The organism is Bradyrhizobium sp. Arg237L, assembly GCF_029990105.1.
Classification (GTDB): Bacteria; Pseudomonadota; Alphaproteobacteria; order Rhizobiales; family Xanthobacteraceae; genus Bradyrhizobium.
In genome coordinates this window covers 1-54,541 of sequence record NZ_JAQMIL010000069.1, presented here as the reverse complement: position 1 = coordinate 54,541, position 54,541 = coordinate 1, and the positions used below count along the sequence as shown (strand labels likewise).

The window sequence follows — 54,541 nt, the reverse complement described above, 5'->3', positions numbered from 1 at the left end:
TCCCGCTCTAGCTCTTTGTTTGAGCATGATCTTTTTCGGAAAACCGGTCTCCACTTTTCCGGATCATGCTCGAGCGGTCCCGGGTTACGCTGACGCTTCACCCGGGCTACGAGGACCAGGGCAGTCAGGTGCTGCTGCCGGCTGCGGTCGCGACGACGGGCAATACTTCGGTGGCTCCGGGGTCGGGCGTCTCGTCCTTCCAGCGCACCGAGCCGAACGGACGCTCCAGCATGCGGCGCACCCGTATCGGATCGGGGCCGAGATGGAAGGCGATCGCTTTCAGATGCAGTTCGCGCTCGGACTGGGTGGCGCGGTTGCGCTGGCGCAAGTAATCGAGCCAGGTCGGGCAGTGATAGCGCTCGGTCCACAATTCGGGATCGGCGATGTCGCGCGCGATCGACCAGCCATAAGCGCCGTTGCGCTGCCGGCTGAGCTGCACCTCCAGCATCACGTTGTGGAAGGCGCGCGCGTTCTCTTGTGCGACGCGGTACTCGATCTCGACCACCAGCGGCCCGCTGCGCGGCGTGAGCAGCATGCGGACCTCGGGATCCGCGAGCATTTCGGTGGCGTCCTCGTTGCGAGCGCCGACCGGCGGCATCCGGAGCCACAGGCCAAGCAGCGGTGACAGCAGCATCAGCCCCGCGGAGACCAGGAGCGCGATCTCGACGCCGGCGACATCGGTAAGGTGGCCCCAGCCCCAGCTTCCGATCGCGATTCCGCCCGCGATTGCAGCCTGGAACGCCGCCAGCGAGCGGCCGGCGACCCAGCGCGGCGCCGAGAGTTGCACGCCGATATTGAACAGCGCGATCGCCATCATCCAGACCGCGCCGGCCAGCACCAGCGCCGCCGCGGTCACCACCGGCAGCTTGCTGATCGCAACCGCGGCGATCGCGCCCGCCATCGAGATGGCGCAGACGCGCACCGCCGCCTCGCCGCTCATCCGCTTGCGCACCTCGCCGATATTGAGGGCGCCGAGCACCGCGCCCATGCCGAAGGCGCCGAGCATGATGCCGTAGGTCTGCGCGCCGCCATGCAACAGGTCGCGCGCCACCAGCGGCATCAGCGCGGAGACCGAGCCGCCGATGATGCCGGTGACCAGCGTGCGCGTCAGCACGATCTTGATCGACGGCGAATGATTGATGTAGCGCATGCCCGAGACGATGGCGCGGTTGAGCCGCTCGCGCGGCAGCCGCGACGGCTCGCTGACGCGGTCCCAGAGGAACAGCACGATCAGGAGCGGCAGATAGAACAGGGCGTTGAGCGCAAAGGCGGCTACCGCGCCCGCGGCTGCGACCACGATGCCGCCGATCGCCGGCCCGAAGCTGCGGGCGATGTTGTAGCTGATGCCGTTCAGCGCCACCGCGGCGGGCAGCGTTTCGGGCGGCACCTGCTCGTTGACCGAGGACTGCCAGGCCGGTCCGAACAGCGCCATGCCGCTGCCGACGATGAAACAGAGCGCGAGCAGGATATTCGGCGTCACCAGGTCGAGCCACGCCAGCGCGGTCAGAACCGTGGCGCCGGCCAGCGCGATCAGAAGCGACACCATCGCCACGACCCGGCGGTCGTGCATGTCGGCAATGGCGCCGGCCGGCATCGAGATCAGCATGACCGGCAGCATCAGGGCGGTCTGCACCAGCGCCACCTTGTCGGCCGCAGATGTCATCTGCGTCATCGCCCAGGCGGCGCCGACGCCCTGGATCAGGATCCCGAGGTTGGAGAGCAGGCTCGCCAGCCAGATGCGCCGGAACACTGAATGCCGAAGCGGCCCCAAGATGCCGTCGGAGGCAGGGCTCGGGCGTCGCGGCGATGCTGTCATGGTGGTTCCGTGGTCCTCTGTTGGCTGCCTGATTCCGGCAGCCGAGTGATGCCCGTCAAACGCCCGTATTGTCCAGTCGTCATGCTGTCATTTCCATTCCGCAAAAACCCGGCTCGGGAGCGAGGAGCGGGCGGCGAGGTAACAAATGCGCGTGTTCGGCGAACTCTCCCCGAAGACGGCTTCATCACCCCCGGATGGAGAGCGTAGACTGGGTGGATCGAGACTGGAGCAGCACCATGAGCATAGCCGAAGTCTACGACCTGCCGGTTGCGCGGAAGCGGCTGGTGCCGCCCTGTCCCCCGCGCGCGCCGGACGACTTGTCCGCCTTCAGGCGCATGACCCTGATCAGCCGCAGCCCGATCGAAAGCTGGAGCCAGCGCGCCTATGAGGAGGAGATCGTCCGCGGCCGCTTCTTCGGCCGCAGCAGCTTCATCCTCAACACGCCGGATGCGATCAGGCATGTGCTGGTCGACAATTACGAGAATTATACGCGCACGCCGACCGCCTTCCGGGTGTTGCGCCCGATGCTCGGCGAAGGTCTCCTGATCGCCGAAGGCCGCGCCTGGAAACACCAGCGCCGCACGCTCGCGCCGGCCTTCACGCCGCGCGCGATCACGACGCTGGTGCCGCACATGGTCGCCGTGACCGACGAGACCATCGGAAAGCTCAAGGCCGCCAGCCATGGTCCGGTGGACCTTCGCGAGACGATGCAGCGGATGACGCTCGAGATCGCGGGCCGCACCATGTTTTCGTTCGGCATGGATCGCCATGGCGGCACCTTGCGCGATTTCGTCATGGAATATGGCGAGCGGCTGGCGCGGCCGCGCTTCCTCGACATGCTGCTGCCATTGAGCTGGCCGAGCCCGCAGGATTTTGCGCGCGCCCGCTTTCGCAAGCGCTGGACCGGCTTTGTCGCCATGATGATGGCGGAGCGCCGTGCCGCCGGCAAGACAAGCGATGCGCCGCCGCGCGATCTGTTCGACCTCATGGTTGCGGCACGCGACCCCGAGACCGGGCAGGCCTTCACCGACGCGCAGCTCGGCGACGAGATCGCGACCATGATCCTTGCCGGCCATGAGACGACGGCAACCGCGCTGTTCTGGGCGCTCTATCTGCTTTCGCTCGATCCGGCGACGCAGGAGGATCTCGCCGCCGAGGTGAAGGCGGTCGCCGCAGGCGGTGGGCTCGAGATCGAGCGGCTGAAGTTCACCCGCGCCGTCATCGAGGAGACCATGCGGCTCTATCCGCCGGCCTTCCTGATCGCGCGCGCCGCGGCGGGGGCGGATACGATCGCCGACATGCCCGTGAAAAAGCACGACGTGGTGCTGATCGCGCCGTGGCTGCTGCACCGGCATGAGAAGCTCTGGCACGATCCGGCGGCGTTCGTGCCGTCGCGCTTCATGGCCGGCACGCCGCCCGATCGCTTTGCCTATCTGCCGTTCGGCGTCGGTGCACGGGTCTGCATCGGCGCGCATTTCGCAATGGTCGAGGCGACGCTGGCGCTGGCGAAACTGATCGGCGCGTTCCGTGTCTCGCTGGTCGACCGGCAGCCGGTGATGCCGGTCGGGGTCGTGACGACCCAGCCCGACCGCTCGCCGATGTTTACGATCAAGCCGAGATAACCAGACCTTGCGTTCCGGCGCGGGTCATCTCATCTAAGGTTCCGCCATGAGCGATACGCAGGCCCAGTTCGCAGTGTTGAAACAAACGGCCGATCCGGCCGTCGTTGACGAAATCGCGCGGCTGATTGCCGATGGCCATGACCGCGATCTCAACCGCATCAACCTATTGGACTTCGCCGGGCGTACCGGGCTCGACGAGGAAAAGGTCATTTCCGGTTTCCTCCACTCGTCACGGCTCGGCCTGTTCGACATGAGCTGGAACGTGCTGTGTCCTGGCTGCGGCGGGGTGCTCGATGCGCACTCGACGCTGAAATCGCTGCGTCACGACGATTATAATTGCGCGCTCTGCGCCGCCGGCTACGAGGCTTCGGTCGACGAAATGGTCGAGGTCGCCTTCACCGTCAGCCCACGAGTCCGCCGCATCGGCGCGCATGATCCCAACACGCTGCCGATCTGGGAATATGTGCGGCAGATGTTCTGGAGTTCGGGTGTCGACATCAACGACGAATCGTTTTCGCGCCTGATCAACGAAGCGACGCTCGAGGCGCTCGAACTGCCGGCCGGCGAGAAGGCGATCCTGTCGCTGAACTTGCCCAACCAGTACGTCATCGTGTTCGAGCCGGTGACGCATTCGGCCCACTTCATTGACATTCAGGGCGAGCCGACCACCGATCGCCAGCAGCTTTCAATCGTCTACAACAAGCTGAAGGCACCGACAGGCACGACGGTGCTGCGACCAGGGCCGTTGCGACTTTCGCTGGAAAATCAGGCCGGCGTCCGCGTGCTGCCATCGGTCTGGATTGCCGGCGACGCGCTGCATCAGATGCTGGGCAGGCGCAAGCCGATCCTCACCGCGAAGCGGATGCTGAGCAACCAGACCTTCCGTGACGTCTTCAAGGCTGACAATCTCAACGTCGACCAGCGATTGAAGATCACCTCGCTGACTTTCCTGTTCACGGATCTCAAGGGCTCGACCGCGCTTTATGAGCGGGTCGGCGACCTCGCCGCTTTCGATCTCGTGCGTGCGCATTTCCATGCGCTGCTCGATATCATCGCCTCGGAGCACGGCGCCGTGGTGAAGACCATCGGCGATGCCGTGATGGCGACCTTCATCAAGCCTGAACATGCGCTCGCTGCCGGCCTACGCATGCGCGCGGCGATGAAGCGGCTCAACGACGAGCGCGGCAAGGAGGACCTGATCGTCAAGATCGGAATTCACGAAGGCCCGTGCCTCGCAGTGATGCTCAACGAGCGCCAGGATTATTTCGGCCAGACCGTCAACATCGCCGCACGTGTGCAGAGCCTGTCGACTCAGCAGGAAATTCATATCACTGCGCCGGTGATCGATTCGCCGGAAGTGCTCTCCATTCTGAAGAACGCGGAGATCCGGCCGATCCAGAAGGAAGCGGCACTGCGCGGAATCGCCGACAAGATGGTGGTGTACGAGATACCCTGAGCGGCCGACTTCAACCGTCATTGCGAGCAAAGCGAAGCAATCCATGCCTCCGCAAGTGGTGAGATGGATTGCTTCGCTCCGCTCGCAATGACGGCGAACTTGGCCTTACCGGCGCGCAGATTGCCTAAACGTAATGCAGGCCGCAGAACCGGCGCGATTGCGCGGGTCAGGTTTCCACGCCATATAGGTCCCATCCACTGTCAATCGATAGAGGCGTTGATGCTTGACGGACTTCGCCAATTCATTGCCGATATTGTGTCGCCCGATGCGCAAGCGGATCGGGCGTTCGATGACAATGATTATCGTCTTGCCGCCACTGCGCTGCTCGTCCACGTCGTCTCGATCGACGGCGAGCCGAGCGCGAACGAGAAGCGCAAACTGCACAGCCTGATCGAAAGCCGCTTTGGACTCGATCGCGGCACCGCGGACAAATTGATCGCTTCCGCAACGCGGATCGAAGGCGAGGCGGTCGATCTCTATCATTTCACGAGCGTCATCATGCGGCAGGTCAACGAAGAGGGCCGCCTGCGCATCGTCGAGATGATGTGGGAGCTGGTTTATGCCGACGGCCAGGTCAGCGAGTTCGAGGACAACGTGGTGTGGCGCGCGGCGGATCTCCTGGGTGTTTCCTCGCGCGATCGCATCGATCTGAAGCGCCGCGTAGCCGAAAAGCAGGCGAGCCTGCCCCGGGGTCCCTGGGGCGTTGCCGACGCGGCAATCTGACACGGCGTTCGCGGGCTGTTCGCTTCAGCGTGCAGATGACGAAACTTTAATGTGCATCGCGCAAACCGGCCGGTTGCGCGATAAGCCCCAAAAATGATGCATTCCGATCGCGAACGCGGCCGGCGCTGCATGCGGATATGCCCGCGGGTGGCTTGCGCCCGACCACAAGCCTATGCTCTCGTCCGGCCGTTCGTAACGGGCCCTGTGATTCATTAAGAGCATTCGATCGTGACCGAGTGTGTGACGCTGATTACCGGTGCATCGGCGGGTATAGGCGCCGAGCTGGCGCGAGTTTTCGCATCCAACGGTCATCGTGTGGCGTTGGTGGCGCGCCGCACCGATCGCCTCACGGCGCTCGCCAGTGAAATCGCCGCCAAGGGCGGCGCGGCGGCGATCGTGATTCCCTGCGACCTCGAGCAGTCAGATGCCGGCGACAAGATCGCCACCGCGCTGGCCGAGGCCGGCGTCGAGGTCGAATATGTCGTCAACAATGCTGGCTTCGGCGTGTTCGGCTACGCGAACAAGCGCGACCGGGCCGACCAGCTCAACATCATCAACGTCAACATCCGCGCGCTGACCGATCTGTCGCTGCGATTTGCCGATTCGCTGATCCGCCATCGCGGCGGCATCCTCAATGTCGGTTCGATCGCGGGCTTCCTGCCGGGGCCGGGCATGGCGGTCTATTACGCTTCCAAGGCCTATGTGCTGTCGTTCACGGAGGCGCTACGCAAGGAGCTCGAGCCGCACGGCGTCCGTGTCACCCTGGTCTGTCCGGGGCCGGTGCCGACGGAATTCCAGGCCCGCGCCGGGTTCGCGCCGGGATTTGACTCCGCGATCCTCAACGTCTCGGCGGCGGAGGTCGCGCGACAGGCCTATGGCGGCTTGATGGCGAACAAGCGCGCGGTGCTTCCCGGCCTCATCAAGTTCGTGCCGCTCCTGCTCCGATTTTTCCCACGCTCCTTCATCCTGACGGCAGTCGGCGGTTTCCAGTTGCGCCGGCGCTGACGCAGATCGAGGGCGCCAGATTCTTGTTTGGACGCGTTTTCTTCGCAGATAAGTCTACGCAATCTGCGTAAACTTGATTGCTATGCGAACCGGTGTCCACTTCGCTCGAAAACGCTCCAATCTGGCCCGCGATTTGCTTTCAAATTTTCGATGAGTTGGCGTGAACTCACCCGAAATTAAGAATCGCTTAGGTATGCTGCCAGCTTTGCTGCATGCCGCTTGAGGTCGATGTCGTCACGGTCTGAAAAAGCCAATGTCGTGCTGCCTTTCCCCGGTGGAAGGCGCGCGGCCGTCACCCCAACCGGACCTGCCTCCCTGCTGCCGGTCCTGATCGTCCTGCACCAGGAGACTTCCAAGCCCGGCCGCGTCGGCAACGCCTTGTGCGCGCTCGGCCATCCCCTGGATATCCGCCGCCCGCGGTTTGGCGATGCGCTTCCCGAGACGCTTGACGAGCACGCGGGCGCCATCATCTTCGGCGGCCCGATGAGCGCCAATGATGGCGACGATTTTGTGCGGCGGGAGATCGACTGGATCGAGATTCCGCTGCGCGAGCAACGGCCGTTTCTCGGCATCTGCTTGGGGGCCCAGATGCTCGCCAAGCAGCTCGGCGCGAGCGTCGCGCCGCATCCGGAAGGCCGCGCCGAGATCGGCTATTATCCGATCCGCCCGACCGAAGCAGGCCGCGCGCTTTGCCCCTATTGGCCGCAGCAGGTCTATCACTGGCACCGCGAGGGATTCGAACTGCCTGACGGCGCCGAGCTTCTCGCCGAGGGCGGCGACTTTCCGGTGCAGGCGTTCAGGTACGGACACGCCTTCGGCTTCCAGTTCCATCCTGACGTCACCTACGCGATGATGCATTGCTGGACCACGCGCGGCGGCGACCGCCTGGATTCGCCCGGCGCGCGCCCACGCCATCAGCATTTTGCCGACCGCGCCGTCTATGACGCGGTCGAGCGGGCGTGGCTGAAGCATTTCATGGATGACTGGCTGGCGCGGGTGCCGATGGCGGCGATGTCGGAGGCTGCGGAGTAGGGGGTGCGCGAACGGCGCCGGCTGGCAGGTTAGTTCGTGGACAAAAAGCCCGTCTTCGCCCGTTGGGCTTCGCCGGGCACCACGCTTCGCCCCTCGGGCTCTGCGCGGCTGCGCCACGCGTAGCCCGAAGGGCGAAGCGTGGTGGAGCCAGGCGGGATCGAACCGCCGACCTCATCATTGCGAACGATGCGCTCTCCCAGCTGAGCTATGGCCCCGTCCAGACCGGTCCGTGCTGAGCAATGCGGCCGGCAATCGGCGCCATTTACCGTCCGGCCCAAGCCCAAGTCAAGAACAGTAAACGCCCGGTTTTTGGCCACCTTGGTCCGGAAGTTCCCTTGTTTGTGCAGGGGCGAACCGATATTTAGCTCACTGTCCCACCCGCGAGCCCCCACCACATGCGCGCCATTCTCGACATCGTCATCATTGTCCTTGACCTCTATGTCTGGCTCCTGATCGCCGCTGCCATCCTGTCGTGGCTGGTCGCGTTCAATGTCGTGAACACGCGTAACCAGTTCGTATCCGCGGTGGCCGAGTTCCTGTACCGGATCACGGAACCGGTGCTGGCGCCGATCCGGAAGATCATGCCGAATCTGGGCGGGCTCGATATCTCGCCGATCATCGTGATCCTGCTCATCATGTTCATCGAGCGGGTGATCATGTACTACGTCTATCCCAACGTGATCTGAGCGCCTTCGGCCGGTGAGCGACCCTTGGCACAGCTCCCTTGGCGCTATTCCACCGATGGCATCAGCGTCGCACTGCGCGTGACGCCTCGCGGCGGCCGCGACGACATCGATGGCATCGAGACGCTGTCCGACGGCCGCAGCGTGGTGAAGGTCCGGGTCCGCGCCATTGCCGACGGCGGCGCGGCCAATCGGGCGGTGACGGAACTGCTCGCCAAGGCGCTGGCCGTGCCCAAGGGACGGGTGAAGATCCTCTCGGGCGCCACGTCGCGGCTCAAACAGGTGGCGATCGAGGGCGATCCGCGACAGCTCGGCGAGACCTTGCGTCAACTGACCGCATTCAACGCGAAGGACTGAGATGACGGCTCACATCATCGACGGAAAAGCCATTGCAGCCGACCTCCGCGCACGCGTCGCGGAAGAGGTTGCCCGCGTCAAGCGCGAGCATGGGCTCGTACCGGGGCTGGCCGTTGTCCTGGTCGGCAATGATCCCGCGAGCGAGGTCTATGTCCGCAGCAAGCACACGCAGACGCAGGCTGCCGGCATGGCTTCGTTCGAGCACAAGCTGCCGGCCGACGTCGCGCAGGCCGATTTGCTGGCGCTGATCGGCAAGCTCAACCGCGACCCGGCGGTGCACGGCATCCTGGTGCAACTGCCGCTGCCGAAATCGATTCACACCGAAACCATCATCAATGCCATCGATCCGGCCAAGGACGTCGATGGCCTGCATCCGAACAATGCCGGGCGGCTCGCCGGCGGCTTTGCCGCGCTGTCGCCCTGCACGCCGCTCGGCTGCATCATCCTGACCAAGAGCGTGCATGCCTCGCTCGAAGGCATGAATGCGCTCGTGATCGGCCGTTCCAACCTGGTCGGGCGTCCGTTGGTGCAGTTGCTCCTGAACGAGAATGCGACGGTGACGATCGCGCATTCGCGCTCGCGCGATCTGCCGAAGCTCGCTGCCGGCGCCGACCTGCTCTATGCGGCGGTCGGCAGGCCCGAGATGGTGCGCGGCGACTGGATCAAGCCGGGCGCGACCGTGATCGATGTCGGCATCAACCGCATTCCGGTAGAGGGCGGCAAGCCGCGGCTGGTCGGCGACGTCGCCTATCAGGAGGCGCTCAAGGTCGCCGGCGCGATCACGCCGGTGCCGGGCGGCGTCGGGCAGATGACCGTGGCGTGCCTTTTGGTGAACACACTCCGCGCGGCTTGCGCCATCGCCAAACTGCCGGCGCCGGGGGTTTGAGGCAAACCCTGTCATTCCGGGGCGCGCGCAGCGCGAGCCCGGAATCCATTTCTCCTCCGGCGCATGCGGCTCGATGGATTCTCTGATGTGCAATTGCACATCATAGCTCGATGCTTCGCATCGCCCCGGAATGACGGCTGGGATGCTTATCCCGCGCTGTTCTCGATGAATCGCTGATAGAACCGGATCATGTCGGCATAGCCCTCGATGCTGAGGCGTTCGTTGGTGCCGTGGAAGCGCTTCAGGTCCTCGCTGTTGGCGCGTACCGGGGAGAAGCGGAAGATGTTGTCGGTGATCCCGGCATAGTGCCGCGAATCGGTCGCGGCGATCATCAGGCCGGGCGCGACGATGACGTCAGGATAAATCTCGCGGATGGTGCGGTTGAGCGTCTGGTAGGACGCGCCGGCCGTGCCGCTCACCGGCGGCGGATCGGTGTTGCCGGGGAACGGCTTGATCGAGATGCGATCGTTGCCGATGGTGGAGCGGACATGATCGGTCACGCTCGCCTGGGTGTCGCCGGGAAGCAGGCGGAAATTGACGGTCGCCTCGGCGCGGCCGGGCAGCACATTGTCCTTGTCGCCGGCATTGAAGATGGTGAGCGCGGTAGTGGTGCGGACCATCGCTTCCGTCGGTCCGGTCTTCGCGAATTCGCGCAGGAGCAGCGGCTTGAACAGCCAGAGATTCGACAGGATCACGCGGTTGACGCCGTTCATCTCGGGCGCCAGCGTGTCGAACATCTCCGACACCGTGGCGCGGATCTGCATCGGCAGGCGGTGATCCTCGAGCCTTGTGAGCGCCGCGCTCATCATGCCGATCGCGGTCTCGCGCGGCGGCATCGAGGAGTGGCCGGGCGTCGCCTGCGCCGACAGCACCAGCGTGGCATAGCCTTTTTCCGCGACGCCGATCAGGGCAGCCGGCTTGGCAAGCCCTTTCATAATGCCGTCGGTGATGAGCAGGCCCTCGTCGAGCACGAAGTCGAGCTTGATCCCGCGCGAGGCGAGTGTCGCGGCGATCACCTTCGCGCCGCGGGTGCCCGCGACCTCCTCATCATGGCCGAAGGCGAAATAGATCGTCCGCTTCGGCTGAAAGCCTGCTTTCGCCAGCGCCTCGGCGGCCTCCAGCATCGAATAGAGGTTGCCCTTGTCGTCCCAGGAGCCGCGGCCCCAGATATACCCGTCGGCAATCACGCCGTCATAGGGTGGCTGCTGCCAGTCCTTGTCGGTGCCGGGCGCGACCGGCACCACGTCCTGATGCGCGAGCAGGGCGATCGGCTGTGCCCGCGGATCGCTGCCTTCCCAGGTGTAGAGCAGGCTCAGGCCGGCGATGACCTCGCGCTTGGCCGCGGCATGAAACGTCGGGAAGCTTTTCTCGATATGCGCCTGCATGCCGTGGAGCGCCTGGGCATGCTGCTCGGGCTTCTCGAAGCTCGAGATCGTCTTGAAGCGGATCGCCTCGGCCAGCCGGGTGGCGGCGGCTTCCGCATCAATGGCTTCGCGCGGGATGGCAGCGACCTGGAGCTGCCGCGAGCCGCGACTGAACACATTGAAGGCGAGCACACCGGCAAGGACGAGAGCCGCTGCAACCAGGAGCAGCAGGGCCTTGCCGATGATCTTGATGAGCCGGCGCAATCGTTCCCCCTCGACACTCCCATGCCCCGGAGGCGCCGCGCTGCGCGTACGGGATCAGGTGTTTATTTCTTCGCCCGTGCGATCCCTTCGGTGATCAGCCTGCGCGCTTCTTCGGCATCGCCCCAGCGCAGCAGCTTCACCCATTTGCCTTTCTCGAGATCCTTGTAGTGCTCGAAGAAATGCTGGATCTGGTCCAGCGTGATCTGGGGAAGGTCGCTGTAGTTCTTCACCTTGTCGTAGCGCTGGGTGAGCTTCGACGAGGGTACAGCGAGGATCTTCTCGTCACCGCCGGCTTCGTCCTCCATCAGGAGCACGCCGACCGGCCGCACGCTCATCACCGCGCCCGGTACGATGGCGCGGGTGTTGACGATCAGGACGTCGCACGGGTCGCCGTCGTCGGACAGCGTGTGTGGGATGAAGCCGTAATTGCCGGGATAGCGCATCGGCGTATAGAGGAAGCGGTCGACCACCAGCGTGCCGGCTTCCTTGTCCATTTCATACTTGATCGGCTCGCCGCCGACCGGCACTTCGATGATGACGTTGACGTCATGCGGCGGATTCACTCCGATCGATACCGCATCAATACGCATAGATAACTCCGTGATTGCCAGTGCAGGTGCGCCGGGCAGGACCAGTGATTGCTGCTGTCATACGCGGGCTGGGCCCGCCCATCCATCTAACTTTCGAGGAAAAATGATGGATTTTTGGGCCATTGGTTGACGCGCGCCCGTCGCGCCGTCCCGGAGACGCCCCCAGCCTCAGTTGGTCCAGGCAAAAGCGACCTTGTCGAGCGATTTCGGCCCGAACCTTTCGGAGGAGCGCGCCACCATGCGGCCGCCAAGCGCGCGATAAAACTCCGTGGCCGGATCGTTGTCGGACAGTGCCCAGACCACCATGCTCTTCAGCCCGCTCTGCGCGAGGTCGCGGCGGGCGGCGTTGAACAGGCGGCGGCCGAAGCCGAGGCCCTGGAATTCCGGCCGCAGATAGAGTTCGTAGATCTCGCCTTCGAAGTGCAGGCTGCGGGCGCGGTTACGACCGTAATTGGCGTAGCCTGCGATCTTGTCGCCGAACACCAGAACGCTGACGCGGCTGCCCTTGCGGATCGCACTGTCCCACCAGTGCGGACCGCGCCGGTTGATCAGCTTTTCCAATTCGGCGCCGGGGATGATGCCCTGATAGGCTGAACGCCAGGCTTCGTCATGCGTAGCCGCCACCGCGGCTGCATCCGCAACCTTGGCCGGCCGGACCTCTATCAGGGTTGTGCTCATGGTCCAATCAAAGCAAGTCGGCGCGCCGCCTTCAAGCTCTATCGTTAATTATCGGTTAACCTGTGGATTTTCTGCATCAGTTTTCGAATGACTTGTACCGAAAGAGGACAGTGCGAGCTTCAATCGGCCAGTTCGTGATGCGGGGGCAGGCTGGCGTCACGCTGATGACATATGGTCAGCAAGCGTGTCGTGAAAAACTGCGCCCGGGATTGATTCGCGAGATCGTCTTTCGGCGAATCCTGTTTGCCCAGCATGGTCGCGTCAGGCCAAGGATGCATTCACTTAAAGTGATTTTCGCGCTGCTTGTTGCCGCGGCGCTCGGCTCCGGGGCAGCTCCGGCGCAACCCGTCTTGGGGGCGCAAGGCGAGGAGGGTGAGCCGAACCGGCGGCAGCAGTGGCTGGTGCCGTCGCCCGATCCCGCGCGGCCGGCGCGCGCCCTGCTTTTACGCCCACCGGGCGCAGGGCCGTTTCCGCTGGCGTTGGGCGCGCATGCCACGACGCAGAACGTGTTGCGTCGGGCACAGATGCCGCGGCCCGAATACCGCGCGCTGGCCGGCTTTCTGGTCGCACGCGGTTTTGCCGTGCTGGTGCCGGAGCGGATGGGCCATGGCGCCACAGGCGGAACATACCTGGAAGACCAGGGCGGCTGCGACGAGGCGGATTATTCACACTCGGCTCGGGCCACCGCCGGGCAGATCCGGCTCGCACTCGATTACCTCAGCGACCAGCCTTTCATCTGGAAAAATCACGCTATCGTCATCGGCCATTCCGCCGGCGGTTGGGGGGCGCTGGCGCTTGCCGCCGAGAGCCCCAATGGCGGCTCTAAGAGCATCTTGGCGATCATCGCCTTCGCGCCGGGACGCGGCGGCCATGCCAATGATTTTCCGAACCAGGTTTGCGCGCCGCATACCCTGTTGGCCTCCGCGGCCGAGTTCGGCCGAAGTGCGAAGGTGCCGGTAACATGGCTCGTTGCCGCCAATGACAGTTATTTTTCGCCGGCGCTGTCGCGCCAGCTTGCCGATGCGTTTCGCGAGGCCGGTGGGCGGGTGGATTTTCACGTCCTGCCGGCCCATGGCGGCGAGGGCCATTGGCTGCCCGAAAGCGAGAATGGCGTTAAGCTCGCCACGGCAGAACTCGACCGCGCGCTGAGAGCGCGGCCTGCCGCTGCGGTCAGGAAACGATGACGCTCTATTTCCTCATCAAATATCTGCATGTGCTCGGCGCCATCATCATCCTCGGCACCGGCACGGGCATCGCCTTCTTCATGCTGATGGCGCATCGCAGTGGCCATGCCGATTTCATCGCGCGCACGGCGACGACGGTGGTGATCGCCGATGCCATATTCACGCTGACGGCGGTATTGTTGCAGCCGGTGACCGGCGGGCTGTTGATGCAGATGTCGTCGACTTCGCTTACCGAGGGCTGGCTGCTTGCCTCGCTCGGGCTCTATGTCGTCGCAGGAGCCTTCTGGGTGCCCGTGATTTTCATGCAGATCGAGATGCGCGATCTCGCGAGGTTGGCGGCGGAGAAAAGCGAGAGGCTGCCGCTGCGCTATTTCGCCCTGTTCCGCCGCTGGTTTCTGTTCGGCATTCCCGGCTTCGGCTCGGTGATGCTGATTCTCTGGCTGATGATTGCAAGACCGTTTTAGGGGCAAGATGAGTGACCGCAGGATTCTCGTGCTCGGTGCGTCCGGGCTGATCGGCCGCCACGGGACCGACGATTTGCGCGCGCGAGGTTTCCAGACAATCGGGATTGCGCGCCGTTTTGCACCCTCGCAGAAGGTCAGCGCCCTCGACCTGGAATTGCCGATCATGGCGCTGGATGCGGCAGCGCTGGCGCGATTGTTGCGGGAGCGCGAAGTCGACATCGTCGTCAATTGCCTCGGCGTGCTGCAGGACGGCCCGGGCAGCGATACCGGCGCGGTGCACAGAGATTTCGTCGCACGGCTGTTGGCTGGGATCCGCGACAGCGGCCGCGCGATGCGGCTGGTGCACATTTCGATTCCCGGCGTGGCCACGGACGACCACACCGCGTTCAGCGTGACCAAGCGCGAGGCCGAGGGGTTGATCGCGGACTCGGGTATTCCTTACGCGATCCTGCGGCCCGGCTTCGTGGTGGCGCCGGCGGCCTATGGCGGCAGCGCGATGTTGCGCGCGCTGGCGGCGCTGCCGGTCGATCTGCCACAGAAGGATGCGGCGACGCCGTTTCAGCCGATAGCGGTTGAGGATATCGCCGCGACCATCGCCTGGCTTGCCGAGCGCGATATCGCCGATCCCGCGGCGAGCGCCGTCACATGGGACCTGATGCAGCCGCAGCCGGTCACGCTCGGCGGCGTGATCAAGCAGTTCCGCTTTTCCTTTGGCACCGCCGACACGCCGCGCCTGACGCCACCCGCGTTCATGATCGATCTCGGTGCGAAGCTCGGCGATCTCGTGAACCGGCTTGGCTGGATGCCGCCCCTCCGCTCCACGGCCATCGCTGAACTCCGTCGCGGCGTCACCGGTGATCCCAGCGCTTGGATGGCGGCGACGGGTATCGTGCCAAGGACGCTGGCGGAGGTGGTCGGCCAGCGCTCGGCGACCATCCAGGACAAATGGTTCGCGCGGCTGTTCCTGATCAAGGCGCTGGTGATCGCGAGCCTCGTGCTGTTCTGGGTCGCCTCGGGCTTCATCGCGCTGTTCGTCTCCTACGATGCTGCGGCCGGGATCCTGAGCGCGCACAACTTTCCTCCGGCGCTGGTTGGGCCGTTCACGGTGCTGACCAGCCTGATGGATATGAGCATCGGCGTCCTGATCGCTTTCCGTCGCACCGCCGCCTTCGGTCTGATCGCGGGCATCATGGCCTCGCTCGGCTATATGATCGGCACCGCGATCCTGACGCCCGATCTCTGGATCGAGCCGCTCGGCGCACTCGTGAAGACGGGACCCGCGATCGTGCTGATGCTGGTGGCGTTGCTAACACTGGATAACCGATGATGCAGTGGCCCGACGATGACGTGATCCTCTATGACGGCGTCTGCATCTTCTGCTCGCGCTGGGTCCGCTTCGTCATCGCGCGCGACTCTGACCGCCGCTTCCGCTTCACGCCGGTCCAATCGGACTATGGCACGCGGCTGGCGCGAACGTTCGGCATCGATCCCACCGACCCTGATACCAACGCGGTCGTGCATGGCGGCATCGCGTACTTCAAATCCGACGCCGCGCTGACGGTGCTGAGCCACCTGCCGGGCTGGCACTGGACGACAGCGCTGTTCGCGGTGCCAAAGCCGCCGCGCGACGCCGTCTACAATCTCATCGCCCGCAACCGCTACCGCATCTTCGGCAAATACGACACCTGCTTTGTGCCGGATGCGGAGACGCGGGCGCGGGTATTGGAATGATGCTCTCTCCCGTCATTGCGAGCGCAGCGAAGCAATCCACGCCTCCGCAGGTGGTGAAATGGATTGCTTCGCTGCGCTCGCAATGACGGAGTGTGCAGTTAGCGCTTCGCCTTTGACGCCAGCACTTCCTTCGCCGCGCGCTCGCCACTGTCTCGCGCGCCATGTGCGGTGGAGAAGAAGTTCGGCGAGGTCGCTTCACCCGCGAAGAACAATCGTCCATCGACAGGCGCGGCCAGCACGGCGCGTTTGTCTGCATGGCCGGGGAGTGCGTGCGAATAGGCGCCGCGGGCGAAGGGATCGTGCGCCCAGCGGGATTCCGTGAGCGGCGTCAGCTTGCGCCGGATGTCGTTGCCGAGGAAGCCCGCGATTTCGTCGATGCTGTGCGCGGCAAAGGCGCCGTCGCCGGCATCTTCCAGCTCTCTTGCAAACCGGCCGCCGAAAAAGCCTTCGATGCAGGGCTGGCCGAACGGACGGATGTGATAGGTGCCCATTTCGGTGCGCATGGTGGCGCCGCGCAAATTGCCTTCCTTTGGAAATGCTTCCGCATCCGCGAGCGCCAACACCACCTTGTCGTCGACGCCAAGCGGCAGTCCCCGCGCAGCGTCGACCTTTGCCGGCAGCGCCGGCGAAAAGCGGATCGCTTCATCCGCGATCAAATTGGTCGGCACGGTCACGATCACATGGTCGGCCGCAAGCGTGCCCAGCGACGTTTCGAGGCGCAGGCGTTTTCCGGAATGGTCGATCAGCGTGACATTGCAGTTGAGCGCGACAGGACATGAGGCGCCATAGGCGGCGACCAGCGCGCCATAGCCGCGCCGCACGCGCCAATTGATGTTGGTGTCCTCGTAAGCCTCCATGTCGAGGATCGAGACCCGGTCGAGCTCGCAGCCGTTCACATAGGTGGAGATCGCATCGATCATCGGATTCCAGCGGTTGCCGGGCTCGAGATAGCGATTGGCGGGCGCGTCCTCACCCGTTTGCGCGGCTTCCCAGGCGCGCTCATAGAATTCGTCAAGCGAACGGATGAAATCGTCGCGATCGGCTTGCGGGAACGCCTTGCCATAGGCGCGCTCGCGCCAGGGCGGCAAGGTCTTGTTGATCTCGAAATTCAGTTGTTCGGCGATGGCGACGAAGCTGTTCTTGTCCGCCGAATGCAGCCAGCCGCAGCCGACGTCGAAGATGACATCCGGCGCGGCCTGAACCGTATACGCTCTCCCGCCGACGCGGTCGCGCGCTTCCAGCACGATCGTGGAAAGACCGGAATCCTTCGGCGCATTGGCAGCGCCAAGGCCGGCTGCGCCAGCGCCGATGATGGCGACGTCGACTGAGGAGGGGAGGAGCATTTAGTCAGCGAATAGTGAGTGGCGAATGGCGAATAGCGTATAGGAAACGCCGCCAGAGGCCAAACGTCCCTAGTCGCTACTCCCCATTCGCTATTCGCACGTTTACGCTACCGCTTCCTTGGCCTTTTCGGCGCGCTTGCGGTCGTTCGGATCGAGGTGTTTCTTGCGCAGCCGGATCGACTTCGGCGTCACTTCGACGAGCTCGTCGTCCTCGATATAGGCCAGCGCCTTTTCTAGGGTCATCCGGATCGGCGGGGTCAGGCGCACCGCTTCGTCCTTGGAGGTGGTGCGGATGTTGGTGAGCTGCTTGCCCTTCAGCACATTGATCTCGAGATCGTTATCGCGGGTGTGCTCGCCGACGATCATGCCCTTGTAGACCTTCCAGCCCGGCTCGATCATCATCGGGCCGCGATCCTCCAACTTGAACATGGCATAGGCGACGGCCTCGCCCTGATCGTTGGAGATCAGGACACCATTACGACGGCCCTGGATCTCGCCCTTGTAGGGCGCATAGCCGTGGAACAGGCGGTTCATGATCGCGGTGCCGCGGGTATCAGTCAGCAGCTCGCCCTGATAGCCGATCAGGCCGCGGGTCGGCGCGTAGAACACGAGCCGCAACCTGTTGCCGCCGGAGGGGCGCATCTCGATCATCTCGGCCTTGCGCTCGCTCATCTTCTGCACGACGACGCCGGAATGCTCCTCGTCGACGTCGATCACGACTTCCTCGATCGGCTCCAGCGCCTGGCCCGTGGCCTCGTCCTTATTGAACACGACGCGCGGACGCGACACCGAGAGTTCAAAACCTTCGCGGCGCATGGTCTCGATCAGGATCGCGAGTTGCAATTCGCCGCGGCCGGAGACTTCCATGGAATCCTTGTCGGCGGCTTCGGTGACGCGCAGCGCGACGTTGCCTTCGGCCTCGCGCATCAGGCGATCGCGGATCATGCGGCTCGTCACCTTGTCGCCCTCGGTGCCTGCGAGCGGGGAGTTGTTGACGATGAAGGACATCGACACCGTCGGCGGATCGATCGGCTGCGCCTGCAGTGGCGTCTCGACGGTGGGGTCGCAGAACGTATCGGCGACGGTGCCCTTGGTGAGGCCGGCAATGGCGACGATGTCGCCGGCTTCGGCTTCATCGAGCGGTGTGCGCTCAATTCCGCGGAACGCCAGGATCTTTGACACGCGTCCCTGCTCGACCAGCTTGCCTTCCGCATTCAACACCTTCACGGCCTGGTTCGGCTTGAGGATGCCGGAGGAGATGCGGCCGGTGATGATACGCCCCAGATAGGGATTGGCCTCGAGGATGGTGCCGATCATGCGGAACGGGCCTTCCTCGACCTTCGGCGGCGCGACGTGCCGCACGATCAGGTCGAACAGCGGCTGCATGCCCGCTTCCTTCGGGCCTTCGGGGCTCTCCGCCATCCAGCCCTGCTTGGCCGAGCCGTACAGGATCGGGAAATCGAGCTGCTCCTCGCTGGCGTCGAGCGCCGCGAACAGATCGAAAACCTCGTTGATCACTTCGGTTGGGCGCGCGTCGGGGCGGTCGACCTTGTTGATGACGACGATCGGCTTCAAGCCGACCTTGAGCGCCTTGGAGACCACGAACTTGGTCTGCGGCAGCGGGCCTTCGGCGGCGTCCACCAGCACGAGCGCACCGTCCACCATGTTGAGGATGCGCTCGACCTCGCCGCCGAAATCGGCGTGGCCGGGGGTATCGACGATGTTGATGCGGATGTCCTTCCACTGCACCGAGGCGGCCTTGGCCAGGATGGTGATGCCGCGCTCGCGCTCGAGGTCGTTGGAATCCATGGCGCGTTCGGCGACCTTCTGGTTCTCGCGGAACGTACCGGATTGCTGCAGCAGGCGGTCCACCAGCGTGGTCTTGCCGTGGTCGACGTGGGCGATGATGGCGACGTTACGAAGATTCATGGCTCTGCTTTTCGGTCATGCACAGGTCTTGAGCGATCTCGCCGGAAAGCCGGGATCGATCTTTAGCAACTACGGCCCCTCCGGGTCCGGATCACACTCAAGCCGTTGAAATCTCGCGGGGCGCGGTTCGCCTCAAAAAGCAAGCCCGGCCAAAAGGGACCGGGCAAAGCTTGCGCGTTTGCGGCGCAATATAGTCAGAAACCGTCAAAAAACAATGCGTTGTTTGCCGGTTACCGGCCGTTTTTCGAACCCTGCCGGTTGTTCCGGCAACCGCCGATATCTTACCGGGATCCCGCTATCCGGTTTCCTCTTCCTTGCTCGGATAGACGCCGCGGAGCACCTCCTCAAAGTGGTCCTTGACGGCCTCGTTGCACAGGCAGGAGCGGAGCCGCAGGACATCGAGGTTGCGGACCAGAATCGCGCCGCGGCGCGTCTCCAGCACGCCCTCGGCCTTGAAGGACTGAATCACGCGGCTGGCATAGCTGCGGCCCACCCCCAGCAGGGTGGCGAGCTGCTCATGCGTGAGCGGCACGGCGCCGTTGCCATTGGTGCGCTCCATCGCCGAGATGATCCATTTGGCGGTGCGCTGCTCGATCGAGTGGATTGCGTTACAGGCCGTCGACTGGAAGATCTGCGCCAGCATGCAATCGGCATAGCGCGCGAACACGTTGCGGATCGAGGGCGATTTCAGCTTGGCCGCTTCCAGCCTGCCGACCGTCATCCGCACGAACGGCCCGCCGAATTTGACGATGATGCGGGTATAGGCGGGAAGAAATCCCTGGCTGACGACGCCACCGACAGCACCTTCGCGGCCGACCAGAATGGTCTCGACGTCGCGGCCGTCCTCGTTGGTCACGAGGTAGGAGACGAGGCCGGGCCCGCAGGGAAAATACACAGTCTCGACGTCGTCGCCGGGGTTGTAAAGCAGGTCGTTGGCGTTGGCCTCGGCGCGCGCGAGGTGCGGTGCGATCAGCCCATAATCGGCGTCGCTCAGACGGCGCAACAGGTTGTTAAAGGGCCGGTCTGCTCTGTCCGGTTGGCTGCGTTGTTGAAGCATCGGGTCTCCCCCTCACCAACCGCGACGATAGTCAACCCGTTCCTCCTGTTGTGTGCACAAGTGAACAGACGACGGGATCCCGGTGTGGTGCGTTTCGATAAGGGAACCCCCGGTGTGCTTGGGCGACGCGCCGGCAGCGTGCCGATGGCCGGCTCATCACCGGCGATCAGATCAATCCTTCAAGACAGGACCTTCAACACAGGACTTGGCACGCTCATGGAACCCGCCCTCTTCAACGGCATGCCCTCCGACGTGTTGATCGTCGAGGATGATCCGATCATCGCCCTCGATTTCGAGGACACGATCCTCGGCTTTGGGGTGAAGACGGTGCGGACGGCGACCAGCGTCGCGCGAGCGCTTCAGATCATCGCCTATCGCCGGCCCGACTTCGCGCTGCTGGATGTCGTGCTGGCCCGCGAGAACACCTTTGCGCTCGCCGAAGAGCTCGACGCGCTACAGATCCCCTATGTCTTCGTCACCGGCTATGGCGCCGATGTCCGCCTTCCCGCCGCGCTGGCCGACAAGCCGCGCCTGGTCAAGCCGTGCTCAAGCGAAGCACTGGAAGCAGCACTGCGAAGGCGGGTCTAAGATCTGTAGCCCGGATGGAGCGCAGCGCAATCCGGGGTCTCGAGTTCGCCGATGGACCGTCCCGGATTTCGCTGCGCTCCATCCGGGCTACAGGCAGCCTTCCTACATCGGCTTCGGGTCGAGCGTGGTTGACCACAGCGCGACGTCGGCGCGGTCGCGCAAGGTTACTGTCATCTGTCCGGTTGCGCCGTCGATCTTGACGTGGCCGAAGAACTGCATGCCCGCCGATGGCGGCAGGTTCTGCTTGTCGGCGCCGGGCGCCTTGATGAACTTCACCTCGGGTCCAAACGTGTTGTCGAGCTCGTTGGGGCCGAACGTGCCGGCATGCAGCGGGCCGGAGACGAATTCCCAGAACGGATCGAAGTCCTGGAACTGCGCCTTGTTCGGATTGTAGTAGTGCGCGGCGGCGTAGTGCACATCCGCCGTGAGCCAGACGGTGTTGACGATCCCGGCGGTCTTGATGAAACGCAGGATATCGGCGATCTCGAGTTCGCGGCCGCGCGGCGGGCCGTCGCCCTGCGCGAACGCCTCGGAGCCCTTGTTGTTGGCCGCATCGTCATAGACGATGAGGCTGAGCGGCATGTCGGAGGCGATCACCTTCCAGGTGGCGCGCGAGTTGAGCAGTCCGCGCTTCAGCCAGGCGAGCTGGTCCGGGCCGAGGAAATAGGCGTCGGGGCCGTAGCTGGTCTGCTGGTTCGGACCGTTGGGTCCGCGATAGCTGCGCTCATCCAGCATGAACACATCCAGATGCGGTCCGTAGCTCAGCGTACGATAGACGCGTCCCGGCTCGACGATGCTTTCGCGCATCGGATACATCTCGTGGAAGGCGCGCGCCGCGCGGGCCGCCAGCACGTTGATGTCGCGCTCCTTGTAGGCGGCAGGAAGCTGTTTCGACAGCGACCAGTTATTGGTGACCTCGTGGTCGTCCCACTGCACGAAGATCGGCACTTCCGCATTGAAGGCGCGCACATGCTCGTCGAGCAGGTTGTACTTGTGCGCCGCGCGGTATTCGTCGAGCGTCTCGGCGACCTTGGCCTTCTCCGGGATGGTGAGGTTCTTCCACAGCTTGCCGTCGGCGAGCTTCACCTCGGACGGAATGACGCCGTCGGCATAGATGGTGTCGCCGGAATGCAGGAAGAAATCCGGCTTGTATTTGCCCATGGTGGCGAAGGTGAACATGCCGCCGTCGTCGGGATTGATGCCCCAGCCTTGACCGGCGACGTCGCCGCCCCAGACAAAGCTGACATCGCGCCGGTCGGCGGGCGCGGTGCGGAAGCGGCCGACCACGGGCTCGCCGGTGACGTTGACATGGGCAAGGTCGCGGAAGCGGACGCGGTAGAAGATGTCCTGGCCCGAGGGCAGGTTTTCCAGCAGCATCTTGGCGGTGAAATCGCTTTCGGGCAGCGCCGCGATCGGCGGCAGCGCGCGCGCGTCCTTGAAGGATTCGGTGGTTGCGACCTCGACCATCATCTGCGACGGCCGGTCGGCGCGCGCCCAGACCACGCCGCCGTCAAGGCCGACATCGCCGGACTGCACGCCATGGGTGACGGCCGGCCGGTCAGCGGCGCGGGACAGGTGGGGCATCGCGATGACGCCGGCGCCAGCCGCGGCTGAAGAGAGGAATTTTCGGCGGGAAATCCTGATCGTCATGGCAAGCCTCCGTCGGTCCGGCGCCGGATGCGCCGAAATGTCGCAACAGACCTAGAAGGATTCTATGACGAAGCGATTACGGCTCCTAGCCGTCATTCCGGGGCACGCGAAGCGTGAGCCCGGAATCCATTCATCCACGTCGTTCGCGGCCCGATGGATTCCGGGCCTGCGCCTTCGGCGCATCCCGGAATGACGGGGCGTCGAGTATCCCGCCTTGGCTAAGCGGTCCCTGCCGCGCGGAATTGCGCGCTGGCGCGCTGCAGGTGTTGCGGCATGCTGATCAACAGCAGCTTGCGGTCGGTGACGGCGTTGTGGAACTGCTCGAGCGCGATGTTGAAGGCAGTCAGCGTGCCTTCCTCGATTGTGCCGTGCTCGTAGCATGCGAGCGCATCGCGCAGGATGTTGTCGGCTTCCGCCTGCATCTGGTCGAGCTCTTCCATCGAGTCGCTGTGGCGTGCGGCGGCGAGCATGTCGAGCAGCCGGTCGCGCTGCGAGGTGTTGATGCTGCGTTCGTCCTTTTTCAGGTAACCGGCAAACCAGGCGCCGGCCGAACCCATCGCGGACACCAGCATCAGTCCCCACCAGATGTAATCGCTGTAGCGGTCGAGGAAGGTCTTCTCGTCGCCATCGACGAAAGCCGCAGCCCCAGGATGCACGGGAATCGTGGCGTCCTTGTCGGTGTCCGGTGTCTCGATCCTGGCAGCCGGCGGGAAATCGTTCTTCAGCGATTGCCGGATCGAGAAGAGCTGCCGGGTGAAGATGGCGATGGTGGATTCGGAAATGCCCCTGCGCGCCACGATATGGTGCGAGAAGCTGATGGTCTTGACCTCGTCCGCAGGCCGGTCGACGCCGCCGAGCGAGCCGGCGGGGATTTGCGAGGCTTCATAGGCGGGATGGTTCTGCGCGATCGCTTCCGCCGCGTCGATGGCGAGGAAGGTCGGCGTGCCGCGGGTCGAGGCTGCGATCGCATCGGTCGTGATCTTGCTGTTGACGGGTCCGGCGGCGAGATAGGCGTCCGCCTTCTGGCTCTTGATCGCCTCGACCGTCTCGTTGGCGGAAAACTGGACGATCTCGACCTTGGCGGGGTCGACGCCATATTGCTGCAGGATCACCTTCAAGAGGTTGACGTTGGCGGGCGTGCGGCCGACGACACCGACGCGGTGGCCGGCGAGCTGCGCGATCTTAGTGATTTTTGGCGCGGCTTTCCTGCCCCCGGCTTTGCTCTGCGGCGGGACCCAGATCGCCACGACATTCTTGCGCAGCGTCGCCACCGCCTGCGCATTCCTGGGGACATCCAGATCGCCGCGGATAATGGCGAGGTCGGCCTTGCCGTCGGCCAACGCCTCGGCGCTTGCCACCGCGCCGTCGGTCTGCAGAAGACGCAGGCGGATTTGGCTGTTGCCCTGGTTGTAGGCCTGGGCCAGCGCCTGGACCACCTTGAGGTCGTCGCTGTTGGTGGGGCCGACCGCGATTCTGAGGTTCACCGGCCGCATCGCGAAGTAATAGCCGGCGGCCAGTGCGCCGATAATGGCAAGCGCGCCGGCGATCATCACGAAACTCAGCCGACGCCGCGCCGAACGCGGCGGAGGCGAAGCTGGAGCGGCGACGAAGTCAGGCTCGGTCATCGATCGCGCAAACAGCCGTTTGAGGTTCTGGGTCATCCTGCCGACGCGTTTATCCTTGGCATTGTAACAAAATTCCGGCAGCGCCTAGGTTACAATCCCGTCATGGTTACCAGCGGCGATAGGACGCGCTTTGCGGCCGCGTCGTGAGCATGGATCCCGCTGATGGCTGCCGGTGTTAGGGTGTGAGCGAGCGAGATGGAGGTTTGCCATGGCAGGACGGTTGTCGGCGGAGGCGCGGAAATCTGCGCTGAAGGAACTATCCGGCTGGTCCGAGGTGCCGGGACGTGAGGCGATCGCCAAGACTTTCACGTTCAGGGATTTCAACGAGGCCTTCGGCTTCATGACGCGCGTCGCGCTGATCGCGGAGAAGCGCGACCATCACCCGGAATGGAGGAACGTCTACAAGACGGTCGATGTGGTGCTTGCAACCCATGACGCCGGCGGCGTCACGGCGCGCGACATCGAATTGGCCAGGGCGATGGAGGCGATCGCCAAGCAGGCTGGCTGAGAGAGGCGACTTCTCCTTGGCTGATCTTGCAGGGCAGGCAGGAGGTCCCCACCTTTTGCGTCAGGGATCGCGGGACCGCTTGGCGGGCTGTGGTCCGAGGGAGCTTCTTCCGATGACATCATCCGAACACACTGTCGGTTTCGAGCCGGCCGATCGGCTGGCGCAGGACCGCGAGAGCGTGCGACGGCGTTTCTGGATCAAGCTGAAGCGGGTGGTGGCGAAACTACCCTTCGCCGAAGACCTGCTGGCCGCCTATTATTGTGCGTTCGACAAGGAGACGCCGCGCCATGTGCAGGCGGCGCTGCTTGGCGCCATCGCCTATTTCATCCTGCCGTTCGACTTCGTGCCGGACGTGATGCCGATTCTCGGCTTCACCGATGATGCCGCGATCCTGGCGACCGCGATCCGCATGGTTGCAAGCCACATCACGCCGGAGCACCGCGAAGCCGCCCGTGCCGCGCTGAAGCGCGGCATCGAGACGGCCGAGGAGCCGTAGATCTAGCGCTTCTCGCCCGTGCGCACCTGCGCGCGGGCGTTGTTCTCCGCTTCCCATGCCTGGAACTGCTTGAACAGCGCCTCCTTGTCGGCGTCCGTCTGCAGCTTGGCTGCGCCCGGCGATTGCTTCAGGAACTCATCGAAGCGACTGCGCGTCACGGCTTCCACGCTGTGCTTCTCAAGCCATTGCTTGGCCGCCGGCAGCCGGGTCCAGTCGGGCAGCGGCGCGGCCAGCGAGACCTCCTTCCATTTCGGATGGAACGGCGGGTTCTGGAAGGTCGGGAATTTCGTGAAGAAAGCATCCACGAACAGCGCCAGCTTGCGCGAGCGTTCCGTGTTCGGCGCCCAGTTATAGGCCGCGAGCACGGCAGGAACGGCGATGGTGTCGACGCGCTCCTGATCCGAAATCAGGTTCGGATAGTCCTTTGAGGTGAGCGTCGCCGGCAGATAGTCGTTCTGCAGCGGCTTGTCATAGTTGACGGTGACGAGGTGGAAGCGGCCATCATTGTTGAATGTGCTGACCGACTTGTAGGGCTTGCCTCCGGTCACGATCACGGCGTCGATTTCACCGGCCTTCAATTTCTCCATCGCGATGCGCTGCTCGATATAGACGAACTTCGCCTTCATCCCGAGCCGCTCGAACACCGTCAGTGCGGTGACAAAGGTGCCGCCATTGGGCAGGTCGACGCTGACGATCCTGCCCTCGAGATCCTTCAAGCTCTTGATCGTCTTCGGCGCGACGACATGCATCTCTTCGTTGTAGAGCTTGGTCACATAGGCGAACTGCTTCTTGATGTCCTTCGCAAAGCCCTTCCGTTCGAGATAGTCGAGCGTGTCGGCGCGGACGATGCCGAGATCGACGCCCTGCAGGAACAGGATGTCGGCGACGCTCTGCACGGAACCGCGCCCGACGATCGGCAGTACGCGCAACTTGTTGCCGTCGTCGAGCACGGAAGCGAGGTCGGCGCCGAACTGGACGTAGGTGCCGCCGATCGTACCCGTGATCAACGTCACCGTGTTGGCGTTCAGGCTCTGCTTGGTGGCGACCGAGCCGAACTGGAAGATGGCTCTCAGGCTGTCGCTGACCTTGGCCGGGTCATATTCGGTTTCCTCGGCCCGTACTGCCGGGCCGCAAATCATCGTCAGGGCGAATAACGCCACTCCAAACAAGCGTCGCATGTGTTACCCCAAAAAGGTTCAATCTTGCATTTGTGTGAGACGTTGCTGGGCGTGCTGCGAGCCAAGCTCGGCCGCCCGGCGGTACCAGATCCGCGCCTGAGCCGGATCGGGCGTGATCGCGCGCGCATCCTTCGTTCCCAGCACCAGGGGATCGTAGGTCCGCGCCAGCAGCAGCGCCGCGTCGGCTTCCTGCGCATCGGCGGCGCGTTCGAGCAGCAGCCGTGCGGCTGGGATATCGCCGATCGCAAGCAGGCTGTTCGCCCGCTTCATGAGGGCGCTGAGCTCGTCGGGACTGACCTGTCTTGCCTGCGGCGTAGCGGGCGGCGCCGCTTGTGGCGCTGCCGACGGCGCGGGTGGAGCGGCGGATGGTGCTGGTGGAGCGGCAGAGACAGACGGTGATGGCCCGACCACAACCTGGCCGCCCTTGATCGCCTCCTGATAGGCCGCCGTGATCTGCTCGCGCGACGGCGGAGCTGCCTTGGTTGGCGGCGGCGGTACCGGCTCGCTCACGGGTTGCAGGAGCGCCGCCATGACGGTTCGCGCATGCACCTGCGAAGTGCCCAGCAGCCACGTCTTGGCGGCGACCATGGTGTCGCGTGTGACATCAAGGGAAACCAGCAAAACAGCGGCCGCCGCAGCGGCAGCGATGAGAAGACCGCTCGTGAGCAAAGAGCGGCCAAGCGAGCGTTCAAGGGAACCTCGTTGGTATTTCGCACCGCTGTCCTCGTCGAGAGGGTATGAAAGGAACAGCGGAGCGGGTTCGTCTCTGTCGATGTCGGTATCTGCTCGATGCGACCGCTGGTAGCGATACTCTGCTAGCTCAGGATCGTCGAAATCCGCGTCATGCGCCTGCCTCGGCGTCATGCGTCCTGAAATATCCACCATGTTGACGCTTCCCGTTACACAATACGCAACGCATGGGCATCCCTGGTTGTCTCTTGCTTGTTGTCGACGTTCCCCGAGTGCCCGCTAACGGGAACTTACGCACTGCGAATGAGCCCAAAAAACGGCCCTGATCAGAGCGAATTGGGACTTATTTTGGTTTGATTAGGGCAAAAATGCCCAATTCACTGGATTAAAATTGGGCACTTTGGGAATAAGTTCCGTATTCGGAACCAGACTCGCTCAATCTATTCACATAGGTAAGCGCATTCGAGCCACTCAGGTAAGTGCGCGCGAATCCATAAGTGGAAGCGCCGCACCTGCCCGGCGCTACAACTCAGGCGTGTGAAATCTTCTTTTTATTTTACGGCGCATGCCGTCTGTTCACGGATGCAGGATCACCTTGCCCATCGCCTTGCGGCCGGCGAGCACCTTCAGCGCTTCCGCCGTTTGCGACAGCGGGAAGGTGCGGTCGACATGCGAAGAGATCTTTCCTTCGGCGGTCCACTGCACGAGCTTCTGCAGGTTCTTGCGGTTCTTTTCGGGGTTGAGCCGCGTCCACGCGCCCCAGAACACGCCGCGGATGTCGCATCCTTTGAGCAGCGCGAGGTTCAGCGGCATCTTCGGAATGTCGCCGGCGGCAAAGCCGATGACGAGAAAGCGGCCTTCCCACGCGATGGCGCGCAACGCGGCTTCGGCGTAGGTCCCGCCGACGGGATCGAAGATGATGTCGACGCCCTTGCCGCCGGTCAGCGCCTTCAGGCCTTCTTTCAGATCTTCCTTGGCGTAATTGAGCGTCAGCTCGGCGCCGTGCTGCTTGGCGAATTCAAGCTTCTCGTCCGAGGAAGCGCAGGCGATCACCTTCAGGCCCATCAGTCTGCCGAGCTCGCAGGCCGCAAGCCCCGTGCCGCCGGCGGCGCCCAGCACGGCCAGCGTCTCGCCCGGCTTCGGGCTTGCGCGATCTTCCAGCGCATGCAGCGCGGTTCCGTAGATGATGATGATCCCGGCGGCGCGATCGAAATCGAGATTGTCGGGAATCTTCACGATCGAATTCGCCGGCAGCGCGATCTTCTCGCGCGCGCCATTGTGGCCGCAGGAGGCAACCACGCGATCGCCGACCTTGAGGTCGGTCACTCCAGCGCCGACGCTCTCGATCACGCCGGCGACCTCCGCCGCGGGCGAGAACGGGAACGGCGGCTTGATCTGGTACTTGCCCTGGATCATCAGGATATCGAAGAAGTTCAAAGCCGCGGCCTTGATCACGATCACCGCTTCGCCCGGTCCGGCCACGGGATCGGGCACGTCAGCCAGCACGAGATCGTCGGGTTGGCAATATTGCGTGCAGAGAATGGCTTTCATGGACACACCTGATTTTCGGACGCAGAAAGGCTGCTCGCTTCATGCCGGATTTGAAGCCGGGCGACAATGCGGAGGGATCAAACAATGTTTGAAAAGAGCCTGCTGGCGCACAAGCGGATCCTCGTCACCGGCGGCGGCTCCGGTCTTGGCGCCGCGATGGGGCGACGCTTCGCCGAGCTCGGCGCCGAACTTGTGATCTGCGGCCGCAGGACGGAATTACTGCAGCAGACGGCGACGAGATTGCGCGACGATCTCGGCGCCAAGGTTGCGACGATCACATGCGACATCCGCGATGGCGCAGCGGTGGATGCGATGATGGACACGATCTGGCGCGAGGCGCCGATCGACGTGCTCGTCAACAACGCTGCGGCGACCTTCATCGCGCAGACCGAGCATCTCTCATTCCGCGCCGCGGACGCGATCCTGGCGCCGACGCTGCACGGCACAATGTATTGCACCCTCGCCGCGGGCAAGCGGTGGATCGAGGGCAGGCACAAAGGCGTCATCCTCTCGATCCTCTCCACCTCGACGATCACCGGGCGCGCCTTCACCGTGCCGTCGGCGATGGCGAAGTCGGCCGTGCTGGCGATGACCAAGAGCCTTGCGGTGGAATGGGGGCCGAAGGGCATCCGCGCCGTCGCGATCGCGCCGGGCGCATTCCCGACGCCGGGCGCGACCGGCCAGCTCCGGCCCGAAGGGCGCGAGGAGAGCTGGGCGCACCGCAACCCGCTGGGCCGTCCGGGCGAGCACGGTGAGCTCGCCAACCTCGCGAGTTTCCTGATCTCCGACCAGGGCGGCTATATCAATGGCGAGATGGTGGTGCAGGACGGCGGCGCGCATTTGCGCAGTTCCGGGGCCGAGGATCTCTTGCAATGGACTGACGCGCAGTGGGAACAGCAGCGCGCCTCGCGCGCCAAAAGTTAATGCGGCGGAACCGCGCGCCACTCCCCTAACTACCTTCCCAAAAAGGCCTTTTCCGGCTATTGCATCGCGCCGGGGACGACGCCGGTTGGGCCATCTTCCAGTCACAATGATAGGGGAACCAGTTGTCCGTGCGGCAAATACTGACATCTCTGGTTGCAAGCGCCCTGCTTTGCGGGACGACTTCCCTTGCCATGGCGCAGGGCGGTTCCCCCAAGGCGGCCACCAAGGGCGCGGCGAAGCCTGCGGCCCCGGCCAAGCCGGAGGCCGCGACTGCGGCTGCCGGCGGCGTCGAACCGACGCTGATTGGCCAGTTCGGCACCTGGGGCGCCTACACGGCGGCTCCGAACGGCAAGAAGGTGTGTTTTGCGCTGGCAAAACCGTCGTCGTCGAAAACCAATCCGCCGAATCGCCCGCGCGATCCGGCCTACGCCTTCGTCTCGACCCGTCCGTCGGAAAAGGTCGTCAACGAAGTCTCGATCATGATCGGCTACACGCTGAAGCCCGGCTCGGAATCGACACTCGAAGTCGGCGGCGGGTCGTATGCGATGTACACCCAGGGCGACGGGCTCTGGATCAAGAACGCCGCGGAAGAAGAGCGTATGGTGGAGGCCATGCGTAAGGCCGCGGACCTCACCGTGAAGGGCGTCTCGGCCAAGGGCACCGAGACGACGGACACATTTTCGCTCAAGGGCCTGTCGCAGGCGCTCGATCGGCTGGCGCAGGACTGCAGGCGCTAGTTCATTCGGAAACAGCGGCATTCATGCCTTTCCAGCGCCTGCTGGAAGGCCTATTTGATGTTCCATGACCGACACCCTCACCAGCCAGAGCGATCGCGCTAGCACCGCGCTCGTGGAGAAAGTTCCGCTCGAGACCTACGTGCCGCCGGCCAAGCCGTCGCTGATCGGGCTGTCGCGCGCGGAGATCACCGAGCGCCTCGGCGAGATCGGCGTGCCGGCCTCGCAACGCAAGATGCGCACCCAGCAGCTATGGCACTGGATCTATTTTCGCGGCGCCAAGAGCTTTGCCGAGATGACCAACGTCTCGAAGGACATGCGCAGCGAGCTGGAAAAGCACTTTACTGTCGACCGGCCCGAAGTGGTCGCCGAGCAGATCTCGAGCGACGGCACCCGCAAATGGCTGTTGCGGCTGCCGAGCGGCGATCGGCTCGAGAAGCCGCATGAGGTCGAATGCGTCTATATCCCCGAGACCGACCGCGGCACGCTCTGCGTCTCCTCGCAGGTCGGCTGCACGCTAAATTGCGCCTTCTGCCACACCGGCACGCAGCGCCTGGTGCGTAACCTCACCGCCGGCGAGATCGTCGGCCAGGTGATGGTGGCCCGCGATCGCCTCAATGATTGGGCCGACCGCGAGAACGGCAATCGCCTGGTCACCAACGTCGTGATGATGGGCATGGGCGAGCCGCTCTACAATTTCGATGCGGTGCGCGATGCGCTGCTCATCGTTGCGGATAATGAAGGCATCGGCATCTCCCGCCGCCGCATCACGCTGTCGACCTCGGGCGTGGTGCCGAACATCGTCCGCACCGGCGAGGAGATCGGCGTCATGCTCGCGATCTCGCTGCATGCCGTGCGCGACGAGTTGCGCAACGAATTGGTGCCGCTCAACCGCAAATTTCCGATTCAAGAATTGCTGCAGGCTTGCCGCGACTATCCCGGCGCCTCCAATGCGCGGCGCATCACCTTCGAATATGTGATGCTGAAGGGCGTCAATGATTCACTCGACGACGCCAAGCTGCTCGTGAAGCTGCTGAAGGGCATTCCGGCGAAGATCAACCTGATCCCGTTCAATCCCTGGCCGGGCACGCGTTACGAATGCTCGGACTGGGAGCAGATCGAGAAGTTCTCCGAATATATCTTCAACGCCGGCTATTCCTCGCCGGTGCGTACCCCGCGCGGCCGCGACATCCTCGCCGCCTGCGGCCAGTTGAAATCGGAGACGGAGAAACTCTCCGCCCGCGAGCGCCAGGCGCTGCGCGCGATGGCGATGACGGATTGATGATTTTGTGGGCATGCAGTCCGTCATTGCGAGCGAAGCGACTTGTCCGCCGAAGCTCAACGAGCGAAGGCGGAAGCAATCCATCTCGCCATTTGCCGAGACATGGATTGCTTCGTCCGCTTCGCTCCTCGCAATGACGGCGCAATAGCATGGCACTGATCGGCCGCGTCTTCCTGATCCTGTTCGCCTTCCTGGCCTCCTGCCTGGTGGCGGGAATGATCATCGTCGTGGCGGTGCTTTATCCCGAATTCAGCGATATCGGCACCGGTCAGATCGATCAGAACGCCATCAACATCGTGCTCGGCTTCGGCTTCATCTTCATTTCCGGATTCGCGCTGTTGCCGGCGCTGATCGTGGTGCTGATCACGGAAGCCTTCAATGTCCGGGGCGCGCTGACCTATGCGATCGGCGGCGCGATCGTCGGGGCCGGCTGCTATCTTGGCCTGGTTCCGTTCGACCCCGATACGTTCCAGTTCGAGGGCATCGTGCATCGCCATCTCGAGATCATGGCCGGCGCCGGCATCGTCGCGGGTCTGGTGTACTGGCTGATTGCGGGCCGCACCGCCGGCGCCTGGCGCGAGCCGCCGCGCAAATTGCCGCCGCCCCCGCCACTGCCGTCACAATCCCGGCCGCAGCCGTGAGATTTGTCCCTGTCATTCCGGGGCGGCTCAAAGAGCCGAACCCGGAATCTCGAGATTCCGGGTTCGATGCTTCGCATCGTCCCGGAATGACGACGGCAAAGGGTTTCAATACCCCATCGCCTCGGCTAAACCGCGCGCCATGAACCGGACCGGACTTTTCATCGCGCTGGGGCTTGCGGTCGTGATCGGGCTATTGTTCGGGCTCTTTCCCGAGCTCGACCTGAAGCTCGGCGCGCTGTTCTACGATGCCGCGCAAAAAACCTTTCCGTTGAAGCTGAACGCCGTCGCGTCATTTGCGCGCGATGCGGCGATGTGGATTGCCTGGGGATTCGCGCTGCCCGCGATCGCTGCGTTCGTCGTCAAAATGATCAGGCCCGACCGGCCGATGCTGATCTCGGGCCGCGCCGCGACGTTTCTCCTGGTGACGCTGCTGCTCTCCGCCGGCATCCTCACCAACTTCACTTTCAAGACCTATTGGGGCCGGCCGCGACCGGTGGCGGTGACCGAGTTCGCCGGCGACAAGAGCTTCGTGCCGTGGTGGGATCCGCGTGGCACCTGCGGCCGCAACTGCTCGTTCTTCTCCGGCGAGGGTGCGACCGCGTTCTGGACCTATGCGCCGGCAGCGCTGGCGCCGCCGCAATGGCGCGTCGTGGCGTTTGGGGCGGCGACCGTGTTCGGCATCGCCACCAGCGCCCTGCGGATGGCCTTCGGCGGCCACTTCTTCACCGATGTCGCGATTGCCGGCATCGTGACCTACCTGGTGATCTGGCTCGCCTATGCCATGATCTACCGCTGGCCGTCGACGCGGCTAACGGATGCCCAGGTCGACGCCGCACTGACCCGGTTCGCTCGGCGGTGGCGCCGGCGCGAAACGGACCCCAGGCCGTCGGCTTCATAAAGGCCAGTCGCCATTAAACGCGTGCCCATCAGCGCGAAATTTGATATTCGCGCAACTTAACAGCAAACGACTTTACGACCGATTGGACGCTCCATGAGTACGATCTTGAAAAGCCTGCCCAAGGGGGAAAAAGTCGGCATCGCTTTCTCGGGCGGTCTCGACACCAGCGCAGCGCTGCTGTGGATGAAGCAGAAAGGCGCCCGCGTCTTTGCCTACACCGCGAACCTGGGCCAGCCCGACGAGTCCGACTACAACGAGATTCCGCGCAAGGCGATGGAGTTTGGCGCCGAGAAAGCCCGGCTCGTGGATTGCCGCATGCAATTGGTCCACGAAGGCATTGCCGCCATCCAATCCGGCGCCTTCCACATCTCGACCGGCGGCGCCACCTATTTCAACACCACGCCGCTCGGTCGCGCCGTGACCGGCACCATGCTGGTCTCGGCCATGAAGGAGGACGGCGTCAACATCTGGGGTGATGGCTCCACCTTCAAAGGCAACGATATCGAGCGGTTCTATCGCTACGGCCTGCTGACCAATTCGAACCTGAAGATCTACAAGCCCTGGCTCGACCAGCAGTTCATCGACGAGCTCGGCGGCCGCGCGGAAATGTCGGCGTTCATGACCGCGCAAGGGTTCGCCTACAAGATGAGCGCCGAAAAGGCGTATTCGACCGACAGCAATCTCCTCGGTGCCACCCACGAGGCCAAGGATCTCGAGAGCCTGCAAAGCGGCATCAAGATCGTCAATCCGATCATGGGCGTGCCGTTCTGGCGCGACGATTGTGTCGTCAGGGCCGAACAGGTCACCGTGCGTTTTGAGGAAGGCCAGCCCGTCGCGCTGAACGGCCAGACTTTCCCCGATCCGGTGGCGTTGTTCCTCGAGGCCAACGCCATCGGCGGCAGGCATGGTCTTGGCATGAGCGACCAGATCGAGAACCGCATCATCGAGGCAAAGAGCCGCGGCATCTATGAGGCTCCCGGCATGGCGCTGCTGCACATCGCCTACGAGCGCCTGATCACCGGCATCCACAACGAAGACACCATCGAGCAATACCGGATCAACGGCCTGCGCCTTGGCCGATTGCTCTACCAGGGGCGGTGGTTCGATTCCCAGGCTCTCATGCTGCGCGAAACCGCCCAGCGCTGGGTGGCTCGCGCCATCACCGGTGAGGTGACGCTCGAGCTGCGCCGCGGCAACGACTATTCGATCTTGAACACCGAGAGCCCGAACCTGAGCTATCAGCCAGAGCGGCTGAGCATGGAGAAGGTGGAGGATGCGGCATTCACGCCGGCGGACCGCATCGGCCAGCTCACAATGCGCAACCTCGACATCACCGATACCCGCACCAAGCTGGATCTCTACGCAGAGACAGGCCTGCTGTCGCTCGGCGAAGGCTCCAACATCCTCAGGCTCGATAGCGACAAGAGCTGAGGCGCGTGAGCTCAGTAGCCCGGATTACGCGGAGCCTGTCATCGGGCGCGCGTTCGCGCGACCCGTTGGCTCCATCCGGGCTACGAACTGCGGCGATCCATCGCTGGCGCTCGACCCGATGTGTAATGGACGCGTCATTCGGCGCGGCTAGTCTCGTGGCCTGCGCGCCCGTGGCCTTCGGAATTGCAGCCGTCCGGCGCGGGCGAACAATTGTGGGGCACAAATCATGATCAAGCCATTTGCCGGTGCTGCTCTCCTCGTCCTGCTGTCCGGATCGCCAACGCTCGCGCAGGCGATCTATCCGATCGACCGCGCCGACATCCTTGCCGGCGCCCATTTCGACTTCAAGGTCGAGTTTCCCGATCGCGTTGATCCGGCGAACGTGAAAGTCACGGTGAACGGCGCGGATTATTCCGCGGCGTTCGGCCAGTCCGGAACCTTCGTGGAGCGCGAAGATGGCAAGGAGCAGTCGGCCCTGATCGTTCGCGACGTCGCATTGACCAAGCCTGGAAGCGTGAAGGTGGAAGTCACTGACGGCGCGCGCAGCCGCACTGTCGTGTGGTCAGTTTACGATACCGGTCCGCGCAAGGCCAAGAACGTGATCCTGTTCATCGGCGATGGATTGTCGCCGGCCCATCGCGTTGCGGCGCGCATGCTCTCCAAGGGAATTGCGGAAGGCAAAAGCCTCGGCAAGCTCGCCATCGACGACATGTCGCATATGGCGCTGGTTGCAACCGCAGGCTCCGATTCGATCATCACCGATTCGGCGAATGCGGCCAGTGCCTACGCCACGGGCCACAAGACCGCCGTCAACGCGATGGGCGTCTACGCCGATCGCACCGCAAGCCCGTTCGATGACCCGAAGGTCGAAACCATCACGAGCGTCGCGAAGCGGCGGCTTGGCCTGGGCATCGGGATCGTCACCAATACCGAAGTCGAGGATGCCACGCCGGCGGCAATGGTCGCGCATACCCGCCGCCGCGCCGCCTATGATGAAATCGTTGCGCAGCTCTTCGCCGCCAAGCCTGATGTCTTGATGGGAGGTGGCAGCGCGAATTTCCTGCCGCAAGCCTCGGCCGGGAAGCGCAAGGACGATGTCGATTACATCGCCCGCTTTCGCGATGCCGGCTATCAGGTAGTCACGACAAAGTCCGAGCTTGATGCAGCGGCTGCAAAACCCGACACGAGCAAGCTGCTGGGACTGTTTGCCTCCGGCAATATGGACGGCGTCCTGGACCGCAAGTTCCTCAAAGGGGGCAGCGTCGGCAAGTTTCCCGAACAGCCCGACCTGACCGAGCAGGTGCAGGCCGCGCTGAAAGTGCTGGCGAAGAACGATGCCGGCTTCTTCCTGATGGTGGAATCGGGGCTGATCGACAAATACGCTCACCTCCTGGACATGGAGCGCGCGGTCTACGACACGATCATGCTCGACAATGCCGTTCGTTTTGCGCGCGACTGGGCGCAGGCCCGCGGCGATGACACCTTGATCCTGGTGGTGGCGGACCACAATCATCCCAACAGTCTTGTCGGCACCATCAATGACGACATGATCAAGACGCTCAACGTCCCGTTCCGCGAACGCGTCGGCGTTTATGACAAGGCGGGATTCCCCAACTATCCGGCGGCCGATGCCGAAGGCTACCCCTCGCGGGTCGATGTCAGCCGGCGGCTCGCGATTTTCTCGGCCAGCCTGCCGGACCATTACGAAACCTTCCGCCCCAAGCTCGACAACCCGAATGATCCGACCGCGAAGGGCGATGAGCCGGGGACTTTCAAGGCCAATGATAAATACAAGGATGTTCCGGGTGCCGTGCTACGTCCCGGCAATCTGCCGGCGATGATCGGCGCCAGTGTGCATTCGGGAGAAGACGTCATCCTGACCGCAACCGGTCCGGGCAGCGAACGCGTTCATGGTTCGATGGACAACACGGACGTTTTCCGTGTCATCGCCGATGCGCTGGGACTAGCGGCACCGGCGCCGTAGCGTCGCGAGCTCTTGTAGGGTGGGCAAAGCGCAGCGTGCCCACCGTCAACACTCCGCTCGGAATGGTGGGCACGCTACGCTTTGCCCACCCTACGATTCCCTCGATCTATTTCACGCGTAGCGCGTCCAACAGCGAGCGGAAGGCGCGGGCATACTCCGCGCCGGTCTTGGCGATGTCATCGCCGCTTGAGCTGGCAACCGCGGCTTCCGTCACCGCGCCGAGCAACAGCCGCGCCAAGGGCTCGACCGGCTGCCGCGCGACCAGGCCGGCGTCCATCGCCGCTTTCAGGCCGCGTGGAAACTTGCCGCCGAAATGCCTGGCATCGATCTCGCGCCAGCGCTCCCAGCCGAGCACGGCCGGGCCGTCGCGCAGGATGATCTGTCCGGTCGCGCCTTTCGAGCAGGCTGCGAAATAGCCCTGTGTACCTGCTGCCATTGCGGCGAGCGGGTCGTTCTCCGCGCGTGAGATCCGGTCGAGGTCGGCTACGAGCTCAAGCGAGACCTGCTCGAACACTGCTTCGAACAGCGCCTCCTTGGTCGGGAAGTGATGATAGACCGCGCCCTTCGCGACGCGCGCGGCGCCGGCGATATCGTCCATTGTCGTCGCCGCAAAGCCGCGCTCGCCGAAAATCCGTTTCGCCGCCTTGACGATCGCCGCCCTGGTCCTCTCGCGCCGTTCCGCCTGCGTTGCCATGCGTGTCCAGAGCATCCTGCACCGGGCCAACAGCGAACTCGGCTTTACCTCGCCCCGCGTGCGGGGAGAGGTCGAAATTCAAGCGCAGCTTGAATTTCGGGTGAGGGGGAGTCTCCGCGAGTCCGTCTGTCATCGCATTCGCGGATGGAGCCCCTCACCCCAACCCTCTCCCCGTAAGAACGGAGAGAGGGAGAAGGGGCCGTCGGTCGCTCTAACCTGGAATCACCCTTAGCGCAGTTCCACGGCCGAGCCAATTGACTTTCCGACCCATGGTCGGTAAATACCGACCGTCAGTCGGTATACTGAGGAGAGTAGCAGATGCCTTCGCTCGCCACGCTGCAAGCCTTTGCCGCCACCGTTGAATCCAACGACCATGTCGGCGCCATCCTGAAATTCTATGCGCCGGACGCGCGGACGCAGGAGAATGACGGCGCGCCGCGCGTCGGCCGCGATGCGCTCGCCGAACGGGAGCGTGCAGTCCTCGCATCTGTCGCCGGCGTCAAGACCACCAGGCTCGGACCGCTGCTGCTCGACGGCGACTATTCGGCGATCTGCTGGCGCTTCGAATTCACCGGCAAGGACGGCAGCGTGCGCACCATGGAGGAAGTCGCCTGGCAAACCTGGCGCGGCGAGCAACTGATCGAGGAGCGCTTCTTCTACGATCCGCATCAGATGAAGAGGTGAAGCGGACATTGCGGCTCACGCATCGGCATGTCACCGCCATGCGCGAAGCCCGCATATAGCCGAACGCACTGAGCACTCGACGAAACAAAAATGGCCGGGATCGCTCCCGGCCATTTGTTCGAAACCGCTCGCCTTAGCGCGGTGGCAGTGACGCGGTGCCGCCGTTGAGCAGCGGGGTGATGCGGCGGATGGTGACGCGCCGGTTGATGCGGCTCGGGCCGTCCGTCTGCTCCTTCAGGTTCTGCTCGCCGTAACCTTGCGAGGTCAGGTTTTCCGCGGGGACCTGGAACTGCTGGGTCAGCAGCTCTGCCGTCGATTCGGCGCGGCGGTCAGAGAGCGAGAGATTGTCCACCTCGTTACCGACAGCGTCGGTGTGGCCCTCGATCAGGAACACCTCCTGCGGATTGCGCTGGAGCGCGCGGATCAAGCCATCGGCGATCACCTGAAGCTTCGCCGCCTGATCCTGGGAAATCTCCCACGATCCCGTGTCGAAGTTGATGGTGTTGACGTCGATGCTCGGCATCAGCATGCGCACGTTCGGGCTGTAGCGGATCTCGTCCAGCGAATAGCGGCGTTCGATCCGGTCGACCGGCGGCGCCACCATGGTGTCGTAGATCACATCCGGCGACGCATCTTCGGCGTCGACGATGTAGCGGTTGTAGGGGATACGGACCACCGGCGGCGGCATGTCGACATAGAAACCGCCGACCGCGCGCGGGTCGCGATAGCTGTTGTCGATGATGACCATCTCGCGGCCGCCCTGGTCACGCCTGATCCGGCGCAGCAACTGGCCATCGCGTCCCACGACCGTGACGATCTGCGAGCCGTCCGGACGGACCACGACCGTGCGGGTCTCGGCGCCGATCGTCTGAGTCTGGACGTCGCGGGCGCCGTAGCGGAAGCGATCGATCTCGCTGTGGCGGATATAGGCCTGGCCGCTCGGGTCGCGGATGATCATACGGCCCGGCTCGGTGATGACGGTGCGGCCGCCCTCCTGGACCTCGCGCCGCTCGGCGCGGAAGTCCTCGATACGCCGCGGCCCAATCGCGACGCCCTCGCGGGAAAACTTGGTGCCGAAGTCGGCCGGAGGCGGCGGCAATGGCGCGGTGACCTGCGGCGCGCGACGGAACGCGGGGGCAACCGTCGGCGGTGCATTCTGTGCGCGGCCGGGCGGCGGCGCGGCATTCGGCGCACCGGGCACGGCAGTGGGAGCCGCGGGCGCGGCGTTCGGCGCCGCGGCGCCGGGTGTGCCGGGTGCAACACCGGGGCGCGCTTGCGGCGTCGCTGGAGCCGCAGGCGGCGTGCCTGCAGCCGGAGGCGGGCTCGCCGGCGCGCCAGCGGCAGGAGGCGTCGTCGTCGCCGCGCCCGGCCGTGCCGGCGAAGGAGTCGGAGACGGACTTCCCGCGGCCGGCGGCGTCGCGGGTGTCGGCGTTGCCGCGGGCGCGGGATGAGGCTGCGTCGGCGTTGCGGTGGGCGCAGCGGCGGGCTGCTTGGCGCCGGCGGGCGGCACTTCCTTTTGCGCACCGCGCGGTGGCGTCGGAGTGGCCGGGGTCGTGGGCGCAGCGGGTGGCGTCGCCGCGGATGGTGGCGCGGGCGGCTGCGTGCGCGCGGGCGGCGCGGCGGTTGGCGGCGTCGGAGTGTGCGGCGCTGCTGCCGGAGGCGGCGTCGGACGCGCCGGCGGAGCAGCAGACGGAGGTGGAGGTGCTGGTCGTTCCGGAGCAGCGGCCGGCGGCGGTGTCGGGCGTGTCGGGGCGGCAGCCGGAGGCGTTGGCCGCTCTGGAGCAGCGGCCGGCGGCGGTGTCGGGCGTGTCGGAGCGGCAGCCGGCGGTGTTGGTCGTTCCGGAGCAGCGGCCGGCGGCGGAGTCGGCCGTGCCGGGGCAGCAGCGGGAGGCTGTGGTGTTGGCCGCGTCGGCGCAGCAGCCGGAGGCGGTGGTGTTGGTCGCGCCGGAGCAGCGGCCGGTGGCGCGGACGGATGTGCAGGCGGAGCGGCGCCAGGGGGCGGCTGAGGCGGTGCAGGCTGTTTCGGCGCACCGGCCGGCGGTGCCGCCTTCGGTGGCTGCTTCGGCTTTCCGTCCGGGCCGACTTCCTCCTTCTTCTCCGCTTGTGCCACGACGAGTGGCGCGGTTTGCGCATGCGATGCGAAGCTTGTTAGCTGCGTCACCGTCAATGCGGTCGTGGCAAGCAGCACGAGGCGAAGGTTTGTCATGATTGCAGGTCCCGGGAAAGTTCTTGGCAAGGGAGAGGATGGGCGGGGGCCGAATAGCTCGGCGGTCGGATCAACGGTTATTCGTTAGGCCGCAATGTGGCGGGCGACAAAGGGGAAAGGCTTTTTATTTCAGCGCTGCAATGACTTGCAAGCAAACTTGTTCATTGCTCATTCAGACGAGACTTGCAAATCGCGATCTCACCATTGTTCCTTGCGTGGTTCCGCGACATCGGTCGGATTCGGCGGGCGCGGACCGTTCGGCCCGCGAATCGGCACTTCATCAGGCAGCTTGCCGGGCAGTTCGTCAGGCACTGGCGGTTCGCCGGGCTCGCGCGCCGGCGGCGGTACCTCAGGGCGCGGATTGCCCGGCGGAATGCCGGGCGGTGGTTCGCTCGGCGTGCCTGGTGTCGCCGGCGGAATCTCGGGCGGTTCGATCGGCATCTAGCGCGTAACCGTGCCGTTGTTTCCGATCGCAGCGCGCGGATCATCACGCATCATGGTTCGCTCCGTTCCTGTTCCGCAAGAACGACAACGGAACGCATGCAGCGATGTTCCGATGATCCAGGCCCGAAAGTTATTCCGGCGCGTGGCAGACCGCTTCGATGTTGTGGCCGTCGGGATCCAGCACGAACGCGCCGTAATAGTTGGGATGGTAATGCGCGCGGATGCCGGGCGCGCCGTTGTCGCGTCCGCCGGCTGCGATCGCGGCCTTGTAGAACGCATCCACGGTTGCGCGATCCTTTGCCAGGATCGCGACATGCAGCGGCTTCTCTAGCCCGCCTTCGCCGCCGATCCAGAAATCCGGCTTGCCGCCCGCGCCGAAGCCGGCCGCCGCATCACTGCCGTTCTCCTGCGTGACTTCCATGATCAGCGTGTAGTCGAGCGGCGCGAGCGCCTGCCGATAGAACATCAGGGAACGCTGATAGTCGGAAACCGGAAAGCCGATGTGATCGATCATCAAGAAACTCCTTCGGCCTATCTGCTTTGATCAAACACCAGGAAGCCGGCCCGCGGGAAGTGCACCACCACCTCGCCGGCGCGGGGGTCGTGCCTGCGGATCGCGATATGCTGCGAAGAAAGGGAAACGATCTCACCGCTCACTTTGACCTTGCCGTAGTCATCGGGCATCACCTCGACCTGGTCGCCCGGCTTGCGGCGGTTGGGATCATAAGGGTCCGGCAGCACGGTGGTCCGTGGCGTAGCGTTGGCGGCGATTTCGAGTGCGGCGGCGGGTGAGATTTCCTTGCATGGCTTGTGCTCGATGGCGCGAATGCGCGCCTCCCATGATCGCGTGGCGGGGAATTCGAACAGCATCTTGTCGAGGTCGGGAAGGTTGGTGCGCACGTACCAGATATTCATGTAGGCGTTGACGTCGCACAGGCTGGGGGCGTCGCCGCACATCCAGCTATGGCCGTTGCGAAGCTGGGCCTCGATCCATTGCAGGTGGGCACGAAACTGATCGCGCATCTGCGGGATCGCCTTCCGCATGGCGGCAACATCGAACTTGGCGCCGCGCAGCTTTTCGCGGTCGTCGATGAACTCCTGCGGCACGTTGTCGGCCACTGAGCCGAAGATCAGGTTGACGGTGTTCTGGAAGAACGGACGGTCGGTCCACATCGTCGTCGCGGCGGCAAGCCCGTAATACCCGCTCGGGAACAGCGTCGGCTGCGGATAGCGCCGTTCCAGTTCGCGGACGATGCATTGGGTGTCGCAGTAGATATCGGCGCCGATCTGCAGCACCGGGGTCCGCCGGTAGCCTCCCGTCAGCGGCATCAGATCCGGGCGGGGCATGATCCGGGAAATCAGGACCGAGGTCCATGTCACGTTCTTCAGCGCCAGGATCAGGCGGATCTTCTCCGAGAACGGCGATTGAGGAAAATGATGGAGGATGACGGGATAGTCGGGACTCATCGTTCCCTCCCAGATCGTGATCCGACCAGTCGGATCACGATCTATCTTTTTGTTTGAACATGATCTCCGCGCAAACGCTTTGCGTTTGTCGCGAGGGAAAACCGGTTCCACTTTTCCGGATCATGCTCCAGATTGACGCTGGCAGAAGGCTAACCCCGGACCGGGCCGGTTACAATGGATCGGCGCGCGTCAGGACGACGCCGCGGTCGGCGTTCGTGTTGTCTTGGGACGGGAGACCTTGTGCAGCGCGTGCGAGAGCTGCTCGATCGAATAGGGCTTTTGCAGGAAGTCGAACCCATAGCTGCCTCGCTGCGCCAGCACCTGGCTGTAGCCGCTGGTCAGCACGACCGGCAGGTCGGGGTAGCGGCGGCGGATTTCCTGGGCGAGCTCGACGCCGCTTATGCCGGGCATGGCGACGTCGGTGAACACCACGTCGAAGCGGGCGGCGTCGCCGGCTAGCGCATCCAGCGCCTGCGTGGCGCTCTCGACCAGGGTCGCGGCGTAGCCGAGCTCGGCGAGCGCGTCGGCCGTAAACCTGCCGACCTCGATATTGTCCTCGACCACCAGCACCGACATGCCGCTGCCGTCGACCGGCGGCGCATCCGTGGCCGCGAATTGCAACGTCGGACCCGTGGCCGCGGCGCGGGGCAGATAGAGCGTGAAGGTAGAGCCCTTGCCGACCTCGCTGACCACGACAATCTCGCCGCCGGACTGCTTGGCGAATCCGAATACCTGCGACAGCCCGAGCCCGGTGCCCTGACCGATCTGCTTGGTGGTGAAGAACGGCTCGAAGATGCGCCCGAGCCGATCCTGCGGAATGCCGATGCCGATGTCCCCGACCGCAACCGCGACATAGCCGTGCGGCGCCGGCGGATGGCCGTCGACAACGGGCAGTTCGGCGGCGCGACGCACCGCGATCGTCAGCCGGCCGGCGCCATTCATGGCGTCGCGCGCATTGACGGCCATGTTGATGATCGCGGTCTCGAACTGGCCGGCATCGGCGTTGATGAAGCAGGGTTCGTCCGGAAGCCTGGTAACGATCTCGATCCGCGGCCCGACCAGCGTTCCGATCATCTCGCTCAGCACCTGCACGCTCTGGCCGACGTCGAACAGCTCGGGCTTGAGCGTCTGCCGCCGCGCGAAGGCGAGCAGTTGGCCGGTCAGTTTCGAGGCCCGGTTGACCGTCTCTGAAATCGCATCGATGTAGCGCAGCCGCCGCTGCTCCGGCAGGTTCGGCCGCCGCAGCATGTCGATGGAGGCGCGGATCACGGTCAGCAGGTTGTTGAAGTCGTGCGCGACGCCGCCGGTGAGCTGGCCGAGGGCCTCGAGCCGCTGCCCATGCTTCAGCGCCTCCTCGGCCTCCTGCCGTCTTTCGGCCTCCTCATGCAGGCGTCGCGTTCGCCGCAGCGCCAGGGCGAGCAGGAGGAACAACAGCGCGGTGGCCGGCACGCCAAAGATCAGGTGCTGGCCGATGGTCGCGAGCCAGCGCGCGCGGATCGCCGAGGTCTCGAGCCCCGCGCTGACATAGATCGGGTATTCGGCGAGCCGCCGATAACCGAGGCGGCGTTCGATGCCGTCGGCCGGCGATGTGACGGTGATCAGGCTGCCGTCTGGAATCGCGGCAAGCTTCTGCCCGACCGGCCCGTCAGGGTCGAGGCGGAACTCGCGGTCGGCCGTCGGATAGCCGGCCAGCATCGCGCCGTCGGTGCGGCCGAGCGCGAAGAAGCTGCCGGTTTCGCGGCCGATCCGCGCGTAGAAATTCTCGAAATACTCGGGCAGAACCGATGCCTGGATCACGCCGGCGAAGTCGCCTGCCTCGGTTGACCGCCGACGGCTGACGCCGAAGAATGGTGCGCCCCGGTAGGGCGGCCGCGGCGTCAGCACGTCGCCGATATAGGTGCCCACGTCATCAGCGGCATGCGCCCTGAAATACGCTCGGTCCGAGAAATCGATGTCGGGCGCCGGGGCCACCAGGCTGTTGACCAGAGCGTGGCCCCTGGCGTCGAAGACCCAGGCCGATTTCACCTGGGGCAGCGATGCCGTGAGCTGCTTCAGCCGCTCGTGCAGGCTCTCTTCGCGCGAACGGATCGCGGCGTCGGGAAGGCCGCGGATGATTTCCGCGATCTCCGACAGGCTGCGGTCGATGGTCTCGAACACTTTCAGCGCGTGCTCGTGCGCGACATCGAGCGTGCGCTCGATCTCCTGGTCGGCGGCCTGGTTGATTGAATTCCAGGAGATCACCGAAGCAAAAACAAAGAGTGCCAGCGGAAGGGCCAGGGAAGCGGCCATCATCCATTGCAACAACTTCAGCGAATGGCGTTGTGCGGTCTGCACGGGCACTCCGGTTCGGTCGCAACCTTAACGCAAAATTCGGTTGGGGAGGAAGGGGAGCGGGTGCGGCTTCCTTGCTGCCGTCGCCGGCCAGTTCCGCCCCTCGCATCACCAGCTATCGTGCATTATGGAAAGCGGCAGCGTGCTTCGGAAAGATAAGGATCAGCCGGCCGGGCACACTGGCGTGCCACGCGCCGGACCCGGGCCGAGCTAGAAATGGAGATCGTACATGGCTGAGAGCCGTCCCCCCTTTCCACCTTTCACCCATGAGACTGCCGTGCAGAAAGTGCGAGGCGCGGAAGACGGCTGGAATTCCTGTAATCCGGAAAAGGTGTCGCTTGCCTACAGCCCGGACAGCACCTGGCGAAACCGGTCGGAATTCATCAACGGTCGCGCCGAGATCGTCGCCTTTCTCACGCGGAAATGGGTGAAGGAGCTCGACTACCGCCTGATCAAGGAGCTTTGGGCGTTCACCGACAATCGGATCGCCGTACGTTTCGCCTATGAGTGGCACGACGATTCCGGAAACTGGTTTCGCTCCTACGGAAACGAGAACTGGGAGTTTGCAGCGAACGGGCTGATGCAAAAGCGGTTCGCCTGCATCAACGATCTCCCCATCAAGGAATCCGATCGCAAATACCACTGGGACCGTTCGGGACCTCGTCCCGCAGATCACCCGGGGCTTTCCGACCTCGGGCTTTGAGCGTCTCTGTTCGGAGTGGCGACACGCCGTCCATAGCGCGCGTCGATGATCTGTCGACGCGCGGGAGTGCCTATTGATTAGGCGTCGCGACAACAGATCCTTGACATCGTCGAGTTGTTCGCCCGCGGTTCACGGCTAGTTGGTCGGTTCTTACAACCGCAACTGTTCTCCCGAACGATTGAAATCACGCTGTAGCAAGCCGCGCCGATTCTGGCCGCTCCATATCGGAAGGAGGTCAGCCGATGACACCAACGGCAATCGAAGCTTTGGAGAGCAATCATGCGTGAGATGATCGGAGCAGTGCTTCTGGCGGCGTTACTGTCTGGTCGCACGGCCACGGCCGAGACGGTGGGACTGGCGAAACCATCGCCCTCTGCCGTCTCGTCAGGCATGTCCGATGCCTCATCACGGACGCTAGGTCTGCCGTGGCCTGCGCCGGTCGGCCATCGTCAGCCCCACGCGAAGGACCTGCTGTCGCAGAATCCGAACGAGCTCGAGCGCATCAGCGAAGAGGATCGTGCTGTCGATCGCAAGCTCACGATCTGCCACGGCTGTTGAGTTTCGTGCCCCAGCGTTTGTGGTCCCGTGCGTCCTGGCCGGTGTGGACGCACGGGACAACATTTCGAATGTAACCCATCTCTGATTCGTTGAAACGATCCTGTAGCTCCGCAACGTCATTGAAGCCGGCAACCACATCAATCCTCTTCCGCCACGACGTGCTTCGTCCGTCTGCCCGCAGATCGCGGATAAATCATATGACATGCGTGATTTCGGATCGGCCGATGCGACCAGATCCGATTTTGGCGTGACAAAAGGCGCGCCGAATGGACCTCAACTCTCTCCAAACCTTTGTCGCTGTCGTGCGGGCTGGCGGATTTGCCGCGGCCGCTCGTCAGACCAATACACCGCGCTCGTCCGTCAGTTTGCGCATCCGAACGTTGGAAAGAACACTCGGCGTCCGCCTCTTCAAGCGTTCGACTCGCGCTTTTTCGCTCACAACAGAAGGCGCCGAACTATACGGACGCTCTGCGGAGGCTCTGGCCTCTCTCGCCGGCGCGCTCGACGGCCTGGGCAAGGCAGGCGCCTCCTATGTCGGTGGAATCCGTCTGACGGCGCCGGCGGACTTTCCGCCCGGTATCATCGCCGCCGCCGTTTCCGAATTCCGTGAAGCGCATCCCGCCGTGCGGTTCGAGGTGCTGCTCACGAACGACGTGCTCGACCTCATCTCCGAGAACATCGATGTCGCCCTTCGCATTGGCGCTTCCAATCCGCAGGAAGCGCTCGTCAAGGGCGTTCTCGACATGGAGTTCGGCCTTTATGCCAGTGCCGAATATCTGCGCAGGAACGGCGAGCCAGCCAACATACACGCGGTGAGCACGCTGATTGGTCCCGAACGGCCCGAGCTGCGCCGCCTGCTGTCCCGCGCTCTCAAGAACGGGGTTGAGTTCCCGCAGTTTCAGCTCGCGGTGGACAGTTTCGCTTTGGTGCGTGAATTCGTCTTGCTGCATCAAGGCGTCGGGCTGCTGCCGCAATCGCTATGCCGAGCCGAGCTTGCATCGAAAGCCGTTGTGCCCGTGCTGCCGAACCTGTTCTCGGGCTCGACCCGGCTGCATCTTACCTTTCCCTCGCGCGCCGACCTCAATCCGAAGGTCAACGCGTTCGCGCAAGTCCTGGCGCGCCATCTGGAGGCTGCGTCGGCCGGACGGTGACGCGCTCGATTGGCCAGTATCCTGGCCGCTCTGTCCCGATCGGTGGGGCTACTCACGGCGCGCGCAGTCGCCACATGCGGTTTGTCAGACAGCAACCTTGCTCAGGACGCGAACATGCAAGCCGACATCACTACGGAATTCGAAACGACAGAATTCGCCGGGATCACCGCAGGGATCATCAACCCCTATCCGAGTCCCTTCACGATCCTCGACATGACGATCAAGCCCGGCGCCGGCGCACCCGCGCACATCTCCGCTACCGAAGACAAGCTCTTTATCGTGATCGCAGGCCAACTGAAGTACCTCATCGGTGACCGCACCGCCGTGGCAGGGCCGGGCGCACGGGTCCTGGTCCCGAGAGGTACGGTCCACGGCTTCACCAATGTCGGGGACGCCGACGCGCGACATATTCTGGTGTCCACGCCGCGCCGCCACGAAGAGTTTTTCCGCGACCTGCACGACATTCCAAATCCCCGGGAGGAGCATATGGATCTCTTGCCCGGCATCGCGGCACGCCACGATCAGGCGATCGTCGGACCTCTTCCTTAAGTTCTCTGCGCTCGGCCTGCGCCTGATGGCCGCAGGCGCAGGCCGGTTTTCACTATCGGTTTTCTACCGAAGTTGGAAAACAGATGGGCAGCAAGATCGGCGAATTGACCGTAGCCGCCCAGCTTCGCGGCGTGGAAGCCGCGGCAAAGCCTTGACGGCCCGGCGTTCGGCGGCGGCCAGCTTCCATGGTCGTCCGTCGAATGCTTACAGCCTTTTCGGTGGCGCTAGTCTGGCTTGCCACCGCAGAGTTCTACAACTAAGCTACTAAGATACCGGGCGTCAGAACGGCGCCCCTGTATTTTACGGAGGGCTTCGCTATGGCAGGTATCTTCCGGGACGCTAATCTCCAAGAGAAAGTACTGGATTTTTCTTATCAGAACGATGCCCTCGCACAGTTGATCGTCGAGGCATGGACCGATCCAGATTTTGAAAAGTGGTTGACGACGCGGCAGTCGGACGGCACCTCGCCAAACGCCAAAGCGTCGCTTCAGGCCCGGGGTATATTTCTGGCGAACCCCATCGTGTTCACGGAAGAAGAGTATAATAGCGGCTGTCACAACCCGGACCCTGATGGGACTGGAGTCATTTTCGTGGTGCCGGACCGATCGCGGGTCGACAAGCCTCCGCTTCACCTGTCTCTTCTCGAGACGGCCCGCTTGCTGATGGCCATTACGCCAAACGGAATCTAGCGCGGTCGAGACTGGGCCTGAGTTGTGTTTTTAGCGAGTTTCGCGCGCACCGTGCGGGAAACGGTGCGCGCGCGACCGCTCGGATATGGAGGTGTGGAATGGCGCCCCTGGTCACGGAGTGGGTCAACGTTAGCGGCAATATTTCGATCATCGCGCGCGAGTCGGGAGAGGTCTGGTTTCATCTCCCGGGCGGCACAAAGGAATACACAGATCCGTTTGCGACGCCGATGACGGGCGTCGGCGCCAGGGGCAGCACGATCGGGCTGCTCGACGGCGCGATCAATCTCGGATTTTCCAGAATTGAAGGGCGCCTCGCCAGCCCGGCGCCGACGCTCGTCGGCTACATCGTCGCCATCGTGGGCGCCTACCACACGTCTGTCCACACGCCGCGAAATCTCCAGCGCGCCGCCAGGCGATTCAACGAACTGGGGAGGCCGGAAGTGGCAGCCTATCTCGAAGAACGCGCGCGCGAGGAGACCGGTCACGACCGGCTCGCGCTCAAGGATCTTCGCGCGCTGGGCCTGCCCGCCGAGCGACTGGTCGCCAACTTCATCCCCGAGGGCATCAAGCCGCTCTGCGAGCGGTTCGATGAGCTCTGCGTCGAGGACTACCCGATCGGCTGCATCGGCTATTCCTATTGTCTGGAACGCATCGCCGCGCTCAAGCAGAAGACCGATATCGAGAAAGTGCAGGCACTATGCCCTGACGGCATCGATGCGACCCGCTTTCTCCGAAGTCACAGTTGCCTTGGGAGCGAGGTTGCCCACGTGGAAGAGACGATCGAGTTTGTCGCGTCCCTTCCCCCGAGCGATCGCATCAGGGTCGTCCAGGAGACGTATGAATCGGCATTGATCATGGCGGAGGGATATAATCACGAGCTGCTCAAATCCGAGGCGGAGATGCTCGACGAGCTTCAGCAGGCGGTCGGAGAGGCGCTTCCGTATCCTCTGAGTAGAGCCTTCGTACAGTAGGAGGCGCGGTGCTCGGCCCTCGGCGTGAGCAGAACGGCACGACAGTCGTCGCAGTCTGGCGTGCCTCGAGCGACAACAGACGAGGGCCTCTGCAATGGCGAGGACAACGACCGAGGTTCGCGACTGGCTGTGTGGACACGGCCTGGGCCAGTACGCCCAAACCTTCGCAGACAACAATATCGAATACTCCGTCCTTCCGGATCTGACCGAGAATGATCTCAGGAAGCTTGGCGTTATTTCCTTAGGTCATCGCAAGAAGCTGCTGAAGGCCATCGAAGCATTGACGGCAGCGAAGTTCGGCGTGGCGTCCATCCCGGTCGCGCCGCAGCGCGAGGCCGAATTCCGTCAGATCACGGTGATGTTCAGTGATCTGGTCGGGTCCACGCAGCTTTCGGAGGCGCTGGATCCGGAGGATCTGCAAAAACTCATTGACGCGTATCGGGGGGAATGCAGCACCGCGATCCGGCGCTACGGAGGCGAGGTCGCGCGCTACTTCGGCGACGGCGCGATGGCGTTCTTCGGTTGGCCCTATGCGCATGAGGATGACGCCGTTCGTGCCACTCATGCGGCACTGGAGATCGTTTCCAGAGTTACGAAGATTGCGGGGCCGGTTACCCTGACGTGCCGGGTGGGTGTCTGCTCCGGCCCCGTTGTGGTCGGCGAAACCGGAGACAGTGGCACGTGGTCGATGGACGCGGTAGGAGAGACGCCGAATATCGCCGCGCGTCTGCAGACTCTCGCCGCTGCCAACACGGTGGTCGTTTCGGAATCGACCAGACGGCTTGTATCAGCTGCGTTTGATTTTCAGGACCTCGGTCTCCAGGAGCTCAAAGGTGTAACTGAATCCGTTCACGTCTATCGCGTGCTCTCGGCAAAGCACACCACGAGCCGCTTCGAGGCGGCGCATGCGGGTTCTCTTACGCCGCTGATCGGGCGCTCGAGCGAGCTCAGCCTGCTGCTCGACAGGTGGCAGAAAGCCAAGGAGGGCGACGGCCAGGTCATATTTCTTTCGGGAATTCCCGGAGTCGGGAAATCGAGGCTTCTCCACGAACTGAAATCGCGTGTCGAGGATGAGCCGCACATCCTGCTTCACCATCAGTGCTCGCCCTATCACAGTCAGAGCGCGTTCTTTCCTGTGATCGAGCAGATCGAACAGGCCGCCCAACTGACGGCACGCGAGCCCGATGCGGACAAGCTTGCGAAGCTCAAGGTCTACCTTCCGCGCCCGATTGACGGCTTGGCGGAGCCGGTCGCCCTGATCGCAAAACTGTTGTCGATCCCGCTGGAAGATGACCTCGAACTGTCAGGACTTACGCCGCGGCAAGTGAAAAACAGGACGATCTCTACGCTTGTCGACATCCTGTTGGCATTTTCCGCTCAACGCCCGACGCTCTGCATCTTCGAGGACGCGCATTGGCTTGACGCGTCGACCCTTGAGCTGCTCGAACTGGTCACCAGCCGCATCGACCGCGCCCGCGTGCTGCTTATCGTATCCTGTCGGCCCGAATTTCGCCCCGCGTGGATCACTCATGCGAACACCACCCTGCACTCGCTCACGCGGCTGTCGCACAGCGAGGTCAGGGCGATGATCCGGGAGCTCCTGAGCGGCGCGAGCATGCCCCAGCCGTTGCTCGACCAGATCATCGAAAAGGCCGATGGCGTCCCGCTATTCATCGAGGAACTGACAAACAGCACGTTGAGCGCCCCTTTGCGAAGCCGAGGCGCCGTCGAGCGCAAGGCGCAGCCGGCCTTGCTCCGCGTTCCGGACACGCTAAGCGACGCCTTGATGGAACGGCTCGACCGGGTCGCACCAAGCCGCCGGCTTGCGCAGATCGCGGCCGTGATCGGACGGGAATTCTCCTATGACCTCTTGTCGGCTGCATCGCAGGTTGACGAGGAGGATATGCTGTCGGCACTCTCATTGCTCGAACGCGCCGATATCATTTACCGGGTCGACGTTTCGCCGTTCGTCCGTTTCGCCTTCAAGCACGTGCTGCTGCGCGATGCGATCTACGACTCCCTGCTCAAGAGCAAGCGGTTGCAGTTTCACGCCGACATCGCGACGATCCTGGAGCATGATTTCCCGGAGCTTGCCGAAAATCAGCCCGAGGTTCTCGCCTATCACCATCAGGAGGCAGGCAATCATCCACTTGCCATTCGCTGCTGGTTCAAGTCCGGGCAACGCGCGCTAGCGCATTCGGCCAATGTCGAGGCCATCGCCAATTTTCGAAAGGCCCTTCAGCTTCTGAGCGCCCTGCCGGACACGCTCGAGCGGACCAGGCAGGAGACCGACATTCAACTGGCGTTGGGCATACCGCTCATCGCGGTGCAGGGCTATGCCTCCGCCGATACCCGCGAAGCTTTTTCGCAGGCGCGGGCCCTCTGCCTGCGGCTCGGCAACATTCCCGAATATTTCCAGGCGCTGTTCGGGTTGTGGGGGAATGCCTGGATGTCCGGCAAGAATGATGAAGCGCTCGGCATGGCCGATGAGTTCATGTCGCGGGCTCAGGCGTTGCCGGACGCCGTGCCGCGAATGGTCGCCCACAGAATGATGGGCAGCACGCTATTGACGATCGGGGACTTTCGATCGTCGGTGGACCATTTCGAGGAGTCGATCAAGCTTTCGATGAACAAGGGAAGGCCGCCGCTATACCATCTCTATATGGTCGAGCCGCAGGCGGCCTCGCTGCTGCTGCTGTCCTGGGATTTGTGGTTCCTCGGCTATCCCGACCAGGCGCTCGCGCGCGTCTCGGAGGCGCTTGCCTTGGCGCGGGATCTTCGCCACCCCTACACCATAGCGTTCGCGCATTACATGACCTCGGTCGTGCACCTGTTGCGTGGGGAGGCCGATCTCGCGTTCGAGAACGCCGAAAAGAGCTTTGAGGTGTCGCGAGAGCAGCGGTTTTCGCTATATGCGATCCTGTCGCGAATTTCGCGCGGCCGGGCCGTCGGCGACCTCGGCCGGATCGAAGAGGCCCGCGGCGAGATCGCCCGCGGGCTCGACGAGGCCCGGCAGAACAACGTCGGCTTCATGCTGCCGATGATGGAGAGCTGGCTTGCGGAGATGCACGCCAAGGCAGGAGAAAATGAGTACGCGCTATGGATCGTCGAGCAGACCCTGACCAATCTCGATGACGTGACAGGCAGGTCATGGGAATCGGAATTGCATCGGCAAAAAGCGCAGCTTCTTCTGGCGCTCGACCCGTCGAACATTTCGGACGCCGAATCTTGCCTGAAGAAGTCGATCGACGTGGCCTGCGGTCAAAGCGCCAAATCCCTGGAGCTGCGCGCCTCGGTGGACCTTGCCGAACTCTGGCGCGAGCAAGGAAGGCTTGAGGCGGCGCGCGCGCTATTGGAGCCAATCTGCCGCTGGTTCGATGAGGGGGCCGAGACCGCCGACCTCAGGCGGGCGCGCGACGCTCAAGCCGCGGCGCTCTGATCCTCACGTGCGGCGGTCGCGGCCGCACTCATCCGCGGTCACGGCAAGGTGCTCACGCACCTGCGACCGCTTCTGGACATTTGGGAGCCGGGCTACGCTGAGCGTGCTCACTACATCCGCATCAACATGGCCCAGCTTCGGCAGAAGCTCGAGGCCGATCCCGCGCCCCATTGAGGGGAGCAAGGCAAAATGGCAAGGGAGAGGAACAGATCGACTTTCACGGTAGGGGCTTCTTGGCGGTATGTTCGGTTCTCTTGTCCTGCTCGCGCATGGCATCATCTATTTCATTCTCATGGGGAGCATTTTCAGAGCAAGGCAGAGCATTGGAGTTGGCGTTTTTTTCTGCCTCCTCGGCACGATGCACTTCCTCGAGACCTATTTGGCGGCCACCTTCTTCATCGAACTGCCCTTCGGTCTGATCTCGCCAGGGTCCACCGTGATGTTCGCGGGCAAGCTCTGCTTTTTCCTGCTGCTTTACATCAAGGAAGACGCCGAGGTGATGCGGCAGCCGATCTACGGCCTCCTGAGCGGCAACATTCTGATGATCGCGCTAGGGCTTATCCTGCGCCTCTACAGCAATCCGGCGAGCTTGCCGGGCTATAATCCGGATCTCCGCTTCATCGACCAAATGGGCTTGCTCATGGTCTGGGGCAGCCTATTGCTGTTCATCGATCTGATAGCCCTTGTCATCATTTATGAACGGCTTGGAAAAATGGTGACGAACACCGTCCCCGGGCGGATCTTCATCAGCTTGGCGCTTGTGTTGAGCTTCGACCAGGCCTTCTTCTACCTGGGGCTGCATCTCCTTACAGGCGTACCAGAATCGGCATTGTACGGCGGGTGGATCGCCAAGATCGCCGCGGCTGCCTTCTTCAGCCTCATGATGACCGTATATCTCCGCATCGTTGAACGGGAGACTCTTCCCGTGCAATCGCGTCGCGCCGCGGATGTGTTCGATCGCCTGACTTACCGGCATCGCTACGAAAAGCTTGCTGAGCGGGTTGGCAAGGATGCGCTGACGGGACTTCAGGATCGTGGGCAGTTCGATGCCAAAGGGGCGGCAATGCTGCAGACTGCTTCTCAATCGGGCCTGTCGCTTAGTCTCATGATGATCGACATCGACCACTTCAAGTCGATCAACGACAGCCGCGGCCACCTCGTTGGCGATGGCGTGATCCGCAAGGTGGCCGAGACGATTGTCGCCTCAAAGCGTGAGGGTGACGAGCTGTTTCGATATGGCGGGGAAGAGTTCGCATTGCTGTGCCCGCAGACGCCCCCAGGCGCCATGGCGCTGGCAGAACGCATTCGGGCGGCTGTGGCCGACAGCCATCATCCGGAACTGGAGCGGGCGGTGACGGTCAGCATCGGCATCGCCACCTTTCCAACCCATGCCAGAGCTTTTCGGGAGTTGCTCGAAAAAGCGGATGCGCCCTTTATCGGGCGAAGGCGTCAGGCAGGAACGGAGTTGTTGGCGCGGACGCCTAAATGTTTGGTGGCGGCGGCGATATCCAGCCGTGTCGCATCGACCTCGCCCTGCACGAGCAATGGCTCCGGTCGCAAGAGGTAGAACACGGAAAGCGCGACGACGACAGCTGGGACGACACCGACGATGATGGAAGGAGTGCGTATCGCGCTGCGTGCATTCTTCTCCGGGGTAAGCTCGCCATCTTCGTGCCCCGGCGCGATCGTGGGGTCGACGCCAGGCGCATTCCCAACATGCCGAAATTTCCCGGAGCAGGTGGGGAACTTTTCGCTTGTGTGCACTTTGTACTTTATTGGCCCGTGTCCGCGGGCGGTTGACGTAGATGTTGTGCCCTTCGTTGGTCGGACACCAGACTGGGGTATGAGGCAGGCAGGCATCGATACTCCTTTTGAAGACGAAGCGGTCATTCGGAGGATGCTTGTCCAAATGACTTCAATGTTGAAGCTCAGCTCGAAGTTCACTGCATGCGCTGTCGTACTGGCCTTCGCGATGGTTCTGTCGGTCGCGGCGTATGCCAGAGGTGGCGGTGGCCATGGTGGGGGTGGTGGCCATGGCGGCGGCTTTCACGGCGGTGGCTTTCACGGCGGCGGCTTCCATGGTGGAGGCTTTCGTGGTGGCGGCTCCCACTTCGGCGGAAGAAACTTCGGTGGCGGCCGTGCAATCGCCGCGAGACCTCATTTTGCCCCGCGGATAGGCCGTTCGTTTGCGCGGCCGAGCTTCCATGGCGGCCGTTCGTTCAGCCAGCGATCGTTCGCGCCGCACAACAGAGCCGCGGCGGTCGGCGCCTCCGCGCTTGCGGCGAGGCACG

Annotated in this window: 53 protein-coding genes and 1 tRNA gene; 33 read left to right on the top strand and 21 right to left on the bottom strand. The window is 63.8% G+C overall.

The features are described from left to right. Positions 1 to 124 precede the first annotated feature (124 nt). The gene (locus OZ411_RS32805; RefSeq protein ID WP_282531253.1) at positions 125 to 1,816 is read right to left on the bottom strand and encodes an MFS transporter; all 1,692 of its coding nucleotides are present in this window, start codon (positions 1,814 to 1,816) and stop codon (positions 125 to 127) included. Between the two features lie 236 nt (positions 1,817 to 2,052). Between OZ411_RS32805 and OZ411_RS32800 the strand changes: the two genes are divergently transcribed. The 5 genes from OZ411_RS32800 to OZ411_RS32780 all read left to right on the top strand — a co-directional run bounded on the left by OZ411_RS32800 (position 2,053) and on the right by OZ411_RS32780 (position 7,654). Then, complete coding sequence (locus tag OZ411_RS32800) at positions 2,053 to 3,438, top strand: cytochrome P450 (RefSeq protein WP_282531252.1); 1,386 nt, start codon at positions 2,053 to 2,055, stop codon at positions 3,436 to 3,438. Positions 3,439 to 3,484: 46 nt separating this feature from the next. After that, positions 3,485 to 4,894, top strand: a complete 1,410-nt coding sequence (locus OZ411_RS32795) for an adenylate/guanylate cyclase domain-containing protein (protein ID WP_282531251.1) — start codon at positions 3,485 to 3,487, stop codon at positions 4,892 to 4,894. 219 nt (positions 4,895 to 5,113) lie between these two features. After that, a complete protein-coding gene (locus OZ411_RS32790) occupies positions 5,114 to 5,617 on the top strand; it encodes a TerB family tellurite resistance protein (RefSeq protein WP_282531250.1) in 504 nt (167 codons plus the stop codon). Between the two features lie 228 nt (positions 5,618 to 5,845). Beyond that, positions 5,846 to 6,622: an SDR family oxidoreductase gene (locus OZ411_RS32785; protein WP_130582650.1), complete on the top strand. Its 777-nt coding sequence runs from the start codon at positions 5,846 to 5,848 to the stop codon at positions 6,620 to 6,622. A gap of 228 nt (positions 6,623 to 6,850) precedes the next feature. After that, positions 6,851 to 7,654 carry a glutamine amidotransferase gene (locus tag OZ411_RS32780; protein WP_282531249.1) on the top strand — a complete coding sequence of 268 codons (804 nt, stop codon included), beginning with the start codon at positions 6,851 to 6,853 and terminating at the stop codon, positions 7,652 to 7,654. A 139-nt stretch (positions 7,655 to 7,793) separates the two neighbouring features. Here the strand turns inward: OZ411_RS32780 and OZ411_RS32775 are convergent. Then, positions 7,794 to 7,869: transfer RNA gene (locus OZ411_RS32775), tRNA-Ala, on the bottom strand. A gap of 180 nt (positions 7,870 to 8,049) precedes the next feature. Here OZ411_RS32775 and OZ411_RS32770 point away from each other — a divergent pair. The 3 genes from OZ411_RS32770 to OZ411_RS32760 are packed head-to-tail and all read left to right on the top strand — an operon-like array spanning position 8,050 to position 9,580. Then, positions 8,050 to 8,340 carry a YggT family protein gene (locus OZ411_RS32770; RefSeq protein ID WP_028165194.1) on the top strand — a complete coding sequence of 97 codons (291 nt, stop codon included), beginning with the start codon at positions 8,050 to 8,052 and terminating at the stop codon, positions 8,338 to 8,340. A gap of 24 nt (positions 8,341 to 8,364) precedes the next feature. Further along, positions 8,365 to 8,694 (top strand): DUF167 domain-containing protein, encoded by a 330-nt coding sequence (locus OZ411_RS32765; protein ID WP_282531248.1) that lies wholly within the window; start codon positions 8,365 to 8,367, stop codon positions 8,692 to 8,694. Position 8,695: 1 nt separating this feature from the next. Then, positions 8,696 to 9,580: a bifunctional methylenetetrahydrofolate dehydrogenase/methenyltetrahydrofolate cyclohydrolase gene (locus tag OZ411_RS32760; RefSeq protein WP_282531247.1), complete on the top strand. Its 885-nt coding sequence runs from the start codon at positions 8,696 to 8,698 to the stop codon at positions 9,578 to 9,580. Positions 9,581 to 9,726: 146 nt separating this feature from the next. Here the strand turns inward: OZ411_RS32760 and OZ411_RS32755 are convergent, their stop codons facing one another. From OZ411_RS32755 to OZ411_RS32740, 4 genes are all read right to left on the bottom strand, one after another. After that, positions 9,727 to 11,208 (bottom strand): M20 family peptidase, encoded by a 1,482-nt coding sequence (locus OZ411_RS32755; protein ID WP_282531246.1) that lies wholly within the window; start codon positions 11,206 to 11,208, stop codon positions 9,727 to 9,729. Positions 11,209 to 11,270: 62 nt separating this feature from the next. Next, positions 11,271 to 11,798 (bottom strand): inorganic diphosphatase, encoded by a 528-nt coding sequence (ppa, locus tag OZ411_RS32750; protein WP_282531245.1) that lies wholly within the window; start codon positions 11,796 to 11,798, stop codon positions 11,271 to 11,273. 168 nt (positions 11,799 to 11,966) lie between these two features. After that, the gene (locus OZ411_RS32745) at positions 11,967 to 12,476 is read right to left on the bottom strand and encodes a GNAT family N-acetyltransferase (protein WP_028165189.1); all 510 of its coding nucleotides are present in this window, start codon (positions 12,474 to 12,476) and stop codon (positions 11,967 to 11,969) included. Between the two features lie 119 nt (positions 12,477 to 12,595). Further along, positions 12,596 to 12,730 (bottom strand): hypothetical protein, encoded by a 135-nt coding sequence (locus OZ411_RS32740; protein ID WP_282531244.1) that lies wholly within the window; start codon positions 12,728 to 12,730, stop codon positions 12,596 to 12,598. 18 nt (positions 12,731 to 12,748) lie between these two features. Between OZ411_RS32740 and OZ411_RS32735 the strand changes: the two genes are divergently transcribed. From OZ411_RS32735 to OZ411_RS32720, 4 genes are read left to right on the top strand one after another with little or no spacing between them, the layout of a single operon-like run. After that, complete coding sequence (locus OZ411_RS32735) at positions 12,749 to 13,660, top strand: dienelactone hydrolase family protein (protein WP_282531243.1); 912 nt, start codon at positions 12,749 to 12,751, stop codon at positions 13,658 to 13,660. Further along, positions 13,657 to 14,124 carry a DUF2269 domain-containing protein gene (locus tag OZ411_RS32730; RefSeq protein ID WP_282531242.1) on the top strand — a complete coding sequence of 156 codons (468 nt, stop codon included), beginning with the start codon at positions 13,657 to 13,659 and terminating at the stop codon, positions 14,122 to 14,124. The genes OZ411_RS32735 and OZ411_RS32730 overlap by 4 nt, the downstream gene beginning before the upstream one ends. A 7-nt stretch (positions 14,125 to 14,131) precedes the next feature. Then, on the top strand, positions 14,132 to 15,451 hold the full coding sequence (locus OZ411_RS32725; protein ID WP_282531241.1) for an SDR family oxidoreductase: 1,320 nt from the start codon (positions 14,132 to 14,134) through the stop codon (positions 15,449 to 15,451). Further along, positions 15,448 to 15,855 carry a thiol-disulfide oxidoreductase DCC family protein gene (locus OZ411_RS32720; RefSeq protein WP_282531240.1) on the top strand — a complete coding sequence of 136 codons (408 nt, stop codon included), beginning with the start codon at positions 15,448 to 15,450 and terminating at the stop codon, positions 15,853 to 15,855. The genes OZ411_RS32725 and OZ411_RS32720 overlap by 4 nt, the downstream gene beginning before the upstream one ends. A 98-nt stretch (positions 15,856 to 15,953) precedes the next feature. Here the strand turns inward: OZ411_RS32720 and OZ411_RS32715 are convergent, their stop codons facing one another. From OZ411_RS32715 to OZ411_RS32705, 3 genes are all read right to left on the bottom strand, one after another. Continuing rightward, complete coding sequence (locus OZ411_RS32715) at positions 15,954 to 17,198, bottom strand: NAD(P)/FAD-dependent oxidoreductase (protein WP_282531239.1); 1,245 nt, start codon at positions 17,196 to 17,198, stop codon at positions 15,954 to 15,956. A gap of 102 nt (positions 17,199 to 17,300) precedes the next feature. Further along, complete coding sequence (gene typA, locus OZ411_RS32710; protein ID WP_282531238.1) at positions 17,301 to 19,127, bottom strand: translational GTPase TypA; 1,827 nt, start codon at positions 19,125 to 19,127, stop codon at positions 17,301 to 17,303. A gap of 295 nt (positions 19,128 to 19,422) precedes the next feature. After that, positions 19,423 to 20,184 carry a Crp/Fnr family transcriptional regulator gene (locus OZ411_RS32705; protein WP_130583461.1) on the bottom strand — a complete coding sequence of 254 codons (762 nt, stop codon included), beginning with the start codon at positions 20,182 to 20,184 and terminating at the stop codon, positions 19,423 to 19,425. A gap of 216 nt (positions 20,185 to 20,400) precedes the next feature. On the opposite strand from OZ411_RS32705, the gene OZ411_RS32700 reads away from it, so the two are divergent. Next, positions 20,401 to 20,772: a response regulator gene (locus tag OZ411_RS32700; protein WP_282531237.1), complete on the top strand. Its 372-nt coding sequence runs from the start codon at positions 20,401 to 20,403 to the stop codon at positions 20,770 to 20,772. 102 nt (positions 20,773 to 20,874) lie between these two features. On the opposite strand, the gene OZ411_RS32695 is transcribed toward OZ411_RS32700, so the two are convergent. Both OZ411_RS32695 and OZ411_RS32690 read right to left on the bottom strand, forming a co-directional pair. Further along, positions 20,875 to 22,422: an alkaline phosphatase D family protein gene (locus OZ411_RS32695; protein WP_282531236.1), complete on the bottom strand. Its 1,548-nt coding sequence runs from the start codon at positions 22,420 to 22,422 to the stop codon at positions 20,875 to 20,877. A gap of 218 nt (positions 22,423 to 22,640) precedes the next feature. After that, complete coding sequence (locus tag OZ411_RS32690) at positions 22,641 to 24,083, bottom strand: TAXI family TRAP transporter solute-binding subunit (RefSeq protein WP_282531235.1); 1,443 nt, start codon at positions 24,081 to 24,083, stop codon at positions 22,641 to 22,643. Between the two features lie 172 nt (positions 24,084 to 24,255). Here OZ411_RS32690 and OZ411_RS32685 point away from each other — a divergent pair, with 172 nt between their 5' ends. Together OZ411_RS32685 and OZ411_RS32680 are read left to right on the top strand one after the other, a co-directional pair. After that, on the top strand, positions 24,256 to 24,555 hold the full coding sequence (locus OZ411_RS32685; protein ID WP_208823086.1) for a 4a-hydroxytetrahydrobiopterin dehydratase: 300 nt from the start codon (positions 24,256 to 24,258) through the stop codon (positions 24,553 to 24,555). Positions 24,556 to 24,667: 112 nt separating this feature from the next. Next, complete coding sequence (locus OZ411_RS32680; RefSeq protein WP_282531234.1) at positions 24,668 to 25,051, top strand: YkvA family protein; 384 nt, start codon at positions 24,668 to 24,670, stop codon at positions 25,049 to 25,051. Positions 25,052 to 25,053: 2 nt separating this feature from the next. Here the strand turns inward: OZ411_RS32680 and OZ411_RS32675 are convergent, their stop codons facing one another. The 3 genes from OZ411_RS32675 to OZ411_RS32665 form a co-directional block, all read right to left on the bottom strand. Then, positions 25,054 to 26,229 carry a TAXI family TRAP transporter solute-binding subunit gene (locus tag OZ411_RS32675; protein ID WP_282531233.1) on the bottom strand — a complete coding sequence of 392 codons (1,176 nt, stop codon included), beginning with the start codon at positions 26,227 to 26,229 and terminating at the stop codon, positions 25,054 to 25,056. A gap of 18 nt (positions 26,230 to 26,247) precedes the next feature. Continuing rightward, positions 26,248 to 27,114 (bottom strand): hypothetical protein, encoded by an 867-nt coding sequence (locus OZ411_RS32670; RefSeq protein ID WP_282531232.1) that lies wholly within the window; start codon positions 27,112 to 27,114, stop codon positions 26,248 to 26,250. A gap of 381 nt (positions 27,115 to 27,495) precedes the next feature. Then, positions 27,496 to 28,470 carry an NADPH:quinone oxidoreductase family protein gene (locus OZ411_RS32665; RefSeq protein ID WP_282531231.1) on the bottom strand — a complete coding sequence of 325 codons (975 nt, stop codon included), beginning with the start codon at positions 28,468 to 28,470 and terminating at the stop codon, positions 27,496 to 27,498. 84 nt (positions 28,471 to 28,554) lie between these two features. Here OZ411_RS32665 and OZ411_RS32660 point away from each other — a divergent pair, with 84 nt between their 5' ends. The 7 genes from OZ411_RS32660 (at position 28,555) to OZ411_RS32630 (ending at position 36,364) form a co-directional block, all read left to right on the top strand. Then, positions 28,555 to 29,394, top strand: a complete 840-nt coding sequence (locus OZ411_RS32660; protein ID WP_282531230.1) for an SDR family oxidoreductase — start codon at positions 28,555 to 28,557, stop codon at positions 29,392 to 29,394. Between the two features lie 122 nt (positions 29,395 to 29,516). Next, on the top strand, positions 29,517 to 30,131 hold the full coding sequence (locus tag OZ411_RS32655) for an invasion associated locus B family protein (protein WP_282531229.1): 615 nt from the start codon (positions 29,517 to 29,519) through the stop codon (positions 30,129 to 30,131). A 64-nt stretch (positions 30,132 to 30,195) separates the two neighbouring features. Next, on the top strand, positions 30,196 to 31,410 hold the full coding sequence (gene rlmN / locus OZ411_RS32650; protein ID WP_282531228.1) for a 23S rRNA (adenine(2503)-C(2))-methyltransferase RlmN: 1,215 nt from the start codon (positions 30,196 to 30,198) through the stop codon (positions 31,408 to 31,410). A 149-nt stretch (positions 31,411 to 31,559) separates the two neighbouring features. After that, on the top strand, positions 31,560 to 32,051 hold the full coding sequence (locus OZ411_RS32645; protein WP_282531227.1) for a hypothetical protein: 492 nt from the start codon (positions 31,560 to 31,562) through the stop codon (positions 32,049 to 32,051). A 139-nt stretch (positions 32,052 to 32,190) separates the two neighbouring features. Beyond that, positions 32,191 to 32,949, top strand: a complete 759-nt coding sequence (locus OZ411_RS32640; RefSeq protein ID WP_282531226.1) for a phosphatase PAP2 family protein — start codon at positions 32,191 to 32,193, stop codon at positions 32,947 to 32,949. Positions 32,950 to 33,042: 93 nt separating this feature from the next. Continuing rightward, entirely contained in the window at positions 33,043 to 34,380 is a 1,338-nt protein-coding gene (gene argG / locus OZ411_RS32635; protein ID WP_282531225.1) for an argininosuccinate synthase, read from the top strand. A 226-nt stretch (positions 34,381 to 34,606) separates the two neighbouring features. After that, positions 34,607 to 36,364 (top strand): alkaline phosphatase, encoded by a 1,758-nt coding sequence (locus OZ411_RS32630; protein ID WP_282531224.1) that lies wholly within the window; start codon positions 34,607 to 34,609, stop codon positions 36,362 to 36,364. Between the two features lie 106 nt (positions 36,365 to 36,470). On the opposite strand, the gene OZ411_RS32625 is transcribed toward OZ411_RS32630, so the two are convergent. After that, entirely contained in the window at positions 36,471 to 37,058 is a 588-nt protein-coding gene (locus OZ411_RS32625; RefSeq protein WP_282531223.1) for a TetR/AcrR family transcriptional regulator, read from the bottom strand. Between the two features lie 318 nt (positions 37,059 to 37,376). On the opposite strand from OZ411_RS32625, the gene OZ411_RS32620 reads away from it, so the two are divergent. Further along, entirely contained in the window at positions 37,377 to 37,742 is a 366-nt protein-coding gene (locus tag OZ411_RS32620) for a nuclear transport factor 2 family protein (protein WP_282531222.1), read from the top strand. A 133-nt stretch (positions 37,743 to 37,875) separates the two neighbouring features. On the opposite strand, the gene OZ411_RS43430 is transcribed toward OZ411_RS32620, so the two are convergent. After that, positions 37,876 to 38,841 (bottom strand): OmpA family protein, encoded by a 966-nt coding sequence (locus tag OZ411_RS43430; RefSeq protein ID WP_349017055.1) that lies wholly within the window; start codon positions 38,839 to 38,841, stop codon positions 37,876 to 37,878. On the opposite strand from OZ411_RS43430, the gene OZ411_RS43425 reads away from it, so the two are divergent. Then, on the top strand, positions 38,813 to 39,193 hold the full coding sequence (locus tag OZ411_RS43425; RefSeq protein WP_349017054.1) for a hypothetical protein: 381 nt from the start codon (positions 38,813 to 38,815) through the stop codon (positions 39,191 to 39,193). The two genes, OZ411_RS43430 and OZ411_RS43425, sit on opposite strands and share 29 nt — an antisense overlap. 172 nt (positions 39,194 to 39,365) lie before the next feature. Then, positions 39,366 to 39,950: a hypothetical protein gene (locus tag OZ411_RS43420; RefSeq protein WP_349017053.1), complete on the top strand. Its 585-nt coding sequence runs from the start codon at positions 39,366 to 39,368 to the stop codon at positions 39,948 to 39,950. Positions 39,951 to 40,146: 196 nt separating this feature from the next. Here the strand turns inward: OZ411_RS43420 and OZ411_RS32610 are convergent, their stop codons facing one another. From OZ411_RS32610 to OZ411_RS32595, 4 genes are all read right to left on the bottom strand, one after another. Then, positions 40,147 to 40,389, bottom strand: coding sequence for a hypothetical protein (locus OZ411_RS32610; protein ID WP_130584291.1), 243 nt, complete (start codon positions 40,387 to 40,389; stop codon positions 40,147 to 40,149). A gap of 133 nt (positions 40,390 to 40,522) precedes the next feature. Continuing rightward, on the bottom strand, positions 40,523 to 40,906 hold the full coding sequence (locus OZ411_RS32605; RefSeq protein ID WP_130584292.1) for a VOC family protein: 384 nt from the start codon (positions 40,904 to 40,906) through the stop codon (positions 40,523 to 40,525). 17 nt (positions 40,907 to 40,923) lie between these two features. Further along, positions 40,924 to 41,859, bottom strand: coding sequence for a glutathione S-transferase family protein (locus tag OZ411_RS32600; RefSeq protein ID WP_282531220.1), 936 nt, complete (start codon positions 41,857 to 41,859; stop codon positions 40,924 to 40,926). 189 nt (positions 41,860 to 42,048) lie between these two features. After that, complete coding sequence (locus OZ411_RS32595; protein ID WP_282531219.1) at positions 42,049 to 44,193, bottom strand: hybrid sensor histidine kinase/response regulator; 2,145 nt, start codon at positions 44,191 to 44,193, stop codon at positions 42,049 to 42,051. 226 nt (positions 44,194 to 44,419) lie between these two features. Between OZ411_RS32595 and OZ411_RS32590 the strand changes: the two genes are divergently transcribed. The 8 genes from OZ411_RS32590 to OZ411_RS32555 all read left to right on the top strand — a co-directional run bounded on the left by OZ411_RS32590 (position 44,420) and on the right by OZ411_RS32555 (position 53,817). Further along, positions 44,420 to 44,893, top strand: a complete 474-nt coding sequence (locus OZ411_RS32590) for a nuclear transport factor 2 family protein (RefSeq protein ID WP_282531218.1) — start codon at positions 44,420 to 44,422, stop codon at positions 44,891 to 44,893. Between the two features lie 279 nt (positions 44,894 to 45,172). Beyond that, positions 45,173 to 45,451: a hypothetical protein gene (locus tag OZ411_RS32585; RefSeq protein ID WP_130583749.1), complete on the top strand. Its 279-nt coding sequence runs from the start codon at positions 45,173 to 45,175 to the stop codon at positions 45,449 to 45,451. A 266-nt stretch (positions 45,452 to 45,717) separates the two neighbouring features. Further along, a complete protein-coding gene (locus OZ411_RS32580) occupies positions 45,718 to 46,602 on the top strand; it encodes a LysR family transcriptional regulator (RefSeq protein WP_282531217.1) in 885 nt (294 codons plus the stop codon). A 114-nt stretch (positions 46,603 to 46,716) separates the two neighbouring features. Further along, positions 46,717 to 47,151 (top strand): cupin domain-containing protein, encoded by a 435-nt coding sequence (locus tag OZ411_RS32575; RefSeq protein WP_130583751.1) that lies wholly within the window; start codon positions 46,717 to 46,719, stop codon positions 47,149 to 47,151. Between the two features lie 317 nt (positions 47,152 to 47,468). After that, positions 47,469 to 47,840 carry a hypothetical protein gene (locus tag OZ411_RS32570; protein ID WP_130583752.1) on the top strand — a complete coding sequence of 124 codons (372 nt, stop codon included), beginning with the start codon at positions 47,469 to 47,471 and terminating at the stop codon, positions 47,838 to 47,840. Between the two features lie 98 nt (positions 47,841 to 47,938). After that, positions 47,939 to 48,811: a hypothetical protein gene (locus OZ411_RS32565; RefSeq protein WP_130581517.1), complete on the top strand. Its 873-nt coding sequence runs from the start codon at positions 47,939 to 47,941 to the stop codon at positions 48,809 to 48,811. A 94-nt stretch (positions 48,812 to 48,905) separates the two neighbouring features. Beyond that, a complete protein-coding gene (locus OZ411_RS32560; RefSeq protein WP_282531216.1) occupies positions 48,906 to 52,250 on the top strand; it encodes an adenylate/guanylate cyclase domain-containing protein in 3,345 nt (1,114 codons plus the stop codon). A 241-nt stretch (positions 52,251 to 52,491) separates the two neighbouring features. Further along, on the top strand, positions 52,492 to 53,817 hold the full coding sequence (locus OZ411_RS32555; protein ID WP_282531215.1) for a GGDEF domain-containing protein: 1,326 nt from the start codon (positions 52,492 to 52,494) through the stop codon (positions 53,815 to 53,817). A 348-nt stretch (positions 53,818 to 54,165) separates the two neighbouring features. Here OZ411_RS32555 and OZ411_RS32550 read toward each other — a convergent pair. Beyond that, a partial coding sequence (locus OZ411_RS32550) for a hypothetical protein (protein ID WP_282531214.1) occupies positions 54,166 to 54,541 on the bottom strand: 376 nt, incomplete at its 5' end.

What these genes read in the sequence shown, in the direction of transcription:
- OZ411_RS32805 (WP_282531253.1), bottom strand. Translation starts at nt 1,816, where the DNA reads ATGACAGCATCGCCGCGACGCCCGAGCCCTGCCTCCGACGGCATCTTG.
- OZ411_RS32800 (WP_282531252.1), top strand. Translation starts at nt 2,053, where the DNA reads ATGAGCATAGCCGAAGTCTACGACCTGCCGGTTGCGCGGAAGCGGCTG.
- OZ411_RS32795 (WP_282531251.1), top strand. Translation starts at nt 3,485, where the DNA reads ATGAGCGATACGCAGGCCCAGTTCGCAGTGTTGAAACAAACGGCCGAT.
- OZ411_RS32790 (WP_282531250.1), top strand. Translation starts at nt 5,114, where the DNA reads ATGCTTGACGGACTTCGCCAATTCATTGCCGATATTGTGTCGCCCGAT.
- OZ411_RS32780 (WP_282531249.1), top strand. Translation starts at nt 6,851, where the DNA reads ATGTCGTCACGGTCTGAAAAAGCCAATGTCGTGCTGCCTTTCCCCGGT.
- OZ411_RS32770 (WP_028165194.1), top strand. Translation starts at nt 8,050, where the DNA reads ATGCGCGCCATTCTCGACATCGTCATCATTGTCCTTGACCTCTATGTC.
- OZ411_RS32760 (WP_282531247.1), top strand. Translation starts at nt 8,696, where the DNA reads ATGACGGCTCACATCATCGACGGAAAAGCCATTGCAGCCGACCTCCGC.
- ppa (WP_282531245.1), bottom strand. Translation starts at nt 11,798, where the DNA reads ATGCGTATTGATGCGGTATCGATCGGAGTGAATCCGCCGCATGACGTC.
- OZ411_RS32745 (WP_028165189.1), bottom strand. Translation starts at nt 12,476, where the DNA reads ATGAGCACAACCCTGATAGAGGTCCGGCCGGCCAAGGTTGCGGATGCA.
- OZ411_RS32740 (WP_282531244.1), bottom strand. Translation starts at nt 12,730, where the DNA reads ATGCTGGGCAAACAGGATTCGCCGAAAGACGATCTCGCGAATCAATCC.
- OZ411_RS32735 (WP_282531243.1), top strand. Translation starts at nt 12,749, where the DNA reads ATGCATTCACTTAAAGTGATTTTCGCGCTGCTTGTTGCCGCGGCGCTC.
- OZ411_RS32730 (WP_282531242.1), top strand. Translation starts at nt 13,657, where the DNA reads ATGACGCTCTATTTCCTCATCAAATATCTGCATGTGCTCGGCGCCATC.
- OZ411_RS32725 (WP_282531241.1), top strand. Translation starts at nt 14,132, where the DNA reads ATGAGTGACCGCAGGATTCTCGTGCTCGGTGCGTCCGGGCTGATCGGC.
- OZ411_RS32720 (WP_282531240.1), top strand. Translation starts at nt 15,448, where the DNA reads ATGATGCAGTGGCCCGACGATGACGTGATCCTCTATGACGGCGTCTGC.
- OZ411_RS32715 (WP_282531239.1), bottom strand. Translation starts at nt 17,198, where the DNA reads ATGCTCCTCCCCTCCTCAGTCGACGTCGCCATCATCGGCGCTGGCGCA.
- typA (WP_282531238.1), bottom strand. Translation starts at nt 19,127, where the DNA reads ATGAATCTTCGTAACGTCGCCATCATCGCCCACGTCGACCACGGCAAG.
- OZ411_RS32705 (WP_130583461.1), bottom strand. Translation starts at nt 20,184, where the DNA reads ATGCTTCAACAACGCAGCCAACCGGACAGAGCAGACCGGCCCTTTAAC.
- OZ411_RS32700 (WP_282531237.1), top strand. Translation starts at nt 20,401, where the DNA reads ATGGAACCCGCCCTCTTCAACGGCATGCCCTCCGACGTGTTGATCGTC.
- OZ411_RS32695 (WP_282531236.1), bottom strand. Translation starts at nt 22,422, where the DNA reads ATGACGATCAGGATTTCCCGCCGAAAATTCCTCTCTTCAGCCGCGGCT.
- OZ411_RS32690 (WP_282531235.1), bottom strand. Translation starts at nt 24,083, where the DNA reads ATGACCCAGAACCTCAAACGGCTGTTTGCGCGATCGATGACCGAGCCT.
- OZ411_RS32685 (WP_208823086.1), top strand. Translation starts at nt 24,256, where the DNA reads ATGGCAGGACGGTTGTCGGCGGAGGCGCGGAAATCTGCGCTGAAGGAA.
- OZ411_RS32680 (WP_282531234.1), top strand. Translation starts at nt 24,668, where the DNA reads ATGACATCATCCGAACACACTGTCGGTTTCGAGCCGGCCGATCGGCTG.
- OZ411_RS32675 (WP_282531233.1), bottom strand. Translation starts at nt 26,229, where the DNA reads ATGCGACGCTTGTTTGGAGTGGCGTTATTCGCCCTGACGATGATTTGC.
- OZ411_RS32670 (WP_282531232.1), bottom strand. Translation starts at nt 27,114, where the DNA reads ATGGTGGATATTTCAGGACGCATGACGCCGAGGCAGGCGCATGACGCG.
- OZ411_RS32665 (WP_282531231.1), bottom strand. Translation starts at nt 28,470, where the DNA reads ATGAAAGCCATTCTCTGCACGCAATATTGCCAACCCGACGATCTCGTG.
- OZ411_RS32660 (WP_282531230.1), top strand. Translation starts at nt 28,555, where the DNA reads ATGTTTGAAAAGAGCCTGCTGGCGCACAAGCGGATCCTCGTCACCGGC.
- rlmN (WP_282531228.1), top strand. Translation starts at nt 30,196, where the DNA reads ATGACCGACACCCTCACCAGCCAGAGCGATCGCGCTAGCACCGCGCTC.
- OZ411_RS32645 (WP_282531227.1), top strand. Translation starts at nt 31,560, where the DNA reads ATGGCACTGATCGGCCGCGTCTTCCTGATCCTGTTCGCCTTCCTGGCC.
- OZ411_RS32640 (WP_282531226.1), top strand. Translation starts at nt 32,191, where the DNA reads ATGAACCGGACCGGACTTTTCATCGCGCTGGGGCTTGCGGTCGTGATC.
- argG (WP_282531225.1), top strand. Translation starts at nt 33,043, where the DNA reads ATGAGTACGATCTTGAAAAGCCTGCCCAAGGGGGAAAAAGTCGGCATC.
- OZ411_RS32630 (WP_282531224.1), top strand. Translation starts at nt 34,607, where the DNA reads ATGATCAAGCCATTTGCCGGTGCTGCTCTCCTCGTCCTGCTGTCCGGA.
- OZ411_RS32625 (WP_282531223.1), bottom strand. Translation starts at nt 37,058, where the DNA reads ATGGCAACGCAGGCGGAACGGCGCGAGAGGACCAGGGCGGCGATCGTC.
- OZ411_RS32620 (WP_282531222.1), top strand. Translation starts at nt 37,377, where the DNA reads ATGCCTTCGCTCGCCACGCTGCAAGCCTTTGCCGCCACCGTTGAATCC.
- OZ411_RS32610 (WP_130584291.1), bottom strand. Translation starts at nt 40,389, where the DNA reads ATGCCGATCGAACCGCCCGAGATTCCGCCGGCGACACCAGGCACGCCG.
- OZ411_RS32605 (WP_130584292.1), bottom strand. Translation starts at nt 40,906, where the DNA reads ATGATCGATCACATCGGCTTTCCGGTTTCCGACTATCAGCGTTCCCTG.
- OZ411_RS32600 (WP_282531220.1), bottom strand. Translation starts at nt 41,859, where the DNA reads ATGAGTCCCGACTATCCCGTCATCCTCCATCATTTTCCTCAATCGCCG.
- OZ411_RS32590 (WP_282531218.1), top strand. Translation starts at nt 44,420, where the DNA reads ATGGCTGAGAGCCGTCCCCCCTTTCCACCTTTCACCCATGAGACTGCC.
- OZ411_RS32585 (WP_130583749.1), top strand. Translation starts at nt 45,173, where the DNA reads ATGCGTGAGATGATCGGAGCAGTGCTTCTGGCGGCGTTACTGTCTGGT.
- OZ411_RS32580 (WP_282531217.1), top strand. Translation starts at nt 45,718, where the DNA reads ATGGACCTCAACTCTCTCCAAACCTTTGTCGCTGTCGTGCGGGCTGGC.
- OZ411_RS32575 (WP_130583751.1), top strand. Translation starts at nt 46,717, where the DNA reads ATGCAAGCCGACATCACTACGGAATTCGAAACGACAGAATTCGCCGGG.
- OZ411_RS32570 (WP_130583752.1), top strand. Translation starts at nt 47,469, where the DNA reads ATGGCAGGTATCTTCCGGGACGCTAATCTCCAAGAGAAAGTACTGGAT.
- OZ411_RS32565 (WP_130581517.1), top strand. Translation starts at nt 47,939, where the DNA reads ATGGCGCCCCTGGTCACGGAGTGGGTCAACGTTAGCGGCAATATTTCG.
- OZ411_RS32560 (WP_282531216.1), top strand. Translation starts at nt 48,906, where the DNA reads ATGGCGAGGACAACGACCGAGGTTCGCGACTGGCTGTGTGGACACGGC.
- OZ411_RS32555 (WP_282531215.1), top strand. Translation starts at nt 52,492, where the DNA reads ATGTTCGGTTCTCTTGTCCTGCTCGCGCATGGCATCATCTATTTCATT.